General features: G+C 37.1%; 46 protein-coding genes, 3 tRNA genes, 1 pseudogene and 1 riboswitch (1 of these 51 cut by a window edge). Of the genes and pseudogenes, 30 read left to right on the forward strand and 20 right to left on the reverse strand.

Annotated features, from left to right (window positions below; translation table 11 throughout):
* The 17 genes from AB8P06_RS03095 to AB8P06_RS03175 form a co-directional block, all read left to right on the forward strand.
* Positions 1 to 108 carry the end of a CusA/CzcA family heavy metal efflux RND transporter gene (locus AB8P06_RS03095; RefSeq protein WP_369837728.1) on the forward strand. It extends 4,257 nt beyond the left edge of the window, so the window shows 108 of its 4,365 coding nt (coding positions 4,258–4,365); the start codon falls outside the window, past its left edge; it ends in the stop codon at positions 106 to 108.
* A 1-nt stretch (position 109) separates the two neighbouring features.
* Positions 110 to 1,330 (forward strand): efflux RND transporter periplasmic adaptor subunit, encoded by a 1,221-nt coding sequence (locus AB8P06_RS03100; RefSeq protein ID WP_369837731.1) that lies wholly within the window; start codon positions 110 to 112, stop codon positions 1,328 to 1,330.
* A gap of 193 nt (positions 1,331 to 1,523) precedes the next feature.
* The gene (locus tag AB8P06_RS03105) at positions 1,524 to 2,420 is read left to right on the forward strand and encodes a cation diffusion facilitator family transporter (protein ID WP_369838378.1); all 897 of its coding nucleotides are present in this window, start codon (positions 1,524 to 1,526) and stop codon (positions 2,418 to 2,420) included.
* Between the two features lie 16 nt (positions 2,421 to 2,436).
* The gene (locus AB8P06_RS03110) at positions 2,437 to 2,856 is read left to right on the forward strand and encodes a Fur family transcriptional regulator (RefSeq protein ID WP_369837734.1); all 420 of its coding nucleotides are present in this window, start codon (positions 2,437 to 2,439) and stop codon (positions 2,854 to 2,856) included.
* A 44-nt stretch (positions 2,857 to 2,900) separates the two neighbouring features.
* The gene (locus tag AB8P06_RS03115; RefSeq protein WP_369837736.1) at positions 2,901 to 4,862 is read left to right on the forward strand and encodes a heavy metal translocating P-type ATPase; all 1,962 of its coding nucleotides are present in this window, start codon (positions 2,901 to 2,903) and stop codon (positions 4,860 to 4,862) included.
* A gap of 321 nt (positions 4,863 to 5,183) precedes the next feature.
* A complete protein-coding gene (locus AB8P06_RS03120; RefSeq protein WP_369837738.1) occupies positions 5,184 to 5,546 on the forward strand; it encodes a hypothetical protein in 363 nt (120 codons plus the stop codon).
* Positions 5,547 to 5,712: 166 nt separating this feature from the next.
* Positions 5,713 to 5,988, forward strand: a complete 276-nt coding sequence (locus tag AB8P06_RS03125) for a YHS domain-containing protein (protein ID WP_369837741.1) — start codon at positions 5,713 to 5,715, stop codon at positions 5,986 to 5,988.
* Entirely contained in the window at positions 5,921 to 6,661 is a 741-nt protein-coding gene (locus AB8P06_RS03130) for an SCO family protein (RefSeq protein ID WP_369837744.1), read from the forward strand. Before AB8P06_RS03125 ends, AB8P06_RS03130 begins: the two co-directional genes overlap by 68 nt.
* Before the next feature lie 78 nt (positions 6,662 to 6,739).
* Complete coding sequence (locus AB8P06_RS03135; protein ID WP_369837747.1) at positions 6,740 to 7,414, forward strand: superoxide dismutase; 675 nt, start codon at positions 6,740 to 6,742, stop codon at positions 7,412 to 7,414.
* Between the two features lie 3 nt (positions 7,415 to 7,417).
* Positions 7,418 to 7,786 (forward strand): hypothetical protein, encoded by a 369-nt coding sequence (locus AB8P06_RS03140; protein ID WP_369837750.1) that lies wholly within the window; start codon positions 7,418 to 7,420, stop codon positions 7,784 to 7,786.
* A gap of 112 nt (positions 7,787 to 7,898) precedes the next feature.
* A complete protein-coding gene (locus AB8P06_RS03145) occupies positions 7,899 to 8,726 on the forward strand; it encodes an MbnP family protein (RefSeq protein WP_369837753.1) in 828 nt (275 codons plus the stop codon).
* Entirely contained in the window at positions 8,719 to 9,771 is a 1,053-nt protein-coding gene (locus tag AB8P06_RS03150) for a cytochrome-c peroxidase (protein WP_369838380.1), read from the forward strand. Before AB8P06_RS03145 ends, AB8P06_RS03150 begins: the two co-directional genes overlap by 8 nt.
* Positions 9,772 to 9,783: 12 nt before the next feature.
* The gene (locus tag AB8P06_RS03155; RefSeq protein ID WP_369837756.1) at positions 9,784 to 10,737 is read left to right on the forward strand and encodes a transporter; all 954 of its coding nucleotides are present in this window, start codon (positions 9,784 to 9,786) and stop codon (positions 10,735 to 10,737) included.
* A 233-nt stretch (positions 10,738 to 10,970) separates the two neighbouring features.
* A riboswitch (cobalamin riboswitch) is annotated at positions 10,971 to 11,155 on the forward strand.
* 155 nt (positions 11,156 to 11,310) lie between these two features.
* On the forward strand, positions 11,311 to 13,290 hold the full coding sequence (locus AB8P06_RS03160) for a TonB-dependent receptor plug domain-containing protein (protein WP_369837759.1): 1,980 nt from the start codon (positions 11,311 to 11,313) through the stop codon (positions 13,288 to 13,290).
* Positions 13,287 to 14,423 carry a YncE family protein gene (locus AB8P06_RS03165; RefSeq protein ID WP_369837762.1) on the forward strand — a complete coding sequence of 379 codons (1,137 nt, stop codon included), beginning with the start codon at positions 13,287 to 13,289 and terminating at the stop codon, positions 14,421 to 14,423. The genes AB8P06_RS03160 and AB8P06_RS03165 overlap by 4 nt, the downstream gene beginning before the upstream one ends.
* 14 nt (positions 14,424 to 14,437) lie before the next feature.
* Complete coding sequence (locus tag AB8P06_RS03170; RefSeq protein WP_369837765.1) at positions 14,438 to 15,640, forward strand: cell surface protein; 1,203 nt, start codon at positions 14,438 to 14,440, stop codon at positions 15,638 to 15,640.
* Positions 15,641 to 15,681: 41 nt separating this feature from the next.
* On the forward strand, positions 15,682 to 17,979 hold the full coding sequence (locus tag AB8P06_RS03175; RefSeq protein WP_369837768.1) for a T9SS type A sorting domain-containing protein: 2,298 nt from the start codon (positions 15,682 to 15,684) through the stop codon (positions 17,977 to 17,979).
* A 104-nt stretch (positions 17,980 to 18,083) separates the two neighbouring features.
* Here AB8P06_RS03175 and AB8P06_RS03180 read toward each other — a convergent pair whose 3' ends face one another.
* The 3 genes from AB8P06_RS03180 to AB8P06_RS03190 form a co-directional block, all read right to left on the reverse strand.
* On the reverse strand, positions 18,084 to 19,301 hold the full coding sequence (locus tag AB8P06_RS03180; RefSeq protein ID WP_369837770.1) for an MFS transporter: 1,218 nt from the start codon (positions 19,299 to 19,301) through the stop codon (positions 18,084 to 18,086).
* Positions 19,302 to 19,362: 61 nt separating this feature from the next.
* Positions 19,363 to 20,022 carry a FadR/GntR family transcriptional regulator gene (locus AB8P06_RS03185; RefSeq protein ID WP_369837773.1) on the reverse strand — a complete coding sequence of 220 codons (660 nt, stop codon included), beginning with the start codon at positions 20,020 to 20,022 and terminating at the stop codon, positions 19,363 to 19,365.
* A 142-nt stretch (positions 20,023 to 20,164) separates the two neighbouring features.
* A complete protein-coding gene (locus tag AB8P06_RS03190; protein ID WP_369837776.1) occupies positions 20,165 to 22,309 on the reverse strand; it encodes a TonB-dependent receptor domain-containing protein in 2,145 nt (714 codons plus the stop codon).
* A 123-nt stretch (positions 22,310 to 22,432) separates the two neighbouring features.
* Here AB8P06_RS03190 and AB8P06_RS03195 point away from each other — a divergent pair, with 123 nt between their 5' ends.
* On the forward strand, positions 22,433 to 23,752 hold the full coding sequence (locus tag AB8P06_RS03195; RefSeq protein ID WP_369837779.1) for a sensor histidine kinase: 1,320 nt from the start codon (positions 22,433 to 22,435) through the stop codon (positions 23,750 to 23,752).
* Positions 23,749 to 24,435: a response regulator transcription factor gene (locus tag AB8P06_RS03200; protein ID WP_369837782.1), complete on the forward strand. Its 687-nt coding sequence runs from the start codon at positions 23,749 to 23,751 to the stop codon at positions 24,433 to 24,435. The genes AB8P06_RS03195 and AB8P06_RS03200 overlap by 4 nt, the downstream gene beginning before the upstream one ends.
* Before the next feature lie 95 nt (positions 24,436 to 24,530).
* Here the strand turns inward: AB8P06_RS03200 and AB8P06_RS03205 are convergent, their stop codons facing one another.
* Positions 24,531 to 26,201 (reverse strand): metallophosphoesterase, encoded by a 1,671-nt coding sequence (locus tag AB8P06_RS03205; protein ID WP_369837784.1) that lies wholly within the window; start codon positions 26,199 to 26,201, stop codon positions 24,531 to 24,533.
* Positions 26,202 to 26,930: 729 nt separating this feature from the next.
* On the opposite strand from AB8P06_RS03205, the gene AB8P06_RS03210 reads away from it, so the two are divergent.
* From AB8P06_RS03210 to AB8P06_RS03220, 3 genes are all read left to right on the forward strand, one after another.
* The gene (locus tag AB8P06_RS03210) at positions 26,931 to 28,403 is read left to right on the forward strand and encodes a hypothetical protein (RefSeq protein WP_369837787.1); all 1,473 of its coding nucleotides are present in this window, start codon (positions 26,931 to 26,933) and stop codon (positions 28,401 to 28,403) included.
* Positions 28,404 to 28,419: 16 nt separating this feature from the next.
* A complete protein-coding gene (locus AB8P06_RS03215) occupies positions 28,420 to 28,992 on the forward strand; it encodes a DUF6705 family protein (protein WP_369837790.1) in 573 nt (190 codons plus the stop codon).
* 68 nt (positions 28,993 to 29,060) lie between these two features.
* Positions 29,061 to 29,636, forward strand: coding sequence for a DUF6705 family protein (locus AB8P06_RS03220; protein WP_369837792.1), 576 nt, complete (start codon positions 29,061 to 29,063; stop codon positions 29,634 to 29,636).
* A 219-nt stretch (positions 29,637 to 29,855) separates the two neighbouring features.
* On the opposite strand, the gene AB8P06_RS03225 is transcribed toward AB8P06_RS03220, so the two are convergent.
* From AB8P06_RS03225 to AB8P06_RS03250, 6 genes are all read right to left on the reverse strand, one after another.
* Positions 29,856 to 29,927, reverse strand: a tRNA-Glu gene (locus tag AB8P06_RS03225).
* A gap of 98 nt (positions 29,928 to 30,025) precedes the next feature.
* Positions 30,026 to 30,097, reverse strand: a tRNA-Glu gene (locus tag AB8P06_RS03230).
* Between the two features lie 10 nt (positions 30,098 to 30,107).
* The gene (gene rpsT, locus AB8P06_RS03235; protein WP_369837795.1) at positions 30,108 to 30,362 is read right to left on the reverse strand and encodes a 30S ribosomal protein S20; all 255 of its coding nucleotides are present in this window, start codon (positions 30,360 to 30,362) and stop codon (positions 30,108 to 30,110) included.
* Positions 30,363 to 30,429: 67 nt separating this feature from the next.
* On the reverse strand, positions 30,430 to 30,750 hold the full coding sequence (locus AB8P06_RS03240; protein ID WP_369837797.1) for a hypothetical protein: 321 nt from the start codon (positions 30,748 to 30,750) through the stop codon (positions 30,430 to 30,432).
* 10 nt (positions 30,751 to 30,760) lie between these two features.
* A tRNA-Glu gene (locus AB8P06_RS03245) sits at positions 30,761 to 30,835 on the reverse strand.
* A 58-nt stretch (positions 30,836 to 30,893) separates the two neighbouring features.
* On the reverse strand, positions 30,894 to 32,186 hold the full coding sequence (locus AB8P06_RS03250) for an N-acetylmuramoyl-L-alanine amidase family protein (protein ID WP_369837800.1): 1,293 nt from the start codon (positions 32,184 to 32,186) through the stop codon (positions 30,894 to 30,896).
* Between the two features lie 53 nt (positions 32,187 to 32,239).
* On the opposite strand from AB8P06_RS03250, the gene AB8P06_RS03255 reads away from it, so the two are divergent.
* Genes AB8P06_RS03255 through AB8P06_RS03265 form a run of 3 tightly spaced genes read left to right on the forward strand, consistent with a single transcriptional unit; the run spans position 32,240 to position 35,719 of the window.
* Positions 32,240 to 34,831 carry a putative LPS assembly protein LptD gene (locus AB8P06_RS03255; RefSeq protein WP_369837803.1) on the forward strand — a complete coding sequence of 864 codons (2,592 nt, stop codon included), beginning with the start codon at positions 32,240 to 32,242 and terminating at the stop codon, positions 34,829 to 34,831.
* A 55-nt stretch (positions 34,832 to 34,886) separates the two neighbouring features.
* Positions 34,887 to 35,267, forward strand: coding sequence for a RidA family protein (locus AB8P06_RS03260; RefSeq protein ID WP_007839611.1), 381 nt, complete (start codon positions 34,887 to 34,889; stop codon positions 35,265 to 35,267).
* Positions 35,267 to 35,719, forward strand: a complete 453-nt coding sequence (locus AB8P06_RS03265; RefSeq protein ID WP_369837806.1) for a hypothetical protein — start codon at positions 35,267 to 35,269, stop codon at positions 35,717 to 35,719. The genes AB8P06_RS03260 and AB8P06_RS03265 overlap by 1 nt, the downstream gene beginning before the upstream one ends.
* Positions 35,720 to 36,042: 323 nt before the next feature.
* On the opposite strand, the gene AB8P06_RS03270 is transcribed toward AB8P06_RS03265, so the two are convergent.
* A complete protein-coding gene (locus tag AB8P06_RS03270) occupies positions 36,043 to 37,575 on the reverse strand; it encodes a trypsin-like peptidase domain-containing protein (RefSeq protein WP_369837809.1) in 1,533 nt (510 codons plus the stop codon).
* 341 nt (positions 37,576 to 37,916) lie between these two features.
* Here AB8P06_RS03270 and trhO point away from each other — a divergent pair, with 341 nt between their 5' ends.
* Both trhO and AB8P06_RS03280 read left to right on the forward strand, forming a co-directional pair.
* Positions 37,917 to 39,287, forward strand: coding sequence for an oxygen-dependent tRNA uridine(34) hydroxylase TrhO (trhO, locus tag AB8P06_RS03275; RefSeq protein ID WP_369837812.1), 1,371 nt, complete (start codon positions 37,917 to 37,919; stop codon positions 39,285 to 39,287).
* Positions 39,288 to 39,325: 38 nt separating this feature from the next.
* Complete coding sequence (locus AB8P06_RS03280) at positions 39,326 to 39,898, forward strand: 5-formyltetrahydrofolate cyclo-ligase (RefSeq protein ID WP_369837814.1); 573 nt, start codon at positions 39,326 to 39,328, stop codon at positions 39,896 to 39,898.
* Here the strand turns inward: AB8P06_RS03280 and AB8P06_RS03285 are convergent.
* Together AB8P06_RS03285 and AB8P06_RS03290 are read right to left on the reverse strand one after the other, a co-directional pair.
* Entirely contained in the window at positions 39,847 to 40,431 is a 585-nt protein-coding gene (locus AB8P06_RS03285) for a hypothetical protein (RefSeq protein WP_369837817.1), read from the reverse strand. The two genes, AB8P06_RS03280 and AB8P06_RS03285, sit on opposite strands and share 52 nt — an antisense overlap.
* Complete coding sequence (locus tag AB8P06_RS03290; protein WP_369837820.1) at positions 40,415 to 41,596, reverse strand: hypothetical protein; 1,182 nt, start codon at positions 41,594 to 41,596, stop codon at positions 40,415 to 40,417. Before AB8P06_RS03290 ends, AB8P06_RS03285 begins: the two co-directional genes overlap by 17 nt.
* Before the next feature lie 185 nt (positions 41,597 to 41,781).
* Here AB8P06_RS03290 and AB8P06_RS03295 point away from each other — a divergent pair, with 185 nt between their 5' ends.
* Positions 41,782 to 42,123 carry a hypothetical protein gene (locus AB8P06_RS03295; protein ID WP_007839582.1) on the forward strand — a complete coding sequence of 114 codons (342 nt, stop codon included), beginning with the start codon at positions 41,782 to 41,784 and terminating at the stop codon, positions 42,121 to 42,123.
* 80 nt (positions 42,124 to 42,203) lie between these two features.
* Here AB8P06_RS03295 and AB8P06_RS03300 read toward each other — a convergent pair whose 3' ends face one another.
* The 7 genes from AB8P06_RS03300 to AB8P06_RS03330 all read right to left on the reverse strand — a co-directional run bounded on the left by AB8P06_RS03300 (position 42,204) and on the right by AB8P06_RS03330 (position 48,017).
* Positions 42,204 to 42,974, reverse strand: coding sequence for a TrmH family RNA methyltransferase (locus AB8P06_RS03300; protein ID WP_369837823.1), 771 nt, complete (start codon positions 42,972 to 42,974; stop codon positions 42,204 to 42,206).
* Between the two features lie 97 nt (positions 42,975 to 43,071).
* A complete protein-coding gene (locus AB8P06_RS03305) occupies positions 43,072 to 44,580 on the reverse strand; it encodes a DNA recombination protein RmuC (protein ID WP_369837826.1) in 1,509 nt (502 codons plus the stop codon).
* A 235-nt stretch (positions 44,581 to 44,815) separates the two neighbouring features.
* A complete protein-coding gene (locus AB8P06_RS03310; protein WP_369837829.1) occupies positions 44,816 to 45,070 on the reverse strand; it encodes a hypothetical protein in 255 nt (84 codons plus the stop codon).
* A 129-nt stretch (positions 45,071 to 45,199) separates the two neighbouring features.
* Positions 45,200 to 45,796 carry a hypothetical protein gene (locus AB8P06_RS03315; protein WP_369837832.1) on the reverse strand — a complete coding sequence of 199 codons (597 nt, stop codon included), beginning with the start codon at positions 45,794 to 45,796 and terminating at the stop codon, positions 45,200 to 45,202.
* Complete coding sequence (locus tag AB8P06_RS03320; RefSeq protein ID WP_369837834.1) at positions 45,797 to 46,267, reverse strand: YciI family protein; 471 nt, start codon at positions 46,265 to 46,267, stop codon at positions 45,797 to 45,799. It lies immediately after the preceding gene.
* Positions 46,268 to 46,271: 4 nt separating this feature from the next.
* The gene (gene pncB, locus AB8P06_RS03325; RefSeq protein WP_369837837.1) at positions 46,272 to 47,450 is read right to left on the reverse strand and encodes a nicotinate phosphoribosyltransferase; all 1,179 of its coding nucleotides are present in this window, start codon (positions 47,448 to 47,450) and stop codon (positions 46,272 to 46,274) included.
* A gap of 90 nt (positions 47,451 to 47,540) precedes the next feature.
* Positions 47,541 to 48,017 (reverse strand): Dps family protein, encoded by a 477-nt coding sequence (locus tag AB8P06_RS03330; RefSeq protein ID WP_007839552.1) that lies wholly within the window; start codon positions 48,015 to 48,017, stop codon positions 47,541 to 47,543.
* A 104-nt stretch (positions 48,018 to 48,121) separates the two neighbouring features.
* On the opposite strand from AB8P06_RS03330, the gene AB8P06_RS03335 reads away from it, so the two are divergent.
* Positions 48,122 to 49,714 (forward strand): DUF8728 domain-containing protein, encoded by a 1,593-nt coding sequence (locus AB8P06_RS03335; RefSeq protein WP_369837840.1) that lies wholly within the window; start codon positions 48,122 to 48,124, stop codon positions 49,712 to 49,714.
* Positions 49,715 to 49,822: 108 nt separating this feature from the next.
* A pseudogene (locus AB8P06_RS03340) lies at positions 49,823 to 49,906 on the forward strand (30S ribosomal protein S12); the annotation flags it as partial.

A 49,906-nucleotide genomic window follows, 5' to 3' on the forward strand; every position in this document is an offset into this window, starting at 1 on the left:
TACCTATTTGCTTTACAGACTGCAACGAATATTGAGCTGAAATACCTTGAATCTATTCAGCAGGTCAATCAATCTGTCATTACTATCAATTCAATTATCAATAAATAAAATGAAACTAAAACACAATATCATATATTTTACATTCCTTTCACTATTCATGATGAGTTGTGGTAAAAAAGAAATCACACCGGAGGAAGTTACTGATAAAAAGGAGCAAAAAGAAGAAGCTCCCAAAACTGTAGCTTCACTCACTCAAGAGCAGATGAAGGCGGTCGGGATTACCCTGGGAACAGTAGAAATGAAAGAACTTACCTCCACCATTAAAGCCAACGGTCTGCTACGGGTACCGAATAATAATAAGGCAACAGTCACTTCTCTGTATGGCGGGATTATTAAAACACTCAATGTTCAGGTAGGAAGTAGTGTAAAAAAAGGACAGGTGATTGCCACCATTGCCAATCCTGAATTTATCCAGCTTCAGGAAAGCTATCTCACAACAAACAGTCAGATTATTTTTGCAGAACAGGAATACAGAAGACAGAAAGAGCTTTTTGATAATGATGCAGGAGCAAAAAAGAACCTTCAGAGTGCAGATTCGGAGCTTAAAACTTTGAGGACAAAAAAAGCGTCTCTTTTACGACAGCTGCAACTGATGGGAATAAGTCCAGGAAATATCAGTAATGCCAATATGAGATCAGGCCTTGTCATTACTGCACCTATCAGTGGAACAATCAGTGATATTAATGCCCGGATCGGAAGCTATGTAGATGTTTCATCCCCGGTTGCAGAAATTATAGACAATGGCTCCATTCACCTGGATCTGCAGGTTTTTGAGAAAGACCTTCCGAAAATGAGAGTAGGGCAGGTTGTTCATTTTAAACTGACAAATAATCCCGAAACGGAATACGATGCAAAAGTATACAGCATCGGATCATCATTTGAAAACGATAGCAAAACAATTTCCGTTCATTGTGACGTTACAGGGAACAAAACGGGTTTAATTGACGGGATGAATATCACCGGAATCGTAAGTCTTGATAAAAGTACAACCCCTGCAATCCCAAACGAAGCGATTGTTGAAGCTGACGGGAAATTTTATGTTTTTGTTCAGACTGCGAAAAAGGCAGAAGGGCATGAAGCGGAAGAAAAAACAAAAGAACAGTCAGGAACCATCAATTTTGAAAAGATAGAAGTGGTGAAGGGTTCTTCAGACATGGGATACACCGCGATAACTCCGGTGATCACAATCGCACCTAATGCTAAAATAGTAGTAAAAGGAGCCTTCTTTGTCAATGCAAAACTTTCAAACTCGGGTGAACACGAACATTAAAAATTAAAAACTGAAATAAAATCTGCATTAAAAGCCTATAGAACAATTGAATAGATGAAATGCAGGTTTTTATTCCTAATTTAGAGTAGGCAACGAAATTTTTTAAAAATACAGAATATTTGAAACCAGAACTTTTCACCTAAAAAAGGAAAATTCTTTATACTGTAAAATGTAATATTTAAAACTATAAATGATGAGTGAAACAAAAATACAGACCGTTTCGGCAACGTCAAAGCATAAAAAAAATCTTGTGATTGTATTGTCCCTGAGCGGAGCCTATCTTGTCGCTGAAGTGATCGGCGGAATTATCACCCAAAGTCTTGCCTTACTAGCAGATGCAGCACATATGCTTACCGATGTGGTCGGCCTGCTTCTGGCATTGATCGCCATTAAAATAGGAGAGCGAAAAGCCAGTTCCACCAAAACATATGGCTATTACCGTACAGAAATACTGGCAGCTGTCATTAATGCGGTCGTGCTTCTGGGGATTTCCATATATGTATTGTTTGAGGCCTATAAAAGATTCCAGAACCCACCCGAAGTACAAAGTAAATCAATGTTGATCGTTGCGGGAATCGGGCTGGTCGTCAATATCATCGGAATGATGATTCTAAGAAAAGATTCCAACGAAAGCCTGAATATGAAAGGTGCTTATTTTGAAGTGCTTTCAGACATGCTTACTTCTATTGGAGTGATGATTGCAGGAGTGATTATGCTTACCACCAATTGGTATTATGCCGATCCTATTATATCTGCAGTCATCGGGCTTCTTATCTTTCCAAGAACATGGAACCTGCTGAAAGAAGCAGTCAATGTATTAATGGAAGGCGTACCGAAAGACGTAGATCCTGAAAAATTACGTAAATTACTGGAACAAACTCCCGGAGTAAAAAGCATTCACGATCTTCATATATGGTCACTTACATCAGGAGTAAACGCGATGAGTGTTCATATAGTCAAGAACAAAATGCTTTCTCAGAACGAATTGTTGAAAACTTTAACCGATCAGATCACGGCTAATTTTAAAATCAGCCATACGACGATCCAGATTGAAGATGAAGGATATGAAGAAGGAGAAATGCATCCTTAAAATAAACAGAATAAAAATGAAAAAAGACATCGAAAATAAACTTATTGATAAAAATACCAAGCCCACAAGCATGCGGATTCTGGTTTATGATTTTTTAAGCGCGCAGGACATGGCCCTGTCATTATCCGAAATAGAAAATCAGTTTGAAAATGCTGACAGAACCACAATCTACAGAACATTAAAGACATTTGAAGAAAAAGGAATCGTTCACAGCATACAGGAAAATACAACCACAAAGTACAAGCTCTGCCACGACGGTTGTGATGAGAGCACCCACAAAGACTGGCATCTCCATTTCTACTGTAAAATATGCAGACAGACCACCTGTAAAGAAGATATTTCATTTCCTGAGCATATTCAAACCGATTTCAGAATTGATGAGATAAGGCTTTTTGCCAAAGGGATCTGTGAAAACTGTCTTGAAAGTTTGCAATAGTATTGCACTTGCTTTAATACTAATTTTGATTAAAATTATCAGTTATGGAAGAATGTTGTAGTACAAAACCTAAAAAAGAGCATAACCATCATGAAGGAGACGAGCATGATCATGATCACGGCCATTCTCATGATACCGGAGACCAGCCGGTTTTTCAGATGTTTCTCCCTGCCATTATCTCTTTTACCTTATTGATCACTGGAATCGCTTTAGATAATTACATAAAACCCGGATGGTTTTGCGGGTGGGTGCGTATCGTTTGGTATGGTATTGCTTACGCTCCTGTGGGACTTCCTGTTTTGAAAGAAGCATACCAAAGCATTATCCGTGGCGATGTTTTCTCAGAATTTTTCTTAATGGGAATTGCTACGGTTGGGGCATTTGCTATCGGAGAATATCCGGAAGGAGTTGCTGTAATGCTTTTTTATTCCGTAGGAGAAGTTTTTCAGGCCATGGCAGTTACAAGAGCAAAAAGCAATATCAAAGCTCTGCTCGACCAGCGCCCGGATGAGGTGACCGTTTTAAAAGACGGGAAACCTCAGACCGTAAAAGCTGAAAAAGTAAATGTCGGAGAGATCATTCAGTTGAAATCCGGAGAAAAATTAGGCTTAGACGGCGAATTACTTTCGGAAAAAGCATCATTCAATACCGCTGCATTAACAGGGGAGAGTAAGCCTGATACAAAAGTAAAAGGGGAGACTGTTTTGGCAGGCATGATCAACCTGAATACCGTGAGTCAGGTGAAAGTAACCACCGCTTACAAAGACAGTAAACTGAGTAAGATCCTGGAATTGGTTCAGAATGCAACGGCACAAAAAGCACCCACCGAATTATTCATCAGGAAATTTGCAAAAGTGTACACCCCAATTGTTGTATTTTTAGCCATAGGAATCACTTTTCTGCCTTACTTTTTTGTGGCGGATTATCAGTTCAGAGACTGGCTGTACAGGGCGTTGATCTTTCTGGTAATTTCTTGTCCGTGTGCATTGGTGATTTCCATTCCGTTGGGATATTTCGGTGGGATCGGTGCCGGGAGCCGGAACGGGATCTTATTTAAAGGAAGCAACTTCCTCGATACCCTTGCCGGAATTCAGAATGTAGTGATGGATAAAACAGGAACCATGACAGAAGGAGTTTTCAAGGTACAGGAAGTAGATTTTAAACCTGAATTTGATAAAAATGAAATCCTCAGCCTGGTTAATGCCCTGGAAAGTAAAAGTACGCATCCTGTAGCTACTGCCATTCATAATTATGTCGGCGAAATCGATCATTCAATCCCGTTGGAAAATGTAGAAGAAGTGGCGGGACACGGATTAAAAGCGACGGTCAACGGAAAAGAATTATTAGTAGGGAATTTTAAGCTGATGGATAAATTGAATATCCCTTATGATATAAAACCTGAAAACATTGTTTACACTCTTATCGCGGTAGCTTATGATAAAAAATTTGCAGGTTACCTCACGATTGCCGACAGCATCAAAGCCGATGCTCAACAGACCATCACTAAATTAAAAGCACTCAATGTAAAAACCACCATGCTGAGTGGAGATAAAACTTCAGTGGTAAAATATGTTGCAGATACTCTGGGAATTCAAAATGCTTACGGAGATTTACTTCCGGAAGATAAGGTGAATAAAGTAAAAGAAATCAAAGCAAAAAATGAAACCGTCGCATTCGTCGGTGATGGAGTCAATGATGCTCCGGTCGTCGCTTTAAGTGATGTGGGAATTGCGATGGGCGGGCTGGGAAGTGACGCCACCATTGAAACTGCCGATGTTGTCATTCAAGATGATATGCCGGGTAAAATCCCTATGGCCATTAATATAGGTAAACAGACCAAAAAAATTGTCTGGCAGAATATTATTTTAGCTTTCGCTGTAAAAGCGGTTGTTTTAATTCTCGGGGCAGGTGGTCTCGCAACCATGTGGGAAGCCGTATTTGCAGATGTGGGAGTTGCGTTGCTGGCTATTTTAAATGCGGTAAGAATACAGCGAATGAAATTTTAATAAACGGGGAGTTTTTTTAATTTTCGGCTAAAAGGCTAAAAGGCTAAAAGGCTAAAAGGCTAAAAGGCTAAAAAGGGAAAAAATCCGCTCAATCTGCAAAATCTGCGAGAAAAAAAACAATCTCAAACAATTTTATCACAACATAATCGATCCTACATCTTTTAAAAAAAACATATTCAGAATATTCACAAAAGCCCCTCTTGACTTTCAAGAGGAGCTTTTGATTTCTCTCAACGCTCAACCAAAAAAGATCAATGACTTTCATCATAAATCAGGCATACAATCATTTTGAATAGTATATTTGTAGTACAGAATTAATCATTGAAGTTTTTCATATCCATATTTGTCATATTTGCCATTGCAGTACGCCCGATATTGCCATTGGTGAATTATGTGGTGAATTATGATTATATAGTCAAAAATCTCTGCGAAAACAGAAATATTCCCCAATCAACATGTAAAGGAAAATGCTATGTTGAAAAGGAACTGGCTAAAACAGAAAAACAATCGAACAATTCTCAAACCATCAAGATTTCCGGATTAGATGTCTTTCTTTCCAACGAAATTTTTTCATTCTCACCTAACAATGAGCCTGATATTTTAATTAAAACGAACAACAGAGGATATCTCAATTTCCACCTCTCAGAATTTTCTAATCGGATATTCCATCCGCCTTTAGCTTAGACTTTTATTTTAAACTAAAAATATAGGTATTTATTTTTTAATCATTAAGATTCGGCTTTCTTAGCTGCTTCAATATTCTTAATGGTCAATGAATGCTGATATTAAATCTGGTTTAAATCAATCTGTCCCCATTTAAATCCATTATTAATTTCAATTTATATTTAAAATGAAATCTAAAGTTATTTTGACAGCTTTCCTGTCAGTATCATTGCTTTCCTGTGCTCAGGAAACGCCTAAAGTAAAACATAAAAAGAGCATGGATGCTCCAAAAGAAAATCTTAAGAACGTAAAAGTGGTGAATGCCGAAGACCCTGTATGCCATATGAAAACCGCCGATTATTTAAAATTCACGGCGACCTACAAAAATAAAACGTATGGTTTTTGCAGTGCTTCCTGTAAGAATGAATTCAACAAAAATCCTGAAAAGTATGCCCAGAAATAAAAAGGAAAATAAAAACGTAAAAAGCAAGATTATCATTCCCATTGCTGTGATTGCATTGATCTTTTTAGGAATAGGGTTCGGAATGAGCTATTTTAAAAAGAACCTTTATACAGTAATGAAGGTTCCGGATTTTAAGCTGACTGATCAGAATAATAAAAAAATTACGAATAACGATATGCTTGGAAAAGTATATCTTGTGGAGTTTTTCTTCAGCAAATGTCCTACCATCTGCCCGATTATGAACAGTAATATGAGAGCAATTGAAGATGAAATCAATGATCCCGGATTTGGAATCATTTCCATAAGCATCGATCCTTTGAACGATACTCCCGAAGTTTTAAAGCAGCATGCTAAAAGGGTAGGCGTAAAATCTCCGAACTGGCATTTCCTTACCGGAGACAGGGATTATATCGGAAACCTTGCAGATCAGTTCAATATCTATGTGGGTGATGAAAACGACGAAGGTGAAAGTCTGAATCACAGCGGAATGATCGCACTGGTAGATCAGGAAGGGAACATCCGTTGCAGATATAATAAAGACAATATGCCGATTCTGTATTACTCAGGACTCAATTATGAAGATCCAGAAGGCAAGACAACAAATCTTACCGGAAAATACCATCCCGATCGGGAAAAGCTGATTGAAGATATTAAGAAATTATTGAATAAGTAAGAAGCAGAGATTTCAGCCAATTCGTTGACAACCTTTAGCTTCCTTTCAAAAAATGTTAAACCATAAATACAAAACATTATGAAGATTATGAAAATAGCTGCACTAACTGCAGTTTTTGCGGCACAGTTTGCTTTTGCACAATTTAAGCAGACCCCGTTGCCTTATGCGTACAATGCTTTAGAAGGCTCTATCGATGCGCAGACGATGGAAATCCATTACACAAAACATGCTGCAGGCTATGTAACCAACCTGAATAAAGCCATTGCCGGAAGTCCGCAGGAAAAGGAAAGCTTATTTCAGATTCTTTCCAAAGTTTCTGCATTAAGCCCGGCCATCAGGAATAATGCCGGCGGGCACTATAATCACGAGCTTTTCTGGACGATGCTTACACCTGAAAAAAATACCCAGCCATCAGCAAAACTATTGAAAGCGATTAATGAAACTTTCGGAAGTATGGAGGCTTTTAAAGAGAAAATGAGTAAAGCCGGAGCAGACCGTTTCGGTTCGGGATGGGCATGGCTATCTGTAGATAAAAACGGAAAATTATTCGTCTCTTCTACTCCAAATCGGGATAATCCACTGATGGATGTTGTTGAAGAAAAAGGAACTCCGATCTTAGGAATCGATGTCTGGGAGCATGCTTATTATCTGAAATATCAGAATAAAAGAGCCGATTATCTTACGGCAATCTGGAATGTGATGAACTGGAAATCAGTAAGCCAAAGATATGAAGATGCTTTAAACAAAAAATAATTCATGAACTTAATTTGCAGCATATTCCTTACTTTTTATATCGTGGTCAGGCCTCTGATCCCCATTATGGAGTATGCTGCAGATTATGATTATATCGCAAACGTTCTGTGTATCAATAAAAGCAGGCCCGAGCTTCATTGTAACGGAAAATGTTACCTGAGCAAAGAGCTTGCAAAGACCAATGATACCGAATCTTCCCCTTTAAACAAAATAAAAAATTCAGGACAGAAAATTCTTGATATTTACATCCTTCCTGAAATCACGGAAATTCAGAATACGGGAAACCTTTCGTTTTTAAATTTCATTTTTACCTACAAAACAGATTACTCATTTCTGTTCCTGAAACACATTTTCAGGCCTCCGGTTTTTTAAGAAACTATCATTTGATCTTGCCTTTTATGGTTAAAGAAAACTGAATGTATTACCGTTCAGAAAGCATTTCTATTGCACAAATTCAAAATGTATTCAACATAAAAAATCAACAATGAAAATTTATAAACTTTTATCGCTATTCCTTATTACCACTACTTTACTGGCACTTTCATCATGCCGGAATAGCGATGATGAAGATCCACAAAATGTTTCTTCAGGAAACCTTCAGATAAAATTTGAAAACGGTTTTAATAACCTTGGAGATATTGTTTTAAATCAGACGGTACAAACTTCTTCCGATGGCCAGAAACATCAGTTCTCAGCATTAAAATATGTGATCAGCAATATCAGCCTGATTGATGAAAACGGGAATGAATTTAAATACAATGATAATAATCCGGATAAAGGGGCTTTTATCATAGACCAGGCAGACGCCGTTGCAGGAATTGTATACCTGAATTTAAATGAAATTCCTAAAAACAATTACAAAAAAATAAAATTCGGATTGGGAATCAGTCAAAATGCTTATTTGCTGGGGCAGAACGGGCAGGCTGAATTCTGGAACAAAGCAAAAGCCAAAGGGATGTCGTGGTCATGGGCTGCCGGCTATGTTTTTGTAAAGCTCGAAGGAAAATACGGAACATCTTCAGCCGACACGGAATTCATGAACCACACCGGAAATATGGGAAATGTTTCAGCCAATAATACGCCTGATCTGTACAGGGAAATTACATTGGATCTGCCTACAACAGCAAGAGTAACGGGAACTGTCACTCCTTCAATCCATATTCTGGCAGATTTAAACCAATATTTAAGCGGAGAAACTTCACTTGCATTATCTGCAGCAAATGATATGATGATGGGCTCGAGCCCGCACTTGGTCAATGTGACGAATAACCTTACCAAAATGTTTAAAGTAGACCATGTTCACAATGACTAAGATCAGGATATTATTGAACTTAATATGGAGTTTTGCTGTGCTTTTAAATTTCATATCATGTTCGGATGAGGTAATTGAGCCTTTGGAAAAAGATGAAGCGTACCTACTTCAGTTTCCTTTTTATTTTCCCGGAATGAGTGCTGATTTGTCTGGAAATCCGGTAACGAAGAATGGTGTGGAGCTGGGACGGAAATTATTTTATGAAGGCAGACTTTCACGGAACAATACCATTTCATGCGGTTTCTGCCATATTCAGGAAAATGCGTTTACCCATCACGGGCATACGGTGAGCCATGGTGTGGATGACAGAGTAGGCATCAGAAATGCACCACCGATTCAGAATATGGCATTTTTAAAACGGTATATGTGGGACGGTGTGATTCATAATTTGAATGAGCAGCCGATTATTCCGATTACAGACGTGAATGAAATGGATAGCTCGATGCCGGAAGTCATTTCCAAGCTAAGCCCAGATGCTCAATATAAAAAGCTCTTCAAAGCGGCTTACGGAGACGAAAATATAACAGGTGAAAGAGTTTTAAAGGCTTTATCACAATTTATGATTACCATGATCTCCGCAGATTCAAAGTATGACCGCTACAAACAGGGGAAAGAAGCCCTGACTTCACAGGAATCTCAGGGAATGGCTTTATTCCAGCAAAAGTGTGCTTCATGTCACAGCGGGGAATTATTCACTGATGAAAGCTTCAGGAATACAGGAATGTACTACAATACCCAGTTTAAAGATGCCGGCCGCTACAGAGTGACTCTTGATCAGAATGACTGGATGAAATTCAGGGTGCCGAGCCTGAGAAATGTAGAATATACAGCACCATATATGCATGATGGCAGGTTTTACAGCTTGGATGCGGTACTTAATTTTTATTCGGATCAAGTAGAGAATTATGCAAATCTCGATCCTTTGCTTAAACAAAACGGGCATCTGGGAATTCCGATGAACAGCCAGGAAAAACAGTTTGTCATTGCTTTCCTGAAAACACTATCGGATAAAAGTTTTATTACCAATCCAAAATTCTCGGAATAAATGATAAAAGACATGAAAAATATAATTTTTACATTATTCACTTTGCTGTTATTCAATATGGGTAAAGCTAATATGATCAAAGACAGCATTGAAATTCAGAATCATGATTTCAGTCCCGTTTTATTATTTAATGACGAATGTGATGCGTGCGGTTGTGCCGCAGGAAACGGTTCGTCCGGATTTGAGTCTTTACTGAACCCTCAGTTTATAGGGATCAAGTATTTCGCCCAGCATTATAAAGCTAAAGAAAACCTGTTTGTAAAAGATTTAACACAGGATCAGTACTTCAATACCATTCAGTTGTGGGGGAAAATTCCGGTAACCAAGAAGCTGAGCGTTTATACAAGCCTGCCGTTTCATTTTCATGAGAAAAAAACAATGCAGGGTGATATCAGAATCAGCGGGGTCGGGGATTTAAACCTGATGGGAATTTACCAGTTATTGAATTCCAAAGATTCGTTTCATCAGCTAAATGGTGGCTTCGGGCTCAAAGTTCCGTTAGGGAAATTTGACGAAAAGGGAATCACCGGACTCAACCCGAGTTTCCAGTTGGGAACCGGAAGCTGGGATTATCAGATGGTTTTAAATTATAAATACCAGAAAAATAAAATAGCTCTGCTTTTCAATATGGATTACACTCTTAAAACGGAAAATAAGAAAAACTACCGGTTTGGAAATCAATGGAATTATGCTGCGACCGGATTTTACCAACTGTATAAAACGGATAATATCATTTTTTCAGGTAAAACCGGAATGCAGGGTGAAGTTTATGACCGGAATAAACAGTTTGACGAAGCCTTACCGAATACAACCGGTAGTGCGCTCTATGGAAAGCTGGGCTTTGAAGCAGTTTATAAAAAATGGAGCCTGGGAAGTGAAATAATGCTTCCTGTCTATACTCAACTGGCCGGTGGAGATATTGAAGCCAAATCCCGGTTTTCTGTTTTTATCAATTTTGGAATTTAATATTTAAAAAAATCTGAATTTATGTAACGCAAAGTTTTATTTGGAAGATGGTAAGCTTATCAATGTGCTTAACCCAACAACTTGTAATTGATTAATCTTTGCTCAACTAAGAATATTCAATTGTAAAAATGAAACTTTGCGTTAATAAATTACATGCTTTATTACAAAATACATCGTTTATTCGTCTGAAAATCATTTTGTTGCCAGATCTATTTGTTTATGTCGGGAATTTTCTATCTTTGCCGCAATCTGGTGAGCCATAAAAAGCGCTTAAAAGGGAATCCGGTGAAAATCCGGAACAGACCCGCTGCTGTAAGCTCCACACCAAAGTTTTTGAAGAATATATCCACTGTTTTTTAATGGGAAGGATTTCAGAAACGGAGTAAGTCAGAAGACCTGCCAGAAGATATAACGTTTGACGCTTTCGTGGAATAAAGCTTAGGACAATAATGATTCTGTGCAGCTATAACTGTGCCTTATCATTGTTTTTCTTATATCCATTAGCGTTATCATTATTCCAATGAGCTAATGGTGACAAATTATACTTTACGATACCATAAAACTTTTATCACAGTGTTTGTGGTAATAGCACAACTCTTTTGCTCCCAGTCGAAAGACACAATCAGGGAACAGATGATCATTCCTGTGAGCATTCAGAAAAAGAATTTTAAAGAGATTCTTCCGGCTCAGGTTTTATCAGGTGAGCAGCTGGAAAGGCTCAACAGCCAGTCTGTGGCAGATGCTTTGCGTTATTTTGCGGGAATTCAGATCAAAGATTATGGCGGAATCGGAGGCTTGAAAACCGTGAATGTCCGGAGTATGGGAAGTCAGCATGTAGGTGTTTTTTATGACGGAATCCAGATCGGAAATGCACAAAACGGAGTGGTGGATCTGGGAAGATATTCCCTTGATGACCTTGAGGAAATCTCTTTATATAACGGACAGAAAAGTGAGATTTTCCAGCCGGCTAAAGATTTCGGGTCTTCAGGTTCCATTTATTTACAGCCTAAAGTTCCCGGTTTTAAAGGAAACAGGAAAACCAATCTGGTACTGAAATTTAAAAACTCTTCAATTGATCTATTTAATCCTTCATTTCGTTTAGAGCAGAAAATTTCTGAGAAAATCTCAGCGAGTTTCAGTTCTGAATTTTTGCAGAGTGACGGTATTTACAAATTCAGGTATAAAAAGAAATACCCTGATGGTGAAATAGCCAATGACACCATTGCCAAAAGGTTTGATTCCGATATTACTTCAAAACGCTTTGAAACCAGTATCCACGGTGAGATGAAAGACGGAAGCTGGACCGTAAGAGGATACGGATACCTGTCTGACCGTGGAATTCCCGCAGCGATTGTCAATAACCGTTTTGGAGGAAGAGGGCAGCGGCTGAGGGACAATTCTTATTTTGCTCAGGGAAGCATCCGGAAAAAGCTTTTCCCAAAATTCGAGACCCAGCTTAAAGCTAAATTTGCCTACGATTATACGTTCTATGCAGATACTCTTTCTACGGAAACCGCTTACCCTGCGCGGAATACATACATCCAGAGAGAAGCTTATGTTTCTTCATCCAATCTGTATTCCATTACTTCCGATTGGGATGTCAGTGTGAGCGTAGATTTTCAGTACAATAATCTCGATGCAGACCTTACTAATTTCTCTTATCCTACCCGATATACTTCACTTGTCGCTTTTGCAACCACGTATCAATGGAACCGTCTTAAATTTTTAGGAAGTGTTTTAGGAACTTTTGTTCATGAAAATGTAGAAAAAAATTCAAAATCTCCTGATAAAACAGAATGGACCCCGTCAGCATTTTTATCCTATCAGCCATTTGATTCCAGGGATCTTACCATAAGGGCTTTTTACAAAAGAATATTCCGAATGCCTACTTTCAATGACCTGTATTACACCGTAATCGGAAATGTGGCACTTAAACCTGAATTTACCAATCAGTATAACCTGGGATTTACTTATGAAAAAACATTTAAAAGCCCAATTTTTAAAGGGATTTATGCCAAAATAGACGGCTATTTCAATAAGGTGGAAAATAAAATCATTGCTGCACCTACCGGAAACCTGTTCCGTTGGATGATGCTGAACCTTGGAAGCGTAGAAATCCTCGGAACAGATGTTCATGTGCAGACTCAGATAGATTTTGGAAAAGTAATCCTGAGGCCACAGTTGAACTATACCTATCAGCGTGCGAGGGATTTTTCAGACAGGAGTGAATCCTATTTCGGGGATCAGATTCCATATACACCATGGCACAGCGGGAATTTCACAATGATGGCAGATTATAAAGACTGGAGCTTCAATTATAGTTTTGTGTATGTCGGGGAGCGGTATGACGGGCAGCAGAATAATATACAGTATAATTATATCCAGCCCTGGTATACCCACGATTTATCGGTTCAGAAAAAAATCAAATGGAACTCCCACGAATTTAAAGCCAGCCTTGAAGTCAATAATATTTTCAACCAATATTATGATGTGGTCCTGAACTATCCCATGCCCGGCAGAACCTTTAAACTCATTGTAAGCTTTACCCTATGAAAACAATAAATATCAGTCTTTTCGCCTGTCTCCTTATTTTTCTGTACTCCTGCAGAACAGACGAATACATTACCCGTGAAGAAAAGGAAGAAGGTCTTGCACAGCCTGAAAATACAGCAATCAAAGGCTTTTACCTTTTGAATGAAGGAAATATGGGGAGCAATAAATGTACCCTGGATTTCTTCGATTACACCACCGGAACCTATCACCGGAATATCTATGCGGAAATCAACCCGAATGTGGTCAAGGAGCTGGGTGATGTGGGAAATGATATTCGGATTTACGGAAGTAAGCTGTATGCCGTGATAAATGTCTCCAATAAAATAGAAGTGATGGATGCCAAAACAGCAAAACGGATTAAAACCATCCCGTTACAAAACTGCAGGTATCTTACCTTCAAAGACGGAAAAGTATATGCCAGCAGCTATGCCGGGCCCGTAGTTTTAGATCCCAACGCACCGATCGGAAAAGTCGTGGAGATCGATACCGTTTCCCTATCCATAGAGCGGGAAGCTACCGTTGGGTATCAGCCGGAAGAAATGGAAATTATAGGAAATAAATTGTTTGTAGCCAATTCAGGCGGATATAAATTTCCCAATTATGACAGAACGGTTTCAGTAGTAGACCTGAATACTTTTACAGAGACCAAAAAGATCGATGTTGCCATCAACCTCCATCATATTAAAAAAGATCATTACGGAGACCTGTATGTAACTTCAAGAGGAGATTATTATACGGTTCCTTCCAGCCTGTATCTTGTGGATGCCGTTACGGGAGCGGTGAAAAAGAATTTTAATATTGCAGTCAGTGAAATGACGATCGTGAATGACAAACTCTATTATTACGGTAACGAATTCAACTACACCACCCATTCTTACACCAAATCTTTCGGGATTATCGATGTGAAAACCGAACAGGTCATCTCAAATAAAATGGTAGATCAGGAATATGCCGATGCCATAAAAAATCCTTACGGGATAGCTGTAAACCCTATCACTGAAGACATTTACCTCACCGATGCCCGGAACTACGTGTCCACCGGATTTGTGTATTGTTTCGATAAAAACGGCCATTTCAAATGGAAAACCGAAGGCGGAAATATCCCGGCCCACTTTACCTTTTTGTATAAATAAAATTGATCCCAGACATGGAAAAAAACATAAAAAACATTCTGAAAACTACCGCACTGGCTTTTCTTTTAACAGGAATAACAGCCTGTAAAAACGATGATGATATCAACGGCGGAGATCTGCCTTTTGATGGCCTTAAAGGTTCTTATACCGTTGACCGCTTTAAAGTTTTGAATATTGCTCCGAATGCAGCCGGTAAACTGACCTGGAGTATTGCCGATTCTATTATTTCTGAAAATGCTGAGCTGGATTTTATCAGTCCTTACGCTAAAACCTATCCACTTACCTTAAAAATTGAAAATAACGGAGCGGTGAAAACTTATACATCCGCTATTGTAGTAAAGAAGGAAGCCGGAACTTACAGCAGATATATTTCCAATGTATTTGACTTTCGCCCTGCAGTGGGGCAGTTTATGAATGAAACGCCTGAATATACAGCAGGAAATACCTTCAGCCAGATGCTTCAGAAAGCCAAAGAATCTTTGGTAGGTTCTAACCCTACGATGATCACATTAGGTGGTTTCGGAGGTTATGTGGTCTTCGGTTTTGATCACACGGTTCCGAATATGAGCGGAAAGGATTTTAAAATCCTCGGAAATGCATTCTGGGGAAATAATGCAAATGACCCGCGTTCCGGATCCTGCGAACCGGGAATCATTATGGTTGCCTATGATAAGAATAAAAACGGAAAACCGGATGATAACGAATGGTACGAAATAGCCGGAAGTGAATATTTTAAAAATACAACGGTTAAGAACTACAGCATCACCTATTTCAAACCGGATGAAAATAAACCGGCTGTTCCCGGAGCCGATTCGTGGCAGGCTGATGTAGAATATCTCAAATGGCAGGATAACCTGGGGAATAACGGCTTTAAAACTAAAAATGCATTCCATGCTCAGAGCTATTACCCACTATGGATTTCAGAGACTTCTTATGTTCTTACGGGGACAAAAATGAAAGACAATTTTTATGATCAGAGCGGGAACGGTTCCTATTGGGTAGGGAAATCCTATGACTTCGGATATGCGGATAATGCCCCGAACAATGATGAAGCTTCTGATATCGATATTTCCTGGGCGGTTGATCATAATGGGAATTATGTAAAGCTTCCGGGTATTGACTTTGTGAAAGTATACACCGGAATCAACCAGGAAGCCGGCTGGCTGGGCGAAGTCTCTACAGAAGTAGGCGGAGCTTATGATTTACATCTTCATTAAAAACAAAACCTTAATATAAATTTCTTTAAAAATTATTTACAATGAAAAAGATTTACCTTTTAACGCTACTGTTGCTGTTTGCATTTTTTACGAATGCACAGGTTACAGTGCAGGGAGTACCTCGGAATGACATCAAGGAAAAGCCTGCAAAAAAACACCAGCTGAAAAATGCTGCAACGGTAACTAACTTTTCTGATATCCAGTATTGGGTAGGTACCGGAACAAACCAGGCTGCTTTTGTAGTGCAGTGGAATGACAACAAGAATCCGGATGCTTTAGTGTGGGGATTCAAATGGAACGGAACCGCAACCGGAGAAGATATGATGAAAGCTATTGCAAAAGCAGATCACAGATTGTTTACGTTATTATATCAGGGAACCCAGTTCGGAACTGCCGTCGGAGGTTTAGGATATGATTTAAACGGTCAGGGAACCAATACGCTTTACAAAAACGGGAATACCACTTCTCCTCTGTATCCGGTAAATGGCATCGTGAATACGACAGCTTATAATTTTGACGATTATACAGCAGCAGATACCAATGATCACTGGCAGTCCGGATGGAATACAGGGTACTGGTCCTACTGGGTGAAAGATCCTGCAGATACTGGTTTCGGGTATTCGGGAGTGGGAGTGAGCAGCCGTGTTTTACAGAACGGTTCATGGGATGCATGGAATTTTAACCCCGGAATGAATTCTGTACCGCTTTCTTCTACTTTGACACCGGCAACTTTATCATCAGCATTATCATATTCTTCATTAACCAACTTTACAGACGGTTATTTTATGGTGAACGAAGAATGGTTCGGGCATACCAACGGTTCTGTCAACTTTATCGGCAATAACGGGCAGATTGATTATCGGGTATATAGTAATGTCAACAACAATCACGCATTTGGAGCTACTACACAATACGGAACAATCTACGGGGATAAATTTTATTTTATCTCAAAACAGGCTGCAGACGGTGGAGACACCCAGTATACTCCGGGTGGAAGATTGGTTGTGGCAAATGCAGCAACCATGCAGAAAATTGCAACGTTCAATTCAATCGGCGGTGGAGACGGAAGGTCTTTTGTGGGCGTCAATGCACACAAAGGTTATATCGGGACTTCCAACGGAATTTATTTATTTGATATCGATAATTTACAGGTTGGAAATCTGATTCCTACTACAGGAGGCGGAAGCCAGTATGCAGGGCAGATCGGAAATATGATCCGTACCTCACAATATGTTTTTGCCGTAAAACAGTCAACCGGAATATTGGTTATCAATCCTAATACCAGCGCTGTCACTCATACCATTTCAGGAGGATTCCATTCTATTACACAGGCTAAAGACGGAAGTGTCTGGGCGATTCAGGATCAGAAGGTGGTAAATATTAATCCCGTTACTTTTGCGACAACGGAATATCCTATTCCTGTTACCAAATATTTAGGTTCTTGGGGTGCCTGGAATGCAGGAAGCTTTACCTACAGCAGCCAACAGAATGCATTGTATTGGCTCAATTCGATTAATAGTTTCGTTTCCGGGGCTCAGATTATAAAATTTGATGTGACAACGAAAACGTTCAATGAAAACTTTGCCGTACTTCCGGGACAGACAGGTACTTACAAGCAGATCCCTTATGGAGCGGCATTGCGTGTAAATCCGGTTACAGATGAAATAATTGTAAATACTACAGAAAGCGGTTTCGGAGCGCATTATCAGAAAAACTGGATTCATACTTTCAGCAATACCGGAACTCTGATTAATACAAAGACCCTGGTTGATTATTACTGGTTCCCGGCTCTTGCGGTATTCCCGGATAACAGTGCTCCTGTTGTCAGCAGCGCATTCCCATCAGAAGCTGCGGTAGATGCTACAACAGTTATCGATTTGAAAACAGTGGTTTCTGATGCGGATAATTTATCTTCAGCAATTGTAAAAACGGTACAATCAAACACTAATCCTTCCATTGTTTCCGCAGAGATCAATGCCAATGATGAATTGGTTTTAACGCCGCAGGCCACCGGAACTGCAACAGTAACGGTAAGCTTTAATTCAAACGGAAAATTAGTTGAAAAATCGCTTACTGTCAATGCAAGTGTTTCTACCTTAAGTACAGTTGAAGTGAAAAAACTCGAATTCAGTATTTACCCGAATCCTGCAACTGAAATTCTTAATATCAGAACGCAGGATAAAGTTTCAGGTATTACCGTTTATGATGCTTCCGGTAAATTGATAAACGCTCAGTTCAGCAATGGGCAAATCAATGTAAGTATGCTTCCGAAAGGAATGTATATTTTGAGAGCAGTTACTGATAAAGCCGTGTATCAACAGAAATTTATTAAAAACTAAGATTCTTCATAAAGAATTTTGTTCTTTAAATAATTAATTAGATGTTAAACCCCTTTGCTTTTAAAAGTAAAGGGGTTTTGTTTATCTGAATTAATGGTATTCGATTAATCCTGTTTTTTAGCCTTCTGCCCTTTAATGTTAGGTAAAAATGCCGTGATGATTCCCATCAGTGGCAGAAATGCACAGATTTTAAAGACATATTCAATGCTGGTGTCATCAGCAACGGCTCCCAGTACGGCGGAACCGATACCGCCCATTCCAAACATGAAACCGAAAAATAATCCGGCCACCAATCCTATTTTATCAGGCATAAGATCTGTTGCATAAACTAAAATGGCAGAAAATGCTGAAGCAATGATCAATCCGATGATAACAGCGAATATGATCGTCCACATCAATGGAAGATATGGCAGGCAAAGCGTAAACGGAGCTGCTCCCAAAATGGATACCCATATAATTTTCTTCCGGCCGTATTTATCACCCAATTTTCCTCCCAAAATAGTTCCTACTGCAACCGCTGCAAGAAACATAAACAAATACAGCTGGGAATCTTTTACCGAAATATGAAACTTATCGATCAGAAAAAAAGTGAAATAATTCGTCATGGACGCCAGGTAGATGTACTTTGAAAATACCAGAGCCAATAAAATCGTAATGGAAAATAGTACCTTTTTTCGTGATAACTGTATATTGACAACCAAATCTTTATGCTTTGCTGTTTTTCTTAACGCTAGTCTTTCCGCATACCAGTTCCCGATTCTCCATAGCAGGATAATACCGATAAATGCGGCAATAGCAAATAAGCCTACATAGCCCTGACCTAGCGGAAGAACAATCAATGCCACCAATAAAGGGCCTATTGCGCTTCCCGAATTCCCACCTACCTGGAAAATAGATTGGGCCAGTCCTTTCTGCCCGCCGGAAGCCAATTGTGCAACCCTTGAAGCTTCAGGATGAAAGACCGAAGACCCCATCCCGATCAACCCGACAGCAATAAGAATAACGTAATACTGATGGGCTGCTGCCAGAAGCAGTAAACCTGCCATTGAAAGAGTCATTCCTATGGCGAGAGATCTCGGATTTGGCTTTTTATCGGTGTAAATGCCGACAAACGGCTGTAAAATTGAAGCCGTGAGCTGAAACACTAAAGTGATGATCCCGATCTGGGCAAATGATAATTTAAATTCACCCTTCAGAATAGGGTATAATGAAGGGATCGTAGATTGGATCAGATCATTCAAGAAATGAGAAAAACTGATCATAAATAAAATCGGATACACAATTTTAGTCGTATCAATAGTTGCGGTCTTTACATTTTCCATAAGATTATAGTCTGTAATTCATCATGTCATCTGATGAATTTTGTTAAATTTTTTTTTGTTTCTAATATTGCTTTTCAACAATTTTTTGTGCTGTCAATGCAGCATGATCAGGATCTTTGTCTGCGATATACTGATAAAGATCGGTGTGAATTTTTTGAGAAGCCCTGAAAGAATCAGTGCTGTTGTTGTGACTGCTTTCATAAGTTCTCAATATATGTTTGCTTGCTATCTTATAAATTTCTTTCAAAAGGGCATTTCCACATGCTTCTGCAATGGCAACATGAAAATTAATATCGGTCCGGTAGCATTCCAATGCCTGGTTTTCCTCAGCCAGTTTAGCCCTCAGATCCAGATAAGATTTGATAGTCTTTAAATCTTTCTTTGTATGATGAATGGCTGCCCTTGCTGCAATTTTCGCTTCAAGAAGAGACCGTACTTCAAATACTTCTTCAATCTGAGCTTTGTTCATCTGGGTTTCCAAGGATTCCTGAATATTTTTAGAAACCACAAATGTTCCCACGCCCTGCTGAACGCTCAGTATTCCCTTAATTGATAATATTTTTATCGCTTCACGGATGCTGGAACGCCCGACACCATAAATTTTCATAAGCTCAGGCTCGGTAGGTAATTTTCCTCCGATGGCATATTCGTCATTGATGATCCCTTCAGCCAGCCTTTCTGCTACTTCCTGGGCTAATGTTTTTCTTTGAATCTGTGTCATATACATCTTATCATCTGATGAATGCAAAGATATGGCTTTTATACCCTATTTTACAAATCCTATTTTCCGGAGCTTTGATTTCTGTATTAGAGTGTTTTATCATTTAATATTTCTCATCGAAAATTTTGGTGTGTAAATCTGTTTATAAGCGTTGCTGCTCATCCGTTTTTTGTTTTACTTCTTTTCCTTTTAAGGTATTTTTTCCGAAATTATATTTAAAGCTTAGCCGGAACCGTTGTGTATCTCCATAATAGGTGTAAAAATTATTCTGGTCTTTATAGAAGGAAGTCACTTTAAATTTTTCACCTCTGTAAATATCCTGAAGGCTTAAAGTGATTTCTGCCCGGTCTGAAAAAAGCTTCTTTTTTATTCCTAAGCTGAGGTTACATGTACTTCCTGCCACTGCCGGTCCCTGTAACCGGGATGTGTTAAACATAAAATTAATATCTGCAGTTAACCCCGATTGTTTACTGAGTGTCAACTGCATATCGGCATTACCATAAGCTCCCCATCTTTGTTTTTTGAGGCTGCTGCCGTCACTGAAAATAAAATGATTCAGCTGCAAAGCAGGTCCGCCCTGAAGATTGACCGACCACCATGGGGCAGGATCAAAAGAAGCGCTCAGGCTGAGCCCGAAATAATCATTACCGGGAATATTGGTTATTTTCTGAATCAGGATGTTGTTTACATTATCCTGGATCGTAAGCTGTGAGGTGGGATTCTTCTCGTGGATATAATAAAGCTCGGCAGCATATTTATTTTTATAAGAATACGTCATGCTCAACTGATCTGATATTGCAGGCTTTAATCCAACATCACCGATGAGGTAAGAATTGGGACTGAAATATGATTTGGAGGGGTTAAGATAATTATAGGCAGGACGGGTAATTCTTCTTCCATATGAGAAACTTAGCAGATGACTTTCGGATGCTTTATTCTGTATAAAAAAGGTAGGGAAAAAATTGAAATAACGTTGGTTATTTTCCTGCTCAGGATGAACGGAATTACCGTCAACCGATGTTAATTCTGCCCTGAGTCCTGCTTTGATGCTCCAGGATTTCCAGTCTTTTCCGGCACTTACATATCCGGCAAAAACTTTTTCATCATACCGGAATATATTGCTTAAAAGCGGATCGTTATTCAGTTCACCATTCATATCCCGGGAAAAGTCCAGGTTGTTTTCTGCTTTTACACGGCTATATTTAAATCCGGTTTCAAAATCGGCCCATTGCTTGTTGTTACTATAATCCATCCGGACGGTAAAAATCCGGATATGCTGTTCATTGTCTGTCAGAAACCTCTGGGATCGGGGATCTGTTATAAAATAATCGGTTTTTACATCCTGACTGGTTTCGTAATGATAATCGGTATAGGTAGCTGTAGTGGTAAGTTTTTCTTTGGATGAAAACTGATGGTCATATTGCAGATTATAATTAACGGTAGAATTAGGGGTCAGTCGGTTGTTCTGGGTCACAAAATAGGACTCAAGCTGTTTATCATGAGTATAAATATAAGTTGGGACGTTGTAAAGAGCATGGTTCTTTTGAGCAATATAACCATCTATCCCAAAGCTTAAAGTATTCAGGCTGTCAATGGCATAATCTGCATTAAACCGGTAGGTGTGCTCGGCGTCCCGTCTGTTTTTACGGTGAAGGATATTCTCCCATTGCTGCAGTTGCTCAGGATAATTGATAACTTCTCTAATTTCATTATAATAAATACCCGTTCCGAATTGATAGCTACCGGATAAAGCAAATTTTCCTGTTTTATAATACTGGCTGATCCCTATATTTTCACGGGCATATATTCCCTGTTCGTAGCCTGCATTTATGGAACCTTTATACCCTTTTGCCGTGTTTATTTTCATCTTAATATTGATCACTGCACTTCCGGAAGCTTCATATTTGGCGGGCGGGTTGGTAATCACTTCTACAGATTTAATGTCAGAACCATTCATATTTTGCAATAAGGATTTAAGCTCGTCTCCTGTGAGAGAAACTTTTTTATCATTGATGGTCACAATGATCGACTGGCTGCCCCGGACAGACAACTGATCAGCCGAAGTCTGTACGTTGGGGGAGCGTTTTACAATTTCCCAGGCATTATTGCTTGATAGAATGGTGTTTTCCACATTAAATTCAATGCGGTCTGCCTTACGGATAATTTTAGGCTTTTTATATTCAAGAGACAGCTCTTTTAGCTCTGTTGTTTTGATGGTATCCGGTTGGGTTTGAGCAAAAGAATAATTTGATAACAGTACAATACTGAATAATAGGATTGTTTTCACATGATGTTTATTTACAGCAAATGTAGATCATCGGTTCCCTCATTTGGGTTAATGCCCGGTTAATGAAGTGTTAAAGCAATTCAAAACTAAAATATCATGCATTGATCTTAGTATCTTTAGCCTGTGAAATCAAAAATAAAATATCTGATCTGGGGCTGTGTGCTGGTCTTATTGGCTATGACGGCCATGCAGGGCTATTTTATTTACAACACCTTTATGCTGAAACAAAAACAGGCTCAGGCTTCTGTACGGGCTGCGCTGATCAAGATGGAAGACAAGATCAATATCACCGCCCTCAGAAGCGAATGGATCAGAAATATGGATTATTTTACAAAAACCAATCAGCATGAAAAGATCAATTATACTGCCCTGCTTAAAACTTCAGAGATTTCAAAAAAGGTAAATGATTATATCAGCCATGATGCAATATTGTCAGAATATAATACAGCGTATCGTGTAACAATAAAATATGCAAAACTGGCTACACCGGCTTCTGCCTCACCTATAATTATAAAGAATAAAACCTGGTTCGGAAATGGGAAAGAATTGGAAAATCCGCAAATTATTCATGATATGACTTCCCATGTGGACGGTGAAACAAGTGTTTTCGTTAAAGAGTTTACGACACAATCCAATTTCAGTATTAACGACTGGCAGCAGAAAATTCTGGGACAGATGCTTGGTTTGCTTTTATTTTCGTTATTTGTATTCTGTCTTTTGATTTTTCTTTTCTATTTTTCCATACGGAGTTTAATTAAACAGAAGAAAATTGCAGATATCCAGACGGATTTTATTAATAATATCACCCATGAATTTAATACGCCATTAGCTACATTGGGAGTTGCAATCAAAACGATTCAGGAGCAGGCCGTACCCAACGAAAATATTGCGGTTGATCATGCAGTACATATTGCTCACCGTCAGCATCGCCGGCTTAAAAAACTCATCGATCAGGTGATCATCCATGCCTCGGGACCGGAAGATATTATACTTAAAAAGGAAAAAACAGAAATGACCGCATTTCTTTCACAGATTGTTACGGATTTTCACACAGTGTATCCGTCAATAACACTAAATATTACATCAGGAGAGGAAAAGGTTGAGCTGTATATTGATCCGTTTCATCTGACTACCGCGATCAATAATATGTTGGATAATTCGGTTAAATATGGTGCGGGGCAAATCAATATTTCTGGGAATGCAGCAGAGAATCATTATATCTTAACGATTGAAGATAACGGGATCGGAATCGCCGGGAAAGATATGGAGAAGATTTTTGATAAATTTTACAGAGTGGAAAAAGGAGATATACATAACACCAAGGGTCTGGGGCTCGGACTTTATTATACCCGGGAAATTATTTCTGCCCATGAAGGTAAAATCACCGTTTCATCCCTTCTGTCAAATGGAAGCATATTCACCATTTATTTACCTCTGTCATGAAACACATTCTTTTAGTTGAAGACGATTATGATTTTGCAGATATTCTGAAACAGTATCTGGAACTTGCAGGATTTAAAGTAAGCTGGAGCCCGAATGGCCGTGAAGCATTAGATGTCTTAAAGTCTGCAAAAACAGATCTGTGTATTCTCGATGTTATGATGCCGGTGATGGATGGTTTTACATTAGCGGCAGAAATTATTCAGATATTTCCGGAAATGCCTTTTATTTTTCTGACAGCCCGGAATCAAAAGGAAGATAAACTGAAAGGATTGAAACTGGGAGCTGATGATTATGTGGTGAAACCGTTTGAGGCCGATGAGCTTGTCCTGAGGATCCGGAATATTCTGAAACGCAGTGAACCTTCAGTTTCCAGGGCTTTCCCTGAAATAATACAGATAGGATCCTATACTTTTGATTATAATAATCTCCTGTTAAATCACAAAAATACTTATACAAGACTGACTGAGAAGGAGGCCATGCTTCTGCTGTATTTTGCACAACATCCAAACCGGATCATAAAACGTGAGGAAGTTTTACTGCACATCTGGAAAAGCGATGATTATTTTTCAGGCAGGAGCCTTGATGTTTTTGTAAGCAGATTGCGGAAATACCTGAATGCAGATTCCGGGATTGAAATAGAAACCATCCGCGGAATGGGATTCGAATTTCATTTAAGAAAATGATAATTTTAAATAAGCCGATAGAAGGTTTATCAATCGAATAAAGTAAAAAGGCTGCAAAACTGCAGCCTTTTCATTTAAAGTATTGGATATTTCAGCTATGGCTGCACACAATTGCTTCCGATAAGAGGAGTGTAGGTTGTTTGTGATGATGTAGTATGGAATTTAAAATAACATCCATTATAATAAACACCTTCCATATATCCCTGTAAGAAATTTTCAGCATGTGATAAATCCAGATCTACTACTTTGGTCTGGTACAAAAGCGTAATTTGATTATTGAGTATCGTATGACCAATAAAAGCCCGTTCGGCACTTAACGAAGTAAGAATGGAATTTACCTGCGTTTGTGTAAGCGTCTGATTGGCCATGCCGCGATACCAGTATAGTCCGTAAGTGCTGCCGGTAGCGGTTTTGCAATCAGCGGATGTACAGGTTTTATTGATTACGGGGTTTACATAATTGTTAAGTGTGGTTACTGATTGATTCAATGCTGCAACTTCCGGACTGACACCTGCGTGTAAGAATATGGTATTTCCGGCACGTTCAATCACATTTTTACTTCGAAGCCATTTACCCAGTTCACTGTTAGCGTCATATAAGGTGGTCAGTGTTTCTCCCAATACCGGTACATTATCTGTATATTTGGCATGTACATACCTGAAATCACCGATTAAATTCATAATGTCGTGGTTACCCAGTATAAAATGTACTTTTCCTCCTGCGGCAGCTGCTTCCTGTTCCAGTTTATAAATCAGCCACAGGCATTGCGATACATACTGCCCGCGATCGAAAACATCACCCATTATAAACAAATGGCTGTTACCATAGCTCCAGTTATAGTTTGAATCAATAATTCCGGCCTTTCTCAACATCAGTATAAAGCCCATTATACCACCTTCAATATCTGAAGTTGCAAAATATTTAGCTGGCAGAGTAGGATATTCGGCCTGTTCGCGCACTGTTAACTGAGGCTGCAGACTGACAGGGAAAGAGTTCCCGTCAGGCAGTTGTACTGTTAGTGCTACCTGACTACGTGTAGCAAATGTCTGGGATGTAAATCCCTGTGTCCGGTCAATACTCTTTACAATATAATTATTGTTCCGGAAAAATACATAAGGCCCGTCAGGATCCTGCTGCGCACTTTCTGTAATTTTACAGTCAAACGAAAGATCGCTGCTGCCGGTATTCTGGTTATGTACTTCTATAGCAATAACATTATCCCCTGTCTGAAAATAAGATTTTGAAATTTGATAATCAAAATAATTGTTTTCCTGAGCTGTGGGTATATAGGTGCTGGTGCCGGTTGTATAAGCAATAGTGCCTGATTGTGGCAGCAATGCTGTTCGCAGTACTTCTGTCCCATTTACATACACTACTGCTCCATCATCATGAATCATAGATAATATCAGGGAATTAGGAAGTGCATTCACATCAGCAATATTAATATGCTTTCTGAAATAATAGGTAATATAACCTGACTGCAATACCGTAGCCTCGTCACCATCACCAAAACCTAACTGTCCGGTGCCGGTTGCCCAGCCTGTATCGTTAAAAGCGGATGTGCGCCAGGCAGTGCCCTGGTTTGAACCGTTGTCAAGGTATTTCCAGCTGGAATTAGGTGGCAATAATTGAGTTTCGGTTGCCAATTTCATTTGTTTAGCATTAATTTCAGTTTCAGTTTCAGATGCTGTGGGGTCTAAATAGCTGTTTTGACAGCTAATCATGAGAACAAAGGCCATGCAGGCACAAAAGATTTTCTTTTTCATGTTTGGTGAAGGTGTTTGATTAATTTAAGATTTATAAAAATTAAGGTAATTGCAATTAATTATTTTTCAAACGAAAGGATAGCCAGCCGGTGTAAATAATAAAATTTAACACAGAGATCAGATGTTTGATTAGCTAAATACCAATGAAACATTATTTCATAATTGTAACATAGACCCACAAAGTTATTTTATCATCTAAGAGATGAATAATATTGTTAAGGAATAAGTTAACGGGAATCTGAAAAATTAAACAAAATCCAGAGTGTAATTTGTTGACGTTGCATTTGCAGGCCTGTCAGCACTTAAGCAGATGTTTTTTTTCATATTTTAATTTGTTTGTGTTTTTGTTGAAAGGTGTGTGCTAAAGATATAAAAAAATATATATGCCGGAAATTATATCTGTTGAATAAGAATAGGATAAACCAAAAGATACTATGTTTTTCCCATTTCAGTAATTGTAAAATTATAAGAATAACAGACAAACAAAGATATAATACGACAGGTTCTGTCGTCATGATAAACGAACTTTACAATAAGAAATTAAGATAAATTTAACTTATATCAGCACTTTTTAGTATATCATGGATTTATTCAAACAACAATGAAATAAAAGTTTATCCAAAACAATAAAGAGATAAGTTTTATCGTTTTGTCGATATAAATTTCAGAATTAGCATGAGAAAAGCTAATGATAAAATTTATAAATAAAACACAAATTAATAACCCTGTATGAAAAACAAATTTTTTCTATGGTTATCTCTGTTGATAGTCCTTTCCAGTACCTTACAATCCTGCAGAAATGAAGATTTGCTTTTAAGCGACAAAAAAGAAAATCAAAAAAGTACGTCTTCTAAAATCCTCCATTATCAGGATCTTGTAAAAAACAAAGCTGTTTTTGGTGAACTTATGAAAATTACCAAAAATGATAATTCTCAAACTTCAAAACTATATGTCGACGAGGAAAACGGATTTACAGTAGATCTTGATGACTGCCTGTTTATGGAAGATCCGAAGGGACAAAAATCTTACACTTTTAAAATCACCGAGATTGATCCGAAAAATAATAATCCTGATATTTTAGAAAATCTTGTGTTAGTAGAAAAAGGAGAAGGTCTTTTTGAAAGCTACATTTTCCAGTATGAAAGAGATGTTCAGCTTAATTATTTTAAGTCTGAAGAAGATCTGATACAAAATCTTAAGCAGAAAGTGAAAGTTTTCGGTTTGGGTGAAAAGAGAAATATTGATATCAATTCTAAAATTGCTCTTTGTGTGGGAGTCACTGCTACTTATGTGGAACAACCAGGAACAGCGTGTGCATCTGGGCAACATTCGTATGAAGACGGAAGTGCATGTGCGTATTGGGGAACTACAGATATGGCTCTTCCCGGATATGGTGGACATTTCGTATATACATTCAATGCAGCAGATTGTTATGGCGGGGGTGGAGGAAATCCTTCTTCGGGAAGTGGCACTACGGGACCATATCATGGAGGAGGAAGTGGAACAGGGACGATTAATAATCCTTGCATAAAAACAAAGAATATGCTAACTAGACCTAATGTTCAACAAGGAATAAGTGATGTGAAAACACAAGCAGAAAAGGCAGCCAATGATGTAAATGAGGGTGAAATAGGTAGAATAGAAATAAATGATGGTACTATTTTACCTGCTAATGTATCTGCGGATCATCATGTAACTTTTAATGATATAAGTGGAACAAAAGGAATTTATCACAATCATACATTTAATGGAGCTAAAATTCATTCACCTCCCGATATAGCGTCTATATTAGCTTTTGCGAGTGTACAGCCTAGCGTAACTAATTATGGTGATGCTTATGTAGGAATGATTGGAGCAGATAAATGTGTTTCTACTGTACCAAACTGCTTTAAGATGAGACATTATTTAATACGCTTTATTGGAACTGTATCTGATTTAACAATTAGTTTTACTGCTGATCAGATGATCAGATTTAAGAAAGACTCTAGAGATCGTGAGCATGAATTAGCTGAAAAATTACCCTATGTAGATTTTTTAGGTGACGAGTTGAATAATAAAGGGTTAGAAAAACTTTTTTTTGATACCTTAGCAAATATGGGATTATCAGGAAAAGTAATGCTACAGAGAGTAGATGATGATGGCACAGTAAATAATATTAATTTAGATGCTAGTGGAGTTCCTGTAGCAATACCTTGTCCATAACTTTAAAAATTAACAAATGAAAAATACATTTTTAAAAACTTTTTTTTTAACAGGATTAATAAGTGCGTTTATATCCTGTAGTGCACAACTTCCATTGAATACATTGATGGAAAACATTCCGGTAAATGCACATGTCAAAGATTTAGATAATGAGTTATTACCTTATATTGGTACATATAAAGCAAATTATCAAGGAAATGAAATTACTTTATATATCACTAAAATTGCGGATAGGTTAGAACAACGTACAAATAAAAATTTTTACAGAGATGCTTTGGTTATTAAATATATAGTTAAAAACTCGTCAGGTACAATATTACAGGACACACAAAATAACAATATTTCAAATATTGAACTGTTCAGTACAAGAATTAGGTCTTATGATAATTCTGTAATTTTATATTATAGTGGGACTAATTGTGGTGTAGGTTGGGGAGATGTTTTTTTAAAGAAAGTCAATGCTACTCAAATTTCTTGGCTTTATCAACCAAATGATTTAACTATTTTGTCTGGGCAGTGTCCTGGAAATCCAGATTTGACAATTTATCTCCCAGAAACAGAAAATCCCTTAATATTTACAAAGCAGTAAAATAAAGCCTCCGATTATAGGGCTTATTTTGAAAAAATGTCAATATGAGGTTTTATTAAGATAAAAAAATGAAAATAACATATTTAAAAACAGCAATAATATTGTTGGGCTTAACTCTAAGTTCATTATCCTGTAAAACCCAAGTATTACCATTAAATACAGCATTAACAAATATTCCTAATAACGCTTATGTAAAAGATACCAATGATGAGTTAGTACCTTATGTTGGAACATATAAAGCTAATTTTAATGGAAAAGAAATTACATTATATATTACAAAAGTTGAAAATAAACTGGAAAACAGTGTAGATAAAAACTATTATTTGGATGCCCTAGTTGTAAAATATGTTGTTAAAAATTCATCTGGAACTGTTTTGCAGGATACTCAAAATTATAATTTACAAAATAATATTATTTCTAGTTATAGAATTAGGTCTTATGATAATTCTGTGATTTTATATTACAGTGGTACTAATTGTGGAGTAGGTTGGGGAAATATTTATCTAAAGAAAATTAATGCAACTCAAATTACTTGGCATTATCGTCCAGATGATATGGTTATATTGCCCGGAAAGTGTCCTGGAAATCCTGATTTAACAATTTATTTACCTGAAACAAAAGATTTAATATTTACAAAGCAATAAAAATAAAGCCTCCGATTATAGGGACTTATTTTTGAAAAAATACCTGAAAATAAAAGTCTCGACTCAAGTTTAGAAATGGAGGGTAACTCAAATCTTTGTTTATCGCTTTGTACAGGATTATGTAAGAGAGATTTTGAAAATCATAAGAATTTCGGAAATATTCAAAAACAAAAAAACTCTGATAATTGTATTGATCAGAGTTTTTTAATTGTTGTTATGTAGCCCGTAGGGGAATCGAACCCCTCTTACCAGAATGAAAATCTGAGGTCCTAACCGATAGACGAACGGGCCATCTACCAAACTGTAAATTATATCTACAGGGTTAGTGTTTTGTTTTTATAAGTTTACAACTCTTACCTAAACCACCCGGTTAAGTAGTTTAAAGTGTGTAGCCCGTAGGGGAATCGAACCCCTCTTACCAGAATGAAAATCTGAGGTCCTAACCGATAGACGAACGGGCCAACTATACTATTACGCTAATTTATTAACGTGCTTAGTTAATTTGCTTTTCAAGTTAGCCGCTTTGTTTTTGTGGATAATGTTTTTCTTAGCTAATTTATCCAACAAAGAGATTACCTTTGGCAACTGCTCAGCAGCAGCAGTTTTATCTTCTTCATTTCTCAATACCTTAAGTGCTGTTCTTGCAGTCTTGTGGTAGTATCTGTTACGAAGTTTTCTAGCTTCGTTTTGTCTAATTCTTTTTAGTGCTGATTTATGATTTGCCATATCGTTCAAATGTGAGTGCAAAAGTAAAAACTTTTTTCTTATCTGCAAAATTTATTTTTAAAAAATTTCAATTTTCTTCAGATAAATATTTCCTGAGTTTATCTATTGCTTGTTCTATTTTTAAATTTTCTTGTTCTTTATCTATTTTTCTGATAATATTTTTCAACATTATCATCGCGTTGTTCCATTCTCCAGTGGTATTGGTGAAGGTAAGTCCGTCAATCGTTACTTCAAAGGCTACCCTTTCTCCGCTCCTGTAAAGCCTGAAACTTATTTTCTCATCTCTGCCTGTAATCCCATCTTCATTGATCTTTAAATCGTAACTTTTTGGGTTAGAGTGGATTTTCTTAAAAAGCAATGTAGCTTCTTGTATTTTTAAATCCGGCATGATATAAATTTGGTAGCCTATAGGAGAATCGAACTCCTGTTGCAAGGATGAAAACCTTGAGTCCTAACCACTAGACGAATAGGCCAAATTTTGAGGTTGCAAAAGTAATGATTAACTTCTGAACTTCAAAATTATTTTTTGAGTTATTTATAAACTTTTTGAATGACCGTATTCTTAATGCCTTTAGCCTCAATGTCTTTCTGTAATTTTACAGCATCCTCCAATGTATACACTTTTCCATAGGTATAATAGAAAACTCCGCTGTCTTTATTCCTTTCAACATCTTTTAAAGTCTGTAAAATATATGAATTGGCAGTAAGCTTATCGCCGACAGCAACCTCAATCGTATAAAATCCGCCGGAACTTAATTTCTGATTAGGCATAAACCCTACTGCAAACGCATTTCTGAATCCTGCATCTTTAGCCGTTTTAAGATTGATATCCTTTACAGACGCCATATTCGTTACCCCATAATAATATTTGTATTGTCCGTTTTCTTTGATCGGAAGAATGTAGTTTAAACCTTTTAGAGCAGGATCTCCGTCATTAAACTTGTTAGGCGAGCTCATCAGGAGAATTCTGAAATCATTCTTTAAAGGAACCTCTGCCGGTTTTTCAGGTTCAGGTTTTTTAGTGGTGGCGATTAAGCCGCCGGATTTTCTGTCGATTGCTTTTTTATAATCAATGATAGCATTGTAGATACTTTCTGCAATCTCCTGCTGCCCTTTCTCGGAAGCCAGATAATGGCTTTCTTCAGGATGATTGATAAATCCGGTCTCTATAAGTACTGAAGGCATCGCATTCATACGGAGAACGTGTAAGTTTTTTTGGAAAACACCTCTTGAAAATCTTTTGTCCTTGTTTACGAAGTTATCTTCTACCAGCCCACCCATAAGAAGGCTTGATTCAAGATATTTGCTTTGTTGAAGTTTCAGGGCAATTAAAGATTCCGGTGAATTTGGGTTATAAGATCCGAAGGTCTGCTTATCTTTTTCATCCAGGAAGATTACGTCGTTCTCTCTTTTGGCTACCTCCAGGTTTTCGTCATTTTGGTTTGGTCCCTGTACATAGGTTTCGGTTCCGTATGCGCTGGATCTTACAGCTGAGTTACAGTGTACAGAGACAAAAAGGTCTGCTTTACTTCTGTTGGCAAGGTTGGTTCGGTCAGAAAGAGAAGGGTATTCGTCATACTTACGGGTATATATTACTTTGAAATCTTTATTTTTTTCGAGCATGTTACCGATTCTTAACACAACAGCAAGGGTTACATCCTTTTCTGCGATTCTTCCAATGTCGCTATAAGTTCTATTGGCTCCATGGTCACTTCCCCCGTGTCCGGCATCTAAAACGACAGTGAATTTCTTTTGAGAAAAAATAAAGTTGCTTAGAAGAATAAGGAGAAATGATAAAATTATTTTAAAATTTTGTTTGTACATCTTACAGTTTTAAAAATTATATTAATTTTGAGCCTTAATTATATAGAATAAAATTGGCCAAAACCGTCCTCAAAAATATATTACAAATTTTAATTATCCTAATTTTTAACAATTTTTTAGCACAGAAAACGCCTGAAAAATTGCCTGAAAATAAGGTAATCAATGATACTATTTCCAAAAAGGATACCATAGTTGCGAAAAAGGAAGCTTTAGATGATGTTCTTCAGACAAAAGCTGATAATATCCGCAGAGACTTTCCTAAAAAGATGATCTACCTGAACCAGAAGGCTCAGGTAATATACCAGGATATGCAGATTGATGCAGATTATATCTCCATTGATGAGCAGAAGAATTTAATCTACGCAAGAGGAAAACAGGATTCTCTGGGAAAGAAAATCATAGAGCCCGTTATTACGACACAGGCAGGAAAGAAATACGAAACCGATCAATTTAACTATAATTACAAAACAAAGCAGGCTATTGCCTATAATGCACGGACAGAGGAAAGCGAAGGCGTAATCATCGCCAATAAGACCAAAAAATATAACGATTCCGTCTTTGCAATGAGACACGCCTTATATACTACCGATGAATATTTTCTGAAGAAAAAAGATACGGTAGCCGATTACCATTTACTGGCGTCGAATATTAAACTGGTAAAAACAAAAAATAAATCCCAGATCATTACCGGGCCGATACAGATGTATATAGAGCAGGTTCCTACCCCTTTGATCATGCCGTTTGCTATTTTGCCTTTTTCAGATAAAAGATCAGCAGGTATTTTGATTCCGAGTTTTGGAGAAAGACAGGATGTAGGATTTTTCCTTAATGGGATAGGGTATTACCAGCCGATAGGAGAGCATTTTGATATGAAAGTTCTTGCTGATATCTATACAAAAGGTAGCTGGAACTTAAGGCCTGAAATGAATTATGTGAAAAAGTACCGTTATTCCGGAAACTTCTCTGCAGATATCGGAACTACCGTGAGAGGGATCAAGGGACTGGATGACTATTCCAAGAGCAGTACTTACAGAATCGCCTGGAGACATACCCAGGATGCAAAATCAAATCCTTTCCTTACCTTCTCGGCTTCGGTTGATATTGTAAGCAATAAGTTTTATAATAATACAATCAACAACAACTATATATTCAACCAGAATGTATTAAATACCCAGCAGAACTCTACCGTAACCGTTACGAAAAGGTTTTTAAAACTGCCGGCTACGATTACGGCTACCGCATCTTATTCCCAGAATTTTGCGACGGGTCTGTCTGATTTACGTTTGCCCCAGATGAACGTTGCCATTAACCAGTTTTATTTATTGAAATCAAAAACAGGGGTAAGACAGGGCTTGCTTGAAAATATTACGGTAAATACAGGATTGAATTTAACAAACTTTGTGACCACTGATGAAGGTGAGCTATTTACAGCCGCCATGTGGGATAAATTACAGACAGGTCTTAAAAACAATATTGCTTTAGGAACGAATACCACAGTCGCCAAATATTTTACATTCAGTTTAGGGGCAACGATCGACAATGCTTTAACGACAAAAACACTGACAAGATTTTATGATCCTGTGAGCAATAAAGTGGTGGATCAGACCAATAAGCAGATCGCAGGATATTCCACTTTTTCAACCACGGCGAGTTTGCAGACGACATTGTACGGAATGCTTAATTTCAAAAAGGGCGCTGCAGTGGAAGCAATCAGACATATGATGACACCGAGCATCGGTTTTACCTATTCACCGGATTTCGGAGGGTCGCAGTTCGGGTACTATAAAAATTATTATGATGCCAATGGTGCATTAACCCCGTATTCTATTTTTGATAAAGGAATTGTAGGTTCGCCTACAAGTGGTATGGTAGGTGCTTTAGGGTTTAATATCGGGAACAACATTGAGATGAAGGTGAAATCTAAAAAAGATTCTACCGGCGTGAAAAAAATCAAAATATTCGAATCCCTGAATCTTTCCGGAAGCTATAACTTTGCGGCCAAAGATCACCCCTGGTCTATCATTACCCTCAACGGACAGTCTTCTTTCTTTGAAAATAAATTAAGCGTTAATACAAGTTTATCATTAGACCCATACAGAATTTTATTTGTTCCGGGATCTGATACAGGGATCAGAACTGAGAATTTCGGACATTTCAGTGTACAGGGATTCAATATCCAGGTTTCTTATCCTTTGAGCAGTGAGATTTTCGGAGAAAAAACAGATTATGCCAAGAAATATAAATCGAAAGGAGAAATAAGGAATGAAAATTATTATTTTGATGATGATAATTATGCTCATTTCGACCAGGCATGGACTTTAAATGTGAATGCCAACTATGCCTACTCAAGAAGCCTTTCCCGTTTCGGCAATAAAATTGCTTCTGTAGGATTGGATGGAAGCCTTAAGCTCAGCCCTTTCTGGAATATCAACGGAAGTACCCACTATGATATGATCACAAAGCAGCTGGCCTATACAAGAATCGGTTTTGCCAGAGACCAGCGAAGTTTTACGATTAACTTCAACTGGGTTCCTTTCGGACAGTATAAAGTATATGACTTTTTTATCGGGATAAAGGCTAATATTTTAAGTGATGCGCTGAAATATAAAGACAGAAGTTTCACACAACCTAATGCTCCTTTCTAAGTAAGATTGATATTTGTGAATATAAATTTTATATTTGCACCCAAAATAAATTCTAATGAAAAAAATAATCAACACAGTGAATGCTCCTGCAGCAATCGGGCCTTACTCACAAGCAAATCTTGCAAACGGTGTTTTATACATCTCCGGTCAGATTCCTGTAGATCCTGCAACTGGTAAATTGGTAGAAGGAATTGAAAAAGAAACCCATCAGGTAATGAAAAACCTTGAAGCTATTCTTACAGAAGCGGGAATGACTTTTAAAAATGTGGTAAAAGCTACGATCTTCCTTAAAAGTATGGATGATTTTGCCGTGATGAATGATATCTACGCATCATACCTGGATGCTGAAAGCTATCCTGCCCGTGAAACGGTACAGGTTTCTTGTCTGCCTAAGAATGTTGATATTGAAATTTCGATGATTGCACATCAGGATTAATGAGTTTTATAAGAAATACATTAGCGGTGTTGGTGGGCCTTGTAATCGCGGGGCTTATTATTACTCTTGGAATAAGGGCCTTTCCGCAGTGGGTTACTTTTGATGCTTTTGCTCCTTTTGAGCACTGGCAAAGATTCCTTGACAGTATGAAAGATGACGATGCTTTCTTTGGATTCTTATTATTTATTTCAGGTTTAGGAACTACTGTAGGCGGTGTTGCCACAGCAATTATAGTAAAATATGCTAAAGTGGCTTATGCTATCCTTATAGGCTTTATAATGTTGTTTATCGCAATGCTGGATGTTATTGTTTTTCCTTATCATCCTACGTTCTACAAAATATCCATATTTCTCACCTTTTTCCCTTTCTCCTGGATCGGCGGTAAGATTGTAGAAATAATTTATGAACGGAATAAGAAAAAGAGAATCGCTGAAAAAATGAACAAGCCATAAATAAAATAAGGCAACTATATACCATTTTACACCCATCATTTTTTTATTAACGCAAAGCTTTTAAAATCTGATTGCGATATCTTAAGAAAAGCAAAGAAAAGCAGCAAAACTGCTATGAAGCATTCCTTTGAAAATCTATTTTAATAGATTAAAAAACTTTGCTCACCTTAATAGGTTCGACTCATTATTTTCTTTGCGATAAAAACCGATCAAAGAAGCAAGAAAAAATAAGTGTAAAATGGTATATAGCTACCTAAAATAAAAAAAACGCTGCAGGATTTGCAGCGTTTTTCGTTGATATGAAGTTTAACTAAGTTTATTGATTAAGGCATTTTAAAACCTTTCGTATAAATCCTTCCGTATTCATCCACAAACTTCACCTGTACATTTCCCTGGTATTTATCTAAGATTTTTTCAACATCTTTTTGTGAATTGACAGGTTTTCCGTTGATTTCTATGATAATGTAATTGTCTACAATACCTATTTTAGCCATTTCACTTCCTTCAGATACGTTTTTCGCAATAACACCGCTGTTAAGCCCGTAGCTTGTTTTAAACGATTCGTTCAGAGTATCGAAATCGGCACCGATTTTTTCAGACACACTAAGATCATCTTTCGTTCTTGTAGAAGTTCCGCCTTTCTGATCCTTTAAAGTTACAGTAGTCATATTTTCTTTACCGTTTCTGGAATAAGTAACCTGTACTTTATCACCGGGACGTTTACTTCCGATAGACATCGATAAATCTGCGAAATCTGTTATAGCAACATTATCTATTTTAGTAATGATATCTCCTGTTTTAAGGCCTGCGTCTTCAGCACCGCTTTTATCTCCAAATCCTGTAATGTATATTCCCGAACCGGCTTTAATGCTTGTCTTTTTCTGCATATTGTACGCAGCTACCTGCTGGTCGTCTGAAAGGTCTAAAGATGTTACTCCTAAGAAGCCTCGCTGTACAATTCCGAATTTCTTGATGTCCTCAACAATTTTTCTTGCCAGATTGGAAGGAACGGCAAATCCGTATCCCTGATAATATCCGGTAGTAGACTGAATCGCAGAGTTGATACCGATAAGGTCTCCGTTTGTATTTACAAGTGCTCCACCTGAATTTCCCGGGTTAATGGCAGCATCCGTCTGAATAAAGCTTTCAATAGGGTTGGCCGCTTTTCCCTGAGAACCTAAAATTCCGATTCCTCTTCCTTTAGCAGAAACAATACCTGCAGTAACGGTTGAGTTTAATCCCAGCGGGTTTCCTACCGCAAGCACCCATTGTCCTACTTCAATATTGTCAGAATTGGCAAAGTTCAAATAAGGTAATCCTTTTTCTTCGATTTTTAATAACGAGATATCCGTATTCGGGTCGGTTCCGATTAAAGTTGCGATATAAGCTTTTTTATTGCTTAATACAACTTCAAGTTTATTGGCACTTGCCACTACGTGATTATTTGAAATGATATATCCGTCAGGAGAAATAATTACCCCTGAACCCATTCCCGAAGGCATATTGTCAGGCATCTGTTGTTGCTTCTGTCTTTGCTGGCCTCTGCCGCCACCGCCAAACGGATCTCCGAAGAAAAAGTCGAATAAATCCTGTTCTGACGCCCTGCTTGAGCTTTTAGACTGGTAATTTTTAATGGTAACGACTGCCGGAACGGTTGTTTTGGCAGCCTTCACAAAATCATCTCCGGTTGTAGCAGCATTCATCCCCACAAAAGAAGCGTTGGATGATTTAGTAAAATAAGACTGATCTGCATTATCGGAATTATGACCGAAATATTGTATTGTACCTACAGTAGTAGCTCCTGAGATAACTCCTACCACAGCAAAGGGTAATAGTTTTTTTAAAGTACTCTTCATTGTATATCTTTCTTTATTATTTATGATTTTTTTGTTTTACAGTAAACAAATTTAATACTTAATGAGTATGCAATTTATATGCTGTGTTTCAATTTTAACTAAAATTTAACGGGAATTAGGTCATTTTATAAATTATGTCATAATTGTTAAGATCGAAGTTAACAAAACTTAAAAAAATATTAAAAATAATGTGACAAAATGTAAGATGAATTCATGGGATATAAGTTAAATTAATTATGAATAAAACTAAAACTAAATCTGTCATTTTTATCGGATAAATAAAATTAATAGGAAATGATTATCTTTGCAAAAATATTTTTCTCACTTAAAACGTTTATAGCATGCAACTGTATAACACTTTAAGCGCAGAAGAAAGAGCTCAACTTATTGATGAAGCCGGTAAGGAACGCCTTACGTTGTCTTTCTATGCGTATGCCAAAATTGAAGATCCCAAAAAATTTCGCGATGATTTATTTATAGCCTGGAACGCACTGGATGCTCTCGGTCGTATTTATGTTGCTCATGAAGGTATTAATGCTCAGATGAGTGTTCCTGCGGATCAGTTTGAGGCTTTTCGCAATACGCTGGAAGATTACGAATTTATGAAAGGAATTCGTCTGAATGTAGCCGTTGAGCAAGACAACCATTCTTTTTTAAAGCTGACCATAAAAGTAAGACATAAAATTGTCGCCGACGGTTTAAGCGATGATTCTTTTGATGTAACCAATAAAGGAATTCACTTAAAAGCTCAGGAATTTAATAATTTACTTGAAGATCCGAATACGATCGTAGTCGATTTCAGAAATCATTATGAAAGTGAAGTAGGCCATTTTGAAGGCGCGATTACTCCGGATGTGGAAAATTTCAGAGAAAGTTTACCCATTATCAACGAACAGTTACAGGATTTTAAAGAAGATAAAAACCTGTTAATGTACTGTACAGGTGGAATCCGATGTGAAAAAGCCAGTGCTTACTTCAAACATCAGGGCTTTAAAAATGTTTATCAATTAGAAGGCGGAATTATTGAATATACACGTCAGATAAAAGAAGAAGGTATAAAAAGTAAATTTATAGGTAAAAACTTTGTATTTGACCATAGGTTAGGCGAACGTATTACAGATGATATTATCTCGCAGTGTCACCAATGTGGCAAGCCTTGTGACAACCATACCAATTGCGCCAATGATGCCTGTCATTTATTGTTTATCCAATGTGATGAATGCAAAGCCGCAATGGAAAACTGTTGCTCTACAGAATGTTTGGAGACGATTCATTTGCCTTGGGAAGAGCAGGTAAAACTAAGAAAAGGATTACAGGTTGGAAATAAGGTTTTCAGAAAAGGAAAATCGGATGCTTTGAAATTTAAAAATTCCGGTGATCTGCCTAATAAACCTTTGGCAAAAGCTGAAACAAAAAATATACGACAGAAAATAAGCATTAAAAAAGTGTTGGTCGGAAAGGCAGAACATTATTATTCAAAATCAAAGATTGCCCAGTTTTTAATCGAAAACAAAGAACTTTCAGTAGGTGATAAAGTGCTTATTTCAGGTCCGACAACCGGTGAGCAGGAACTTACCATTACCGAAATTTATGTAAACGGAGGTCCTTGTGAAACAGCAAAAAAAGGAGATCAAATCACGTTTGAATTACCTTTCAGAGTTCGTCTGTCTGACAAATTATATAAAATTCCGCAGGCTTCTGAAAATGCATAAGTAAACGTTGGAATTATTTCTCTAAAAGATTTAATCAAATGCTAAAAGCTGATCTAAGAAAAAAGTATATGCAAAAAAGAAAAACCTTGTCTTATGATGAGGTTTTCTTGTTATCGGAGAAGATTTCGGATAATTTTATCAGTTATTTCAAACCTGTAGCGGGCCAAAAGGTGCATATCTTTATTCCTATTGATAAGTTTAATGAAATAGATACCCGTATTTTTATTCAATACTTCTTTAAACATAATATACGGGTTTTTGTACCGAAGGTCGTTGACAGGCTGATCTCCGTAGAGATTTTTGAAGACACGGTGTTTGAAACAAGTGCCTGGGGAATATCCGAGCCTTTATCTGATGATGATTCCGGAGAGCTGCATTTTGATTATGTGATCACCCCTTTACTCTATTGTGATGAAAAAGGGAATCGGGTAGGGTATGGAAAAGGTTTTTACGATGCTTTTTTTGAAAGTATATCTTCAGATTCCGGGAAAATCGGAGTCAACTATTTCGGGCCTGATGAAATAATCGATGATGTCTGGGAAAATGATATTCCGCTTGATTATCTTGTAACGCCTGTTGAAGTGCTGTCTTTTTTGAACGGAGTTGAATAGAAGTTCACAAAATAAAATTTGAATTCCTTTTTAAATTTAATAGGTTTTGAAACAAGGGTATACTGTGCATTTTTTTCAAAGCTTCCTATAGACTTATTTTTGTCATCAAAATATTCCACATTGAACTTTGCAAAATCCAGAGTATCCTGTTTGTAAGAATCTTTATATACCTGAAGGTTATTTACCTTTACACTTTTTACCTTTAAGCTGTCAAGTTCCCTAAATAATTTTCTGAAAGTAAGGCTGTCGGGCTTGTGAAAATAGCTTTCCATCTGAGAAAAGATAACCGTATCGATTTCCGTATTTCTGTTTCCGGATAAATACAGGGTTGACAAATCCAGTAACTCCTGTACTTTTTGACGGGTAATGGAGTTGATCGCCTGCATGCTGTCCATCTGTACTGCAGGATAGGATTTCGTATTGTTACTGTTTCTTAATTTATCCAGATCGCTTACTTCTGTCTTTTTATTATTGCAGGAAACAATAGCAATAAAGAATATGGCGACAATTAATAAACTATTTATTATTTTCATCAGTACTTGCAATTTTAAATTTGATCGATATGATTTTGCCTTTATTGTCTTTTTTCATTTCTATTACACTTAAATTTTTCAGGGAGGTTGTCGGAGTCGTTACCAGTGTAATATATTTTTGTTTGTCTAAAGTCTCTATCCCGTAGGTATTATTATCATACACCTGATAGATTACTGCATTATTGCTGATTAAGTTTTCCAGCTGTTTCCTCTTTTGCTTGATCAGGTTCACCTGTTCTTCTTTCGGAGCTCCTTTTACATCTTTTATAGAGAAATAATAAGCTGCCATTTTATAATCATCAGGCTTCAGCTCTATCATTTCCTCTTCCGGTGCGTTCTCAAGGCTTCTGTTTACTTCAAGATATTCATAAAACGGTCCACTGATCTGCATTTTCAGATTTTTATCTTTTGTGGAATAATAAAAACACTCACCCGGTTTTATTTTATATAATAGCGGAGATTCATTTTCCTTAATCACCTTTATTTCCAAAGTATTGATCACCGATACTCCTCTGTCAGCATCTGTAAAACAATATTTATATTTTTTCAGAAAAATTTCATCTTTAAAACCCAACACTACCGTAATCACCACTAAAATAAAAGTAACAATAGCCCAGGCATTCTTTTGAATGAATTTTTTCTTAGGAGATGCCAGTCTGTTTTCAGAATTTTGATTTTGAACTGTGTTTTGTGTAATTGCTTGATTATCAGTATTTGATTTTTGTAAATCAACATTCTCGGGAGCCTTTAAATCTGTTTTTTGAGGCTCAGATTCGGATTTTGGCAGTTCGGGAGAAAAAGTAACTGTTTCTTCTAATTCTTTCAGCTCATCTTCGCTCAAATCCTTCTCATCCAATAGCAATTCTCCGGCAAAAAGATGTTGCTTTTTAAACTCGTACCACGAGTCGTAACCCGCATAAATACTCAATAAATTGAGCATGTCAATTCTTGGTAATTTGGTAACGGGTGAGTTTTTGAAATAAGTATAAAATGATTTTTCGCTGATGTTTCCTTTCGCCTTTTTTCGGAGGTCTTCCTGAAAATATATAATATCTATACCCTTCCATTTTGAAATTTCATCATAGGAAGGGGTGTATTCTTTTAAATATTGAGCCTGTACGACCTTTTTTAGCTGCTCAAAATGTAATAGATCTAAATCTGTCAATTTTTAGTTAAGTGGTTAAATTGTTGATTTACAGTTGTATTTATTTGTAAATACTGTTTTACAAAGGTATTACAATTATTTTTCATAAACAAATTTCTTATCTGCTCTACCTTTGTCTTGTTCAAATAACAGAACAAAAAGAAAAGTTTAAAAAACAATATTAACAAAATTAAATTTAATTTATTATGAAAAAGTCATTATTCGTAGCTGCTATCGCTGCAATCTCTCTAGTTGCTTGTAAAAAAACTGAAGCTACTGCTACTGAAGGTGGAGCTGATTCAGCTGCTGCTGCTACTACTGATTCAGCTGCTTCTGTAACTGATTCTGCTGCTAAAGTAATCGATTCAGCTGCTACTACTGCTGTTGACGCTACTAAAGATGCTGCTGCTGCTACTACTGCTGCTGGAGCTGATGCTGCTAAAACTGCAACTGAAGGTGCTGCTGACGCTGCTAAAGGTGCTGCTGATGCTGCTAAAGGAGCTGCTGATGCTGCTAAAGATGCAACTAAAGAAGCTGCTAAGAAATAATTTTAGCTTAAGCTTAAAAAATAAAAGAACCGTTTCACCCAGTGAAGCGGTTTTTTTATTGCCTATTTTTTTTACTATATCTAAGACTTCTTTTGTCTTAAAGACTCATAACATGTAATCGCTACTGCGTTGCTCAGATTTAATGAATCAATACTTCCGGACATAGGGATCAGGGTATTCTTTCCTTTTCCTATCCAGAACTCACTTAAACCCGAATGTTCCGTTCCGAATAAAACAGCTGATTTTTCAGTCAGGTTCCTTGTATAAAGATCTTCGGCATCTGCATCCATAATCGTAGTATAAATCTGGAACTGGTTTTTCTGTAAAAAATCTAATGTTTCGGCATTCTCTGCCTGAAATACTTCCATTCCGAAAAGGCAGCCCACGCTTGAACGGATAACATTGGGATTATAAAAATCAGCCTTTGCATCAGTTACAATCAGTGCATCGATTCCAAATGCCTCACAGCTCCTTAAAATTGCCCCCAGATTTCCGGGCTTTTCAACACCTTCAACAATAATTACCGTTGAATTGGCTTTTGGCTTGAATGAGGAAAGCTCTGCTTCCTTCGTTTTATAGACGCCGATAATTCCTTCAGAAGTTCCGCGGTAAGCAATCTTTTCATATACTTTCTCGCTTACATGGTGTATCTTGCCCTGTTGTGGGAGAGGTCCGCTGAAAATACTTTCGCAGATATAAAATTCTACAGGCTCAAAATCATATTGCTGAGCCCTTTCATTTTCCTGCTGCCCCTCTACTACAAAAACATTTGATTTTTTACGGAATCTGTTATCTGTAAGGAGTTTGGTAATATTCTTTATTTTTTCGTTTTGAAAACTTTCTATTAGCATTCCGCAAAATTATGCAAAATTATGATTAGGTTTCTTTACTTTTACGAAAAAGCTGCCCCGGCCATCGGCCGGGGCAGCTTTTTAATTAGATATCATTTTATTCCTCCGAAAGATCCAGATAGATCTGTGAATTGTCAATTAAGCTCTGTGGAAGATCTTTTTTATTTTTAATTCCTAAAGATTTCAGTTTTTGAGTCTGAGTTACGAGGTTATCATTTCCTGTAGATAATTGTTTATAGGCATCATTATAAACATTTTTCGCCTGGTCGAGGTTCTTTCCAACCTTTTCCAGGTTTTCTACAAAACCGACGAACTTATCATAAAGCTTGGCACCTCTGTCTGCAATCTCCATAGAATTCCGGTTCTGGTATTCACGTTTCCAGAGATCGGCAATCAGTTTCAGGGAAGTAATCAGATTGCTTGGATTTAATAAAAGAACTCTTCGTTCATAAGCATAATTCCAAAGATTCTGATCAGCCTGCATTGCTGCAATATAGGCAGGCTCGCTTGGAATAAACATCATAACAAAATCAAGAGACTTTCCGTAATCGTCATAAGCTTTCTGGCTCAGCTGAGTGATGTGGTTTTTTATGGATGACAGATGCTGATTTAATTTAATGATATAAATGTCCTGATCAGTTTCATCTACCAGTTCTGTAAAAGCAGTTAATGAAACTTTAGAATCGATGATCACATTTCTTTCATCCGGATATTTTACAACGGCATCGGGGCGCATTTTCTTTCCTGAGAATTCTGAGAATAAAGCTTTATTGTCTTCATCACGAAGCTCATGTTCAAGAAAATATTCCCGGCCTTTTACCAGTCCTGATTTTTCAAGGATACTTTCAAGAATCATTTCACCCCAGTTTCCCTGCGTTTTGCTTTCACCTTTTAAAGCTCTGGTCAGTTTTTTGGCATCCTCAGAGATTTGCTGGTTGAGCTCTGCAAGCTCCTTTACTTTTTCAGCAAGGGAGAAACGTTCTTTGTTTTCTTTTTCATAAGCTTCATTGACTCTGTTTTTCAGATCTGAAATTTTCTCCTGAAAAGGTTCAAGGATGGTTTTAAGATTATTCTGATTAAGAGCTGTGAACTTCTCTGTTTTTTCCTCTAAAATTTTATTGGCTAGATTTTCAAACTGAAGCTTTGCGCTTTCCTGAATTTTGGTGATCTCTTCTTTCTGGGTTTCAAGAGATTTTTGTAAACTTTCATTGATAGCAGACAGTTCGGAATTCTTGGCAAAAATATTTTGTTTTTCTGTCAGAAGCGTTTCAATCTGGGTAGACTGTTTGGTATTGATCTCTTTCTGTTCCTGAAACTGGGTATTTAATGATGAATGCTCTGCAGAGATTTTTGCAAATTCATTTTTCAGATCATTTAACAGGTCTGATTGCTGCTGATTCTGCTCCTTTTCGTTGGTGATATTTTGATTCAGCTCCTGAATTTTCAGGTTTGAATTTTCCAGGTCTGAGTTATTTCTGATATGTACATTATTCAGTTCGTCATAAGAACTTCTTGAAACCATCGATGATTTCAAGACAAAATATAAAATTATTGCCCCAAGAATTCCTCCGGCAATAAACCCGATAATTAAATAGGTCATCTCCATCTTACAAAATTACAAAAAGAAAAATGGTTTTGCTTTATGGGAAACCGTTAAAATAATTTTGAACCATTAAGATGTATTAAGGCATTAAGAAAATTAAGGTGCTGTGAAATTTTAATTTTTTTAAACTTAAAAATTAGCATAATTTACATTATTCTTAATGCCTTAATACATCTTAATGATGATATAAAAAACTAAACATTTTTCGTTGAGGATACATCTCAATATTTTTTACTGCTTAAGGCTGTATATCAATCGGGCCAATGGGACCTTCAATAAGTGGTGGCTGGCAAAATCCGGTATTGATCACACAGGTTCCACCCATGCACATATAGCCTGTCATAGAAGATGTTCCGTCCGGGCACATAATCAGAGCTTCGCCATAACGGCTGCATTCTCTGTCTGAATAGCAATCAAGGGCAGGATACAGATCTCCACCCATTACATTTTTCAAATCTTTTCTTGAAAGTTTGGTTAGGTTTGTTTTTTTCATGGTTTAATTTTTATTTGGTGATTTGTTTTAGAGATAACGATCTTATAATGAGATGTATAAGTCCGAAGCTGATCAACTAAAATAGTAAAAAATATGATAGATCAGTTGAATGATCAGTGAAATTTATTTTTATGAAAAATAAACAAGGATTAAAAAATAGATACAATTGAGCAGAGTTGCTACAAATGAAGCAATAAATACAGCCAGGTTATCCCGTGTTTTTCCGGTCATTAGCCTTATGATCCAATAATTAATTATATAAAGCGGAATAAGTAAGGCAAAAGCAAAAACAGATAAAAAAATGAATTGATAAAGAACAACCAAAATAGTTATTGTGCTCACCATGGAAGCGACAACAGCTCCAATAAAGCTTTTGATCCAGGTTTCTGAATCAACTTTTAAATTTTCAACATTCTGGTGTATCTGATTGTATTTTATTTCTACCAGAGATGCTATGCTTTCATTTCGTAATAAATCTGAATTTATTAATGAAATACATTCCTGTTTTGATCGCTGATTCATATAATGCTGATGAATCTCTCTTATGATTCTGTTGATCTCATTTAATACAAGATGGTTGGTTTCAATTTTAGCATGAAAGTCTTCCAGAGAGCCTCTTTTTGTGATCTCTTCTAAAATTTCTTTGCTTGCTTTTCCCTGATAATCAATCTGGTTAGTATAAGATTCTATCAGGTCGCTTTCTGAGAATTTGCTGTAAAAGCCCATTTACGGATTCTCCTTAGAAATTTCTTCATGATGCTTCAGGTATAAAGGCAACGCCGCAGAGCCGTACCACGGAAATATTTCATAGCTGAAAACTCCGGCCTGTACTGCAGGGTCTGTTTTTACCCATTGTTCGGCTTCTTCTTTGGATTTTGTATTGAAGATAAACATTCCGCGATAGTTTTCTTTGTTTTGTTCAAGGAAAGGACCGGCTACAACGATTTTCCCTTCATCAGCCAACTTTTGAATATTTCCCATATGGCCTTTCATCAGTTCCCCCATTTTAGCTTTATCCTCAATTTTTGTTGATCCGGTTGTGAGCATTACAATAGTGTATGCTTTCATTCCATATTGATCTGCGCCGAGTGACGTGGCAAGTTCCTGATTAAATTTTACTTTTTCGGTTTTCTTCTGTTGGGCATTATAAATGGTTGCGGTAAGAAGAGCAAGAAGGGTAAAAATTTTTAGTTTCATTGTATTAGTCTTTAATTCTTAAAAACTCCTTTGCCAGTTCGATCATTTTCGGATCTCCGGTATATTTTCCGTGCTCGTCTGAAAGTTTTACTGTTGGGATCCATTCTTTGTTGGGTGCCTGTACACCGATTAATTTCATCACGATATTCATAGGTTTTAAGCCTACATCGTTCGTAAGATTGGTTCCTATTCCGAAAGAGATTCCGATTTTTCCTCTGCAGTAGTTGGTAATTTCTTCTACCTTTTCAAGATTCAGAGCATCGGAGAAAATGATATATTTAAATAAAGGGTTGATTCCGTTTTTCTGGTAATGAGCGATGGTTTTATCTGCAAATTCAAGCGGATCTCCACTGTCATGACGTACGCCGTCAAAAAGTTTTGCGAATTTCTTATCAAACTGCTGGAAGAAAACATCTGTAGTATATGTATCGGAAAGAGCGACTCCCAGATCTCCTCTGTACACATCCACCCAATGTTCAAGAGCCAGTTCATTGGCCATTTTGAAACCATATTCCGCGGCGTGGAACATAAACCATTCATGGGCGTGTGTTCCGATTGGTTTCACATTATATTTCATTGCGAAATGTACATTTGAGCTTCCGATAAAAGTGGAATCTTTCTTTTGCGTTAAAGCTTCCATCACCAGGTTCTGAACTTTATAAGAGTGTCTTCTTCTTGTTCCAAACTCGGCAAAATTCACGCCCAGCCTGCCTAAAGAATCTGCTTTTTCCACTGTTTTACTCATCACTACCTCATTGGAATCCCTTTCCATATGGTTCATTTCATAATGAAGCTCACTGATTAAAGACAATAAAGGAACTTCCCATAGAATTGTTCTGTACCAAAGCCCTTCAACGATTACGGAAAGGTCACCTCCTTCCTGATGGATTTTTACTTCCGACGGGTCATAATGATAGCCTTCAAGAAAGTCTAAATAAGGAAGATCAAGGTAAGGACATGTTTTTGCCAGGAATTTTTTTTCATCTTTTGTTAATTTGAGCTCAGCCATTTTAGTGACAGCTTCTCTTAATGCAGCATCAAAACCTTCCGGAAAATGATGCTTCCCCCTATTGATGAATTCGTATTTTACAATGGAACTTGGAAATAATTTCACCACAGCATTTTGCATGGTTATTTTGTAGAAATCATTATCGATAATGGAATTTAATCGAACGTCGTGCATATGTGTAATTTTAACGCAAATTTAGTAATTAAAAATAAAAATCGTCTAAATGTAAGACGATTTTTGAAATATTTCGTTGATTTTTTATGCTTACTTCCCTAAATAAGAGTTGTACATCCAGACTTCTTTTTCCTGTTCCGTGATATAATCGCTCATTTGAGAATTTGTACCTTCATCTCCCGCTTTATCCGTGATGTCTAAAAGCTCTCTTTGCAGGTCTATCACAACTTTAAATGAACTTAAGATATTTTCTACACTTTTTGTCCCGTCAGTTACTTCCTTGCTTTCTTTAATGGTAGCTACTTTCAGGTAATCGGAATAATTATGAGCCGGTGTTGCGCCCAATGTCAATATTCTTTCAGCGATCTCATCGATTTTCAGAACAAGACTATTGTAAAGTTCTTCAAATTTTGGATGAAGGGTAAAAAACTGGTCTCCTTTGATGTTCCAGTGTGAGCCTCTTGTATTCTGATAAAATATCGAATAGTTGGCTAAAAGTGTATTTAATTTTTCCGAAATGTTTTTACAGTCGGCTTCCTTAAGACCGATAATACTGGCATTTTTCATACGTTTATTTTTTATACTAACAAATGTAGGAAATATTGTACCGAAATCATTGGGATCGTGATTGATGATACTTATCTTTGGTATTTTTATAATGTATTGTAAATATGGAGTTTTTCCGGAATAGTAAAATAACGGGTTTTTGGATATCATTGCTGGTAACAGGTCTTGTAAGCTTTTGCTACTATTTTGCCAGTGTGTCTAAAACTGACGGACATTATATATATACACTGGATGATGCCTATATTCATCTGGCAATGGCTAAAAATTTTGCATTGCATTCTGTATGGGGAGTTACGCCGTATGAATTTTCTTCCACTTCTTCATCGCCGCTTTTTACCTTTCTCATCAGTATTCTGATACGGGTTTTTGGCAATAACGATCAGCTGCCGCTTTATTTTAACATCTTTTTCGGAATTGGAACCGTTTTTTTACTCAGTAAATATTATTCATATATTTTTAAAGAATGGAAAAATATTGTACTGGCTGTACTTTTTACCGTTTTTTTTACCGTTTTATATGTTCAGGTTTTATCGGGAATGGAACATGTTTTCCAGGTTTTCCTTTTTGTAACTAATATTCTCTGCTTCTCCCGATGGGATAAAAATAAATATTACGTTGCCGGATTTTATGGCAGCTTATTATTAATGGGATTGGTCCGTTTTGAAAGTATGTTTTACTTTGTAATCCTGGCCTTTGTTTTTTTATTGATCAAAAAATGGAAAGAAGCTTTAGGTGTTTTGCTGGCAGGTTTTATCCCGATTATTATTTTTTGTTATTTCAATTACCTTCAGGATGGTTACCTTTTTCCGAATTCGGTGGTTGTGAAAGGTACAAAGCTAAGTTTTGATTCCAATGTGCTTTTTCAGCTTAAAAATATTTTCCTGGATAATTTTTTATTAAATCCAAGCTTTTATAAGATCGGCTTTTTCCCGGTAGTACTGGCTGCTATTCTTATATATAGAGAGGGGAAGAATAATAGTTTTACAGAAACAATCCGGAAGAATTTTCTTTTAATTGTGTTTTCACTACTCATGATCTGTCATTCGATGTTTGCAGATCTGAAAGGGCTGTTCAGATATGAGGCTTATATTCTCACAGGATTTTCAATGGTGCTTATTTCTAAGGTCAGTCCGTTTTTTACTGATTTTAAAAATTATATTAAAAAAGAAAGGCTGGTCACTTTCCTCATCATAATGAATGTGGTGTTACTGATCTATAAATGCTGGATTTCACACCGGATGCTTATGAACGGCGGGAAAAACATTTATGAACAGCAGATCCAGTCTGCTAAGTTTTTGCATACCTACTACAATACCTCAAAGGTAGTAGCCAATGATATTGGAGCCATTACTTATTATACGGATATTCATTTATTGGATATTGCCGGACTTGGTTCCAGGGAAACGATTCCTTTTAATGAGAACAAAGGAGTGTTTGATAAAAGATTTGAAGACTTTCTGACACAATATGGAAAAACCAATCAATATAAAATAGCCGTCGTATATGAAGAATGGCTTCAGGGTCACGTTCCGAAAACCTGGAAAAAAGCAGCCGTTTTAAAAATCCGGAATAAAACGATGGTTGCCAGAGATGAAGTATCGATTTATTCTATAGATGGACAGGATATTCAATTGCTAAAACAAAATATTAAAGATTTTAACTGGAATAAAAATGTAAAGGTGATGATCCTTGATTAGGCTAAGTATCTGTTAATTAATTTTTAATAAAAAAGATAAATTACATATAGCTACTTGTCAATTAAAAAATTATTATTAAATTTGCAGCCTAAAATAAAAAGCAATTAAATGCCTACTATTCAACAATTAGTAAGAAAAGGAAGAGCCACGCTTGCCAAGAAGAGCAAATCGGCTGCCCTTGATTCTTGTCCA

This window comes from Chryseobacterium tongliaonense, from assembly GCF_041224435.1.
Lineage (GTDB): Bacteria > Bacteroidota > Bacteroidia > Flavobacteriales > Weeksellaceae > Chryseobacterium > Chryseobacterium tongliaoense.

What these genes read in the sequence shown, in the direction of transcription:
- AB8P06_RS03100 (WP_369837731.1), top strand. Translation starts at nt 110, where the DNA reads ATGAAACTAAAACACAATATCATATATTTTACATTCCTTTCACTATTC.
- AB8P06_RS03105 (WP_369838378.1), top strand. Translation starts at nt 1,524, where the DNA reads ATGAGTGAAACAAAAATACAGACCGTTTCGGCAACGTCAAAGCATAAA.
- AB8P06_RS03110 (WP_369837734.1), top strand. Translation starts at nt 2,437, where the DNA reads ATGAAAAAAGACATCGAAAATAAACTTATTGATAAAAATACCAAGCCC.
- AB8P06_RS03115 (WP_369837736.1), top strand. Translation starts at nt 2,901, where the DNA reads ATGGAAGAATGTTGTAGTACAAAACCTAAAAAAGAGCATAACCATCAT.
- AB8P06_RS03125 (WP_369837741.1), top strand. Translation starts at nt 5,713, where the DNA reads ATGAAATCTAAAGTTATTTTGACAGCTTTCCTGTCAGTATCATTGCTT.
- AB8P06_RS03130 (WP_369837744.1), top strand. Translation starts at nt 5,921, where the DNA reads ATGGTTTTTGCAGTGCTTCCTGTAAGAATGAATTCAACAAAAATCCTG.
- AB8P06_RS03135 (WP_369837747.1), top strand. Translation starts at nt 6,740, where the DNA reads ATGAAGATTATGAAAATAGCTGCACTAACTGCAGTTTTTGCGGCACAG.
- AB8P06_RS03140 (WP_369837750.1), top strand. Translation starts at nt 7,418, where the DNA reads ATGAACTTAATTTGCAGCATATTCCTTACTTTTTATATCGTGGTCAGG.
- AB8P06_RS03145 (WP_369837753.1), top strand. Translation starts at nt 7,899, where the DNA reads ATGAAAATTTATAAACTTTTATCGCTATTCCTTATTACCACTACTTTA.
- AB8P06_RS03150 (WP_369838380.1), top strand. Translation starts at nt 8,719, where the DNA reads ATGACTAAGATCAGGATATTATTGAACTTAATATGGAGTTTTGCTGTG.
- AB8P06_RS03155 (WP_369837756.1), top strand. Translation starts at nt 9,784, where the DNA reads ATGAAAAATATAATTTTTACATTATTCACTTTGCTGTTATTCAATATG.
- AB8P06_RS03165 (WP_369837762.1), top strand. Translation starts at nt 13,287, where the DNA reads ATGAAAACAATAAATATCAGTCTTTTCGCCTGTCTCCTTATTTTTCTG.
- AB8P06_RS03170 (WP_369837765.1), top strand. Translation starts at nt 14,438, where the DNA reads ATGGAAAAAAACATAAAAAACATTCTGAAAACTACCGCACTGGCTTTT.
- AB8P06_RS03175 (WP_369837768.1), top strand. Translation starts at nt 15,682, where the DNA reads ATGAAAAAGATTTACCTTTTAACGCTACTGTTGCTGTTTGCATTTTTT.
- AB8P06_RS03180 (WP_369837770.1), bottom strand. Translation starts at nt 19,301, where the DNA reads ATGGAAAATGTAAAGACCGCAACTATTGATACGACTAAAATTGTGTAT.
- AB8P06_RS03185 (WP_369837773.1), bottom strand. Translation starts at nt 20,022, where the DNA reads ATGACACAGATTCAAAGAAAAACATTAGCCCAGGAAGTAGCAGAAAGG.
- AB8P06_RS03200 (WP_369837782.1), top strand. Translation starts at nt 23,749, where the DNA reads ATGAAACACATTCTTTTAGTTGAAGACGATTATGATTTTGCAGATATT.
- AB8P06_RS03205 (WP_369837784.1), bottom strand. Translation starts at nt 26,201, where the DNA reads ATGAAAAAGAAAATCTTTTGTGCCTGCATGGCCTTTGTTCTCATGATT.
- AB8P06_RS03210 (WP_369837787.1), top strand. Translation starts at nt 26,931, where the DNA reads ATGAAAAACAAATTTTTTCTATGGTTATCTCTGTTGATAGTCCTTTCC.
- AB8P06_RS03215 (WP_369837790.1), top strand. Translation starts at nt 28,420, where the DNA reads ATGAAAAATACATTTTTAAAAACTTTTTTTTTAACAGGATTAATAAGT.
- AB8P06_RS03220 (WP_369837792.1), top strand. Translation starts at nt 29,061, where the DNA reads ATGAAAATAACATATTTAAAAACAGCAATAATATTGTTGGGCTTAACT.
- rpsT (WP_369837795.1), bottom strand. Translation starts at nt 30,362, where the DNA reads ATGGCAAATCATAAATCAGCACTAAAAAGAATTAGACAAAACGAAGCT.
- AB8P06_RS03240 (WP_369837797.1), bottom strand. Translation starts at nt 30,750, where the DNA reads ATGCCGGATTTAAAAATACAAGAAGCTACATTGCTTTTTAAGAAAATC.
- AB8P06_RS03250 (WP_369837800.1), bottom strand. Translation starts at nt 32,186, where the DNA reads ATGTACAAACAAAATTTTAAAATAATTTTATCATTTCTCCTTATTCTT.
- AB8P06_RS03260 (WP_007839611.1), top strand. Translation starts at nt 34,887, where the DNA reads ATGAAAAAAATAATCAACACAGTGAATGCTCCTGCAGCAATCGGGCCT.
- AB8P06_RS03265 (WP_369837806.1), top strand. Translation starts at nt 35,267, where the DNA reads ATGAGTTTTATAAGAAATACATTAGCGGTGTTGGTGGGCCTTGTAATC.
- AB8P06_RS03270 (WP_369837809.1), bottom strand. Translation starts at nt 37,575, where the DNA reads ATGAAGAGTACTTTAAAAAAACTATTACCCTTTGCTGTGGTAGGAGTT.
- trhO (WP_369837812.1), top strand. Translation starts at nt 37,917, where the DNA reads ATGCAACTGTATAACACTTTAAGCGCAGAAGAAAGAGCTCAACTTATT.
- AB8P06_RS03280 (WP_369837814.1), top strand. Translation starts at nt 39,326, where the DNA reads ATGCTAAAAGCTGATCTAAGAAAAAAGTATATGCAAAAAAGAAAAACC.
- AB8P06_RS03285 (WP_369837817.1), bottom strand. Translation starts at nt 40,431, where the DNA reads ATGAAAATAATAAATAGTTTATTAATTGTCGCCATATTCTTTATTGCT.
- AB8P06_RS03295 (WP_007839582.1), top strand. Translation starts at nt 41,782, where the DNA reads ATGAAAAAGTCATTATTCGTAGCTGCTATCGCTGCAATCTCTCTAGTT.
- AB8P06_RS03300 (WP_369837823.1), bottom strand. Translation starts at nt 42,974, where the DNA reads ATGCTAATAGAAAGTTTTCAAAACGAAAAAATAAAGAATATTACCAAA.
- AB8P06_RS03305 (WP_369837826.1), bottom strand. Translation starts at nt 44,580, where the DNA reads ATGGAGATGACCTATTTAATTATCGGGTTTATTGCCGGAGGAATTCTT.
- AB8P06_RS03310 (WP_369837829.1), bottom strand. Translation starts at nt 45,070, where the DNA reads ATGAAAAAAACAAACCTAACCAAACTTTCAAGAAAAGATTTGAAAAAT.
- AB8P06_RS03315 (WP_369837832.1), bottom strand. Translation starts at nt 45,796, where the DNA reads ATGGGCTTTTACAGCAAATTCTCAGAAAGCGACCTGATAGAATCTTAT.
- AB8P06_RS03320 (WP_369837834.1), bottom strand. Translation starts at nt 46,267, where the DNA reads ATGAAACTAAAAATTTTTACCCTTCTTGCTCTTCTTACCGCAACCATT.
- pncB (WP_369837837.1), bottom strand. Translation starts at nt 47,450, where the DNA reads ATGCACGACGTTCGATTAAATTCCATTATCGATAATGATTTCTACAAA.
- AB8P06_RS03330 (WP_007839552.1), bottom strand. Translation starts at nt 48,017, where the DNA reads ATGAAAAATGCCAGTATTATCGGTCTTAAGGAAGCCGACTGTAAAAAC.
- AB8P06_RS03335 (WP_369837840.1), top strand. Translation starts at nt 48,122, where the DNA reads ATGGAGTTTTTCCGGAATAGTAAAATAACGGGTTTTTGGATATCATTG.